General features: G+C 55.7%; 53 protein-coding genes and 1 pseudogene (2 of these 54 running past the window's edge). 19 read left to right on the top strand and 35 right to left on the bottom strand.

Going from position 1 to position 57,671, the window contains the following annotated elements; translation table 11 throughout:
- Both YBN1229_RS16800 and YBN1229_RS16795 read right to left on the bottom strand, forming a co-directional pair.
- On the bottom strand, window positions 1-884 hold the 5' portion of the coding sequence (locus YBN1229_RS16800) for a TRAP transporter substrate-binding protein (protein WP_046479354.1). It extends 100 nt beyond the left edge of the window; 884 of the gene's 984 nt are visible here — the first part of the coding sequence; its start codon is at window positions 882-884; its stop codon lies beyond the left edge, outside the window.
- A gap of 51 nt (window positions 885-935) precedes the next feature.
- Entirely contained in the window at window positions 936-2,132 is a 1,197-nt protein-coding gene (locus YBN1229_RS16795) for a pyridoxal-phosphate-dependent aminotransferase family protein (protein ID WP_046479353.1), read from the bottom strand.
- 165 nt (window positions 2,133-2,297) lie between these two features.
- Between YBN1229_RS16795 and YBN1229_RS16790 the strand changes: the two genes are divergently transcribed.
- Both YBN1229_RS16790 and YBN1229_RS16785 read left to right on the top strand, forming a co-directional pair.
- A complete protein-coding gene (locus YBN1229_RS16790) occupies window positions 2,298-5,243 on the top strand; it encodes an FAD-binding and (Fe-S)-binding domain-containing protein (RefSeq protein ID WP_046479352.1) in 2,946 nt (981 codons plus the stop codon).
- 13 nt (window positions 5,244-5,256) lie between these two features.
- The gene (locus YBN1229_RS16785; RefSeq protein ID WP_046479351.1) at window positions 5,257-5,931 is read left to right on the top strand and encodes a GntR family transcriptional regulator; all 675 of its coding nucleotides are present in this window, start codon (window positions 5,257-5,259) and stop codon (window positions 5,929-5,931) included.
- A 44-nt stretch (window positions 5,932-5,975) separates the two neighbouring features.
- Here YBN1229_RS16785 and YBN1229_RS16780 read toward each other — a convergent pair whose 3' ends face one another.
- From YBN1229_RS16780 to YBN1229_RS16760, 5 genes are all read right to left on the bottom strand, one after another.
- Window positions 5,976-6,308 (bottom strand): c-type cytochrome, encoded by a 333-nt coding sequence (locus YBN1229_RS16780; protein WP_052744041.1) that lies wholly within the window; start codon window positions 6,306-6,308, stop codon window positions 5,976-5,978.
- Window positions 6,309-6,338: 30 nt separating this feature from the next.
- Entirely contained in the window at window positions 6,339-8,120 is a 1,782-nt protein-coding gene (locus YBN1229_RS16775; protein WP_046479350.1) for a phosphate ABC transporter substrate-binding/OmpA family protein, read from the bottom strand.
- A 28-nt stretch (window positions 8,121-8,148) separates the two neighbouring features.
- A complete protein-coding gene (locus YBN1229_RS16770; protein ID WP_046479349.1) occupies window positions 8,149-9,447 on the bottom strand; it encodes an NAD(P)/FAD-dependent oxidoreductase in 1,299 nt (432 codons plus the stop codon).
- A 450-nt stretch (window positions 9,448-9,897) separates the two neighbouring features.
- The gene (locus YBN1229_RS16765; RefSeq protein ID WP_152025031.1) at window positions 9,898-10,485 is read right to left on the bottom strand and encodes a hypothetical protein; all 588 of its coding nucleotides are present in this window, start codon (window positions 10,483-10,485) and stop codon (window positions 9,898-9,900) included.
- A 154-nt stretch (window positions 10,486-10,639) separates the two neighbouring features.
- Window positions 10,640-11,137, bottom strand: a complete 498-nt coding sequence (locus YBN1229_RS16760) for a cupin domain-containing protein (protein ID WP_052744701.1) — start codon at window positions 11,135-11,137, stop codon at window positions 10,640-10,642.
- 268 nt (window positions 11,138-11,405) lie between these two features.
- Here YBN1229_RS16760 and YBN1229_RS16755 point away from each other — a divergent pair, with 268 nt between their 5' ends.
- The 3 genes from YBN1229_RS16755 to YBN1229_RS16745 all read left to right on the top strand — a co-directional run bounded on the left by YBN1229_RS16755 (window position 11,406) and on the right by YBN1229_RS16745 (window position 14,772).
- Window positions 11,406-11,969: a sigma-70 family RNA polymerase sigma factor gene (locus tag YBN1229_RS16755; RefSeq protein WP_046479347.1), complete on the top strand. Its 564-nt coding sequence runs from the start codon at window positions 11,406-11,408 to the stop codon at window positions 11,967-11,969.
- Window positions 11,966-12,670, top strand: a complete 705-nt coding sequence (locus tag YBN1229_RS16750; protein ID WP_046479346.1) for a hypothetical protein — start codon at window positions 11,966-11,968, stop codon at window positions 12,668-12,670. Before YBN1229_RS16755 ends, YBN1229_RS16750 begins: the two co-directional genes overlap by 4 nt.
- 527 nt (window positions 12,671-13,197) lie before the next feature.
- Window positions 13,198-14,772 (top strand): S8 family peptidase, encoded by a 1,575-nt coding sequence (locus YBN1229_RS16745; RefSeq protein ID WP_160298731.1) that lies wholly within the window; start codon window positions 13,198-13,200, stop codon window positions 14,770-14,772.
- A 328-nt stretch (window positions 14,773-15,100) separates the two neighbouring features.
- Here the strand turns inward: YBN1229_RS16745 and YBN1229_RS16740 are convergent, their stop codons facing one another.
- On the bottom strand, window positions 15,101-16,078 hold the full coding sequence (locus YBN1229_RS16740) for a hypothetical protein (protein ID WP_052744039.1): 978 nt from the start codon (window positions 16,076-16,078) through the stop codon (window positions 15,101-15,103).
- Between the two features lie 176 nt (window positions 16,079-16,254).
- On the opposite strand from YBN1229_RS16740, the gene YBN1229_RS16735 reads away from it, so the two are divergent.
- From YBN1229_RS16735 to gmd, 5 genes are all read left to right on the top strand, one after another.
- A complete protein-coding gene (locus YBN1229_RS16735; RefSeq protein WP_046479345.1) occupies window positions 16,255-16,644 on the top strand; it encodes a RidA family protein in 390 nt (129 codons plus the stop codon).
- Between the two features lie 63 nt (window positions 16,645-16,707).
- Window positions 16,708-17,103: a DUF6165 family protein gene (locus tag YBN1229_RS16730; RefSeq protein WP_046479344.1), complete on the top strand. Its 396-nt coding sequence runs from the start codon at window positions 16,708-16,710 to the stop codon at window positions 17,101-17,103.
- A gap of 156 nt (window positions 17,104-17,259) precedes the next feature.
- On the top strand, window positions 17,260-18,213 hold the full coding sequence (locus YBN1229_RS16725) for a GDP-L-fucose synthase family protein (RefSeq protein WP_280136715.1): 954 nt from the start codon (window positions 17,260-17,262) through the stop codon (window positions 18,211-18,213).
- Window positions 18,214-18,375: 162 nt separating this feature from the next.
- On the top strand, window positions 18,376-21,522 hold the full coding sequence (locus YBN1229_RS16720) for an FkbM family methyltransferase (RefSeq protein ID WP_052744038.1): 3,147 nt from the start codon (window positions 18,376-18,378) through the stop codon (window positions 21,520-21,522).
- A 140-nt stretch (window positions 21,523-21,662) separates the two neighbouring features.
- Window positions 21,663-22,736: a GDP-mannose 4,6-dehydratase gene (gene gmd, locus YBN1229_RS16715; protein ID WP_046479342.1), complete on the top strand. Its 1,074-nt coding sequence runs from the start codon at window positions 21,663-21,665 to the stop codon at window positions 22,734-22,736.
- 77 nt (window positions 22,737-22,813) lie between these two features.
- Here gmd and YBN1229_RS16710 read toward each other — a convergent pair whose 3' ends face one another.
- Entirely contained in the window at window positions 22,814-23,698 is an 885-nt protein-coding gene (locus YBN1229_RS16710) for a glycosyltransferase (protein WP_046479341.1), read from the bottom strand.
- Window positions 23,699-23,838: 140 nt separating this feature from the next.
- Between YBN1229_RS16710 and cysQ the strand changes: the two genes are divergently transcribed.
- The 6 genes and pseudogenes from cysQ (at window position 23,839) to YBN1229_RS16685 (ending at window position 29,812) form a co-directional block, all read left to right on the top strand.
- Window positions 23,839-24,684 carry a 3'(2'),5'-bisphosphate nucleotidase CysQ gene (gene cysQ / locus YBN1229_RS16705; RefSeq protein WP_046479340.1) on the top strand — a complete coding sequence of 282 codons (846 nt, stop codon included), beginning with the start codon at window positions 23,839-23,841 and terminating at the stop codon, window positions 24,682-24,684.
- A gap of 132 nt (window positions 24,685-24,816) precedes the next feature.
- A pseudogene (locus YBN1229_RS19370) lies at window positions 24,817-25,032 on the top strand (class I SAM-dependent methyltransferase); the annotation flags it as partial.
- Between the two features lie 48 nt (window positions 25,033-25,080).
- A complete protein-coding gene (locus YBN1229_RS16700; protein WP_244464953.1) occupies window positions 25,081-26,145 on the top strand; it encodes a class I SAM-dependent methyltransferase in 1,065 nt (354 codons plus the stop codon).
- The gene (locus YBN1229_RS16695) at window positions 26,135-27,151 is read left to right on the top strand and encodes a GDP-mannose 4,6-dehydratase (protein WP_160298730.1); all 1,017 of its coding nucleotides are present in this window, start codon (window positions 26,135-26,137) and stop codon (window positions 27,149-27,151) included. Before YBN1229_RS16700 ends, YBN1229_RS16695 begins: the two co-directional genes overlap by 11 nt.
- Window positions 27,148-28,302, top strand: a complete 1,155-nt coding sequence (locus YBN1229_RS16690; RefSeq protein WP_152025030.1) for a glycosyltransferase family 9 protein — start codon at window positions 27,148-27,150, stop codon at window positions 28,300-28,302. The genes YBN1229_RS16695 and YBN1229_RS16690 overlap by 4 nt, the downstream gene beginning before the upstream one ends.
- Before the next feature lie 79 nt (window positions 28,303-28,381).
- Window positions 28,382-29,812: a DUF2793 domain-containing protein gene (locus YBN1229_RS16685; protein ID WP_046480730.1), complete on the top strand. Its 1,431-nt coding sequence runs from the start codon at window positions 28,382-28,384 to the stop codon at window positions 29,810-29,812.
- 31 nt (window positions 29,813-29,843) lie between these two features.
- Here YBN1229_RS16685 and YBN1229_RS16680 read toward each other — a convergent pair whose 3' ends face one another.
- Entirely contained in the window at window positions 29,844-30,737 is an 894-nt protein-coding gene (locus YBN1229_RS16680) for a hypothetical protein (RefSeq protein WP_139165324.1), read from the bottom strand.
- Between the two features lie 356 nt (window positions 30,738-31,093).
- Between YBN1229_RS16680 and YBN1229_RS16675 the strand changes: the two genes are divergently transcribed.
- The 3 genes from YBN1229_RS16675 to YBN1229_RS16665 all read left to right on the top strand — a co-directional run bounded on the left by YBN1229_RS16675 (window position 31,094) and on the right by YBN1229_RS16665 (window position 34,211).
- Window positions 31,094-32,014, top strand: coding sequence for a glycosyltransferase family 2 protein (locus YBN1229_RS16675; RefSeq protein ID WP_082101188.1), 921 nt, complete (start codon window positions 31,094-31,096; stop codon window positions 32,012-32,014).
- Window positions 32,015-32,367: 353 nt separating this feature from the next.
- Window positions 32,368-32,913, top strand: coding sequence for a septal ring lytic transglycosylase RlpA family protein (locus tag YBN1229_RS19280; RefSeq protein WP_046479337.1), 546 nt, complete (start codon window positions 32,368-32,370; stop codon window positions 32,911-32,913).
- A gap of 269 nt (window positions 32,914-33,182) precedes the next feature.
- Complete coding sequence (locus YBN1229_RS16665; protein ID WP_046479336.1) at window positions 33,183-34,211, top strand: protein-glutamate methylesterase/protein-glutamine glutaminase; 1,029 nt, start codon at window positions 33,183-33,185, stop codon at window positions 34,209-34,211.
- A gap of 127 nt (window positions 34,212-34,338) precedes the next feature.
- Here the strand turns inward: YBN1229_RS16665 and YBN1229_RS16660 are convergent, their stop codons facing one another.
- The 25 genes from YBN1229_RS16660 to flgC all read right to left on the bottom strand — a co-directional run.
- Entirely contained in the window at window positions 34,339-35,253 is a 915-nt protein-coding gene (locus YBN1229_RS16660) for a CheR family methyltransferase (protein WP_046479335.1), read from the bottom strand.
- Window positions 35,254-35,349: 96 nt separating this feature from the next.
- Window positions 35,350-35,754, bottom strand: a complete 405-nt coding sequence (locus tag YBN1229_RS16655; protein ID WP_046479334.1) for a response regulator — start codon at window positions 35,752-35,754, stop codon at window positions 35,350-35,352.
- Window positions 35,755-35,815: 61 nt separating this feature from the next.
- Window positions 35,816-36,301, bottom strand: coding sequence for a chemotaxis protein CheW (locus YBN1229_RS16650; protein WP_082101186.1), 486 nt, complete (start codon window positions 36,299-36,301; stop codon window positions 35,816-35,818).
- Between the two features lie 21 nt (window positions 36,302-36,322).
- Window positions 36,323-38,923, bottom strand: a complete 2,601-nt coding sequence (locus YBN1229_RS16645) for a hybrid sensor histidine kinase/response regulator (RefSeq protein WP_046479333.1) — start codon at window positions 38,921-38,923, stop codon at window positions 36,323-36,325.
- Window positions 38,924-38,951: 28 nt separating this feature from the next.
- On the bottom strand, window positions 38,952-39,470 hold the full coding sequence (locus tag YBN1229_RS16640) for a hypothetical protein (protein WP_046479332.1): 519 nt from the start codon (window positions 39,468-39,470) through the stop codon (window positions 38,952-38,954).
- A gap of 205 nt (window positions 39,471-39,675) precedes the next feature.
- Window positions 39,676-40,626 (bottom strand): FliM/FliN family flagellar motor switch protein, encoded by a 951-nt coding sequence (locus YBN1229_RS16635; RefSeq protein ID WP_046479331.1) that lies wholly within the window; start codon window positions 40,624-40,626, stop codon window positions 39,676-39,678.
- A gap of 101 nt (window positions 40,627-40,727) precedes the next feature.
- The gene (locus tag YBN1229_RS16630; protein WP_052744034.1) at window positions 40,728-41,720 is read right to left on the bottom strand and encodes a flagellar motor switch protein FliG; all 993 of its coding nucleotides are present in this window, start codon (window positions 41,718-41,720) and stop codon (window positions 40,728-40,730) included.
- A gap of 146 nt (window positions 41,721-41,866) precedes the next feature.
- Window positions 41,867-42,253, bottom strand: a complete 387-nt coding sequence (locus tag YBN1229_RS16625; RefSeq protein ID WP_046479329.1) for a response regulator — start codon at window positions 42,251-42,253, stop codon at window positions 41,867-41,869.
- A gap of 281 nt (window positions 42,254-42,534) precedes the next feature.
- A complete protein-coding gene (locus YBN1229_RS16620) occupies window positions 42,535-43,104 on the bottom strand; it encodes a lytic transglycosylase domain-containing protein (protein ID WP_076605350.1) in 570 nt (189 codons plus the stop codon).
- Window positions 43,055-44,638 carry a flagellar hook-length control protein FliK gene (locus tag YBN1229_RS16615; RefSeq protein WP_046479327.1) on the bottom strand — a complete coding sequence of 528 codons (1,584 nt, stop codon included), beginning with the start codon at window positions 44,636-44,638 and terminating at the stop codon, window positions 43,055-43,057. The genes YBN1229_RS16620 and YBN1229_RS16615 overlap by 50 nt, the downstream gene beginning before the upstream one ends.
- A complete protein-coding gene (locus YBN1229_RS16610) occupies window positions 44,638-45,843 on the bottom strand; it encodes a hypothetical protein (RefSeq protein WP_046479326.1) in 1,206 nt (401 codons plus the stop codon). The genes YBN1229_RS16615 and YBN1229_RS16610 overlap by 1 nt, the downstream gene beginning before the upstream one ends.
- Window positions 45,843-47,063, bottom strand: a complete 1,221-nt coding sequence (locus tag YBN1229_RS16605; RefSeq protein ID WP_046479325.1) for a MotB family protein — start codon at window positions 47,061-47,063, stop codon at window positions 45,843-45,845. The genes YBN1229_RS16610 and YBN1229_RS16605 overlap by 1 nt, the downstream gene beginning before the upstream one ends.
- Window positions 47,060-47,704, bottom strand: a complete 645-nt coding sequence (locus tag YBN1229_RS16600; protein WP_046479324.1) for a hypothetical protein — start codon at window positions 47,702-47,704, stop codon at window positions 47,060-47,062. Before YBN1229_RS16600 ends, YBN1229_RS16605 begins: the two co-directional genes overlap by 4 nt.
- Before the next feature lie 2 nt (window positions 47,705-47,706).
- Window positions 47,707-49,335: a flagellar basal-body MS-ring/collar protein FliF gene (gene fliF / locus YBN1229_RS16595; protein ID WP_046479323.1), complete on the bottom strand. Its 1,629-nt coding sequence runs from the start codon at window positions 49,333-49,335 to the stop codon at window positions 47,707-47,709.
- 126 nt (window positions 49,336-49,461) lie between these two features.
- Window positions 49,462-50,463, bottom strand: coding sequence for a flagellin (locus tag YBN1229_RS16590; protein ID WP_170832446.1), 1,002 nt, complete (start codon window positions 50,461-50,463; stop codon window positions 49,462-49,464).
- Window positions 50,464-50,735: 272 nt separating this feature from the next.
- Complete coding sequence (locus YBN1229_RS16585; RefSeq protein ID WP_046479321.1) at window positions 50,736-51,698, bottom strand: flagellin; 963 nt, start codon at window positions 51,696-51,698, stop codon at window positions 50,736-50,738.
- 171 nt (window positions 51,699-51,869) lie between these two features.
- On the bottom strand, window positions 51,870-52,619 hold the full coding sequence (gene fliP / locus YBN1229_RS16580; protein ID WP_046479320.1) for a flagellar type III secretion system pore protein FliP: 750 nt from the start codon (window positions 52,617-52,619) through the stop codon (window positions 51,870-51,872).
- A complete protein-coding gene (locus tag YBN1229_RS16575) occupies window positions 52,616-53,170 on the bottom strand; it encodes a flagellar basal body-associated FliL family protein (RefSeq protein WP_052744033.1) in 555 nt (184 codons plus the stop codon). Before YBN1229_RS16575 ends, fliP begins: the two co-directional genes overlap by 4 nt.
- A 48-nt stretch (window positions 53,171-53,218) precedes the next feature.
- Window positions 53,219-53,947 (bottom strand): flagellar basal body L-ring protein FlgH, encoded by a 729-nt coding sequence (gene flgH / locus YBN1229_RS16570; RefSeq protein WP_052744032.1) that lies wholly within the window; start codon window positions 53,945-53,947, stop codon window positions 53,219-53,221.
- Complete coding sequence (locus YBN1229_RS16565; protein WP_052744031.1) at window positions 53,944-54,546, bottom strand: MotE family protein; 603 nt, start codon at window positions 54,544-54,546, stop codon at window positions 53,944-53,946. Before YBN1229_RS16565 ends, flgH begins: the two co-directional genes overlap by 4 nt.
- Window positions 54,524-55,624, bottom strand: a complete 1,101-nt coding sequence (locus YBN1229_RS16560; protein WP_244465081.1) for a flagellar basal body P-ring protein FlgI — start codon at window positions 55,622-55,624, stop codon at window positions 54,524-54,526. The genes YBN1229_RS16565 and YBN1229_RS16560 overlap by 23 nt, the downstream gene beginning before the upstream one ends.
- Before the next feature lie 35 nt (window positions 55,625-55,659).
- The gene (flgA, locus tag YBN1229_RS16555) at window positions 55,660-56,136 is read right to left on the bottom strand and encodes a flagellar basal body P-ring formation chaperone FlgA (protein ID WP_052744030.1); all 477 of its coding nucleotides are present in this window, start codon (window positions 56,134-56,136) and stop codon (window positions 55,660-55,662) included.
- Window positions 56,137-56,154: 18 nt separating this feature from the next.
- Window positions 56,155-56,943 carry a flagellar basal-body rod protein FlgG gene (gene flgG, locus YBN1229_RS16550; RefSeq protein WP_046479318.1) on the bottom strand — a complete coding sequence of 263 codons (789 nt, stop codon included), beginning with the start codon at window positions 56,941-56,943 and terminating at the stop codon, window positions 56,155-56,157.
- Window positions 56,944-56,955: 12 nt separating this feature from the next.
- A complete protein-coding gene (locus YBN1229_RS16545) occupies window positions 56,956-57,318 on the bottom strand; it encodes a flagellar hook-basal body complex protein FliE (RefSeq protein ID WP_046479317.1) in 363 nt (120 codons plus the stop codon).
- A protein-coding gene (flgC, locus tag YBN1229_RS16540) for a flagellar basal body rod protein FlgC (RefSeq protein ID WP_046479316.1) crosses the window boundary here: on the bottom strand, window positions 57,318-57,671 show its 3' portion. Its footprint extends 63 nt past the window's final position; the window shows 354 of its 417 coding nt (coding positions 64-417); the start codon falls outside the window, past its right edge; it ends in the stop codon at window positions 57,318-57,320. The genes YBN1229_RS16545 and flgC overlap by 1 nt, the downstream gene beginning before the upstream one ends.

Below are 57,671 nucleotides of genomic sequence, written 5' to 3'. Positions count from 1 at the left end.
AATGCGGCGTTGTCCGCTTCGTTCACTTCCACTCCAGCGTCCTTAATGACCTTCAGAAGCTCAACTTCAAGCTCTGCCGCCTTCTTGTAGACGAAGTCCTGGGTTTCAGCACCGCACTTTACGAGTGCGTCCTGAACATCTTGCGGCAACTTGCCGAAGTGATTGTCGGACACCAGAACATACCCTGGTGTGTAAACGTGGTTGGTGATCGTCAGGTACTTCTGAACTTCCTGGAATTTCGCGGACGCGATCTGCGCATAGGGATTTTCCTGTCCGTCAATGACGTTCGTCTGCAAGGCCGTAAAGACCTCTGAGAATGCCATCGGCGTCGGGTTTGCGCCGTAGAGCTTGAACATCTTCAACCGCCAAACACCCTTAGGCGTACGCAGCTTGATACCGGACAGATCTGCCGGCACCTTGATCGGACGGACGTTGTTCGTGATGTGGCGGAAGCCATTTTCGAACAAGCCGATGATACGATAGCCCTTCGCCTTAACCGCAGGTTGGAAGGTGCTCTCCATCAATGCCTTCTGCACCCGCCGCATGTGATCGCGGCTTTTAATGATGTAGGGCATCTCGAACACGCCAAACTCATTGGCAACGGACGACATGACCGACGAAGGTAGAGCGAAAGTTACTTGGCCAAGCTTCAACTTCTGAAGCAGCTCACTGTCCTTGCCGAGCTGAGAAGATCCGAAGGTCTGAACTTCAGCCTTATCACCAAGAGCTTTGTTCGAGCATGCAGCAAAGGCATTGGCACTCGCCTCAAACAACGAACCGGGTTCACCGACGTGACCGAATTTGAGCACAAGCTTGTCCGCCATTGCTGGAGTGGCGAACAGGACAGCGGCCGCGGACGCAGCCAACAGCGTCATTCGTTTCATTTGGGGTCCTCCTCCCGAAGGTTTTTATCAGTTGCTTTTAATTATTGATTCTTATTGGGCCGCGGCGATCGCCTCGGTCGGTCGTTCTGAGTTGGTAAGATAGTCCATTGCCGCTTGCGCGCCACCCCGATTGTGAGGAACGCTCGCAAGTTTCAGTCCCATCTCGACACCAGACAGCGTTGCCATCAGCATCAAGTCGTTAAAATGGCCAAGATGGCCTATACGAAAGACACGGTCGGCAACCTTTGATAATCCACTCCCGAGTGACATGTCGAAATTGTCGAGCGTTGTCTTACGGAACGCGTCAGCGCTGCTCCCTGTGGGCATCACGACTGTCGTCAGCACGTTGGAGTAATGTCTTGGGTCGCTGCAGAGGATGTCGAGCCCCCAGGTCCGCACCGCCTGCCGCGTAGCCTCGCCGTGCCGGGCATGTCGCGCAAATACGGCGTCCAAACCTTCCTCATGCAGCATATCGATCGCAACATTGAGGCCATAGAGAAGGTTCGTTGCCGGCGTATATGGAAAATACCCCTTCTCGTTCGGGCCTTTCATTTCATCCCAAGCCCAATAAGACTTCGGCAGCGTTGCCTTGGCACTTGCCGCGCGCGCCTTCGCGCTGATCGCATTGAACGAAAGGCCCGGCGGAAGCATCAAGCCCTTCTGGGATCCGGAAACCGCAACGTCGACGCCCCACGCATCAAACTGAAAATCAATCGACGCGAGTCCCGAGATGCTGTCGACCATCAGCAAAGCCGGATGCCCCGCAGAATCTATGGCATCTCTGACCTCTTTGACCTGCGTAACCGAACCGGTCGATGTCTCGTTGTGGACGACACAGACAGCCTTGATTTCGTGGTTCTTGTCTGCCCGCAGATACGCTTCGATTTTCTCCGGATCAGCACCGCTGCGCCAATCGCTGGGAATGAATTCCGGCTGGAGTCCAAGCCGCTTTGCGAGCGCCTGCCACAGGGTCGCGAAGTGTCCGGTCTCATACATCAGCACGCGATCACCAGCTGACAAAGTATTAACCAGAGCGGCTTCCCACGCCCCCGTCCCGGAGGACGGGAAAATCACGACATCCTGCTCGGTCTTGAAGATGGACTTCATTCCCTCAAGAGCCTTTTTGCCGATGTCGGCAAAATCCGGCCCGCGGTGGTCCATTGTCGGGAAATCCATCGCGCGAAGGACACGATCAGGTACATTCGAAGGTCCAGGAATTTGGAGGAAATGCCGGCCCGATTTGTACATTTGTATATCCTCCGCTCCCGTCACCTCTGCACCTGAAGGAAATTCTTACCCCCAGATCACTTGGCGAATTTTTTATTTCGCATTTTGAATACAAAAATTGAACGGTGAGCCATTGTCAACTATGCAATGTCTTCGCCCCCACAAACAGCAGCAAAGCCGGTGGCCATGTCGAGAACGCATCAACCCGATACTGAAGGCCTTGAACGGCAGCTGAGCCGGGCGATAGAGGGCGAGATCCTATTCGACAAGTTTAGCCGCGGCCGATACGCGACCGACGCATCGATCTACCAGATGATGCCGCTTGGGGTCGTCATCCCCCGTACGATTGCCGACGTTGAAGCGACATTGGCGATTGCACGAGAAGCCGGTGTACCGGTCCTTCCCCGTGGCGGCGGCACCTCCCAAAGCGGTCAGACGGTCAATGAAGCAATCGTCATCGATCTTTCGAAACACCTGAACAAGTTGATCGAAGTCGATCCCGAAGCACGCACAGCCGTCGTCGAACCCGGGCTCGTTCTCGATACACTCAACGATCACCTGAAGCCGCATGGCCTCTGGTATCCCGTCGATGTCTCGACATCCTCACGCTGCACACTCGGCGGCATGACCGCAAATAATTCATGTGGCGCGCGATCCATCCGTTACGGAACGTCACGCGACAACGTTTTGGCAATTGATGCCATCCTGGCCAACGGCCGTCGCGCCCGCTTCGCTCAGGTCGAAACAAACCTGCAAGGTCTCAACGAAGCCGACCCCAACCGCGAGCTTTTCCGCGATTTGTTGGCCCTTGGCTCGCGCGAAGCCGAAGAAATTCGTCTCCGCTTTCCTGACATTATTCGCCGCGTCGGTGGCTATAACGTCGATTCTCTCCTTCCCAACGCGAAGGGCAATAACCTCGCGCACCTGCTCGTCGGGTCGGAAGGCACGCTCGCCCTTAGCGAACGTATTACGTTGAAATTGTCGCCCATCCTGAGCTCGAAGGTTCTGGGTGTCTGCCATTTCCCGACGTTTTACGAGGCAATGGACGCGACCCAGCACCTGGTCAAACTCGATCCGACTGCCGTCGAGTTGGTGGACAGCAATATGATCGAGCTTGGCCGCAAGATCGCGATGTTCAAGCCAATCGTTGATGCCTTCGTGCGCGGAGAGCCCGCCGCGCTGCTCATCGTGGAGTTTGCGGAGCCGGATCAGAACGAGAACCTCAAACGCCTGGACGCCTTGGAAGATCTGATGGCGGATCTTGGCTTCCGTTGGGGTGATCCCGGCAAGAAGGACGGCGGTGTTGTCCGGGCTATCGACCCCGAGTTCCAAAAGCAAATTATTGAGGTCCGCAAGCAGGGCCTCAACATCATGATGTCGATGAAGAGCGAAGGAAAACCCGTCTCCTTCGTCGAAGACTGCGCTGTCGAACTCAAAGACCTAGCCGAGTATACCGACCGCCTCACCGGCATCTTCCGCGAACACGGTACGGACGGAACCTGGTACGCCCACGCGTCCGTGGGCACCCTTCACGTCCGCCCGGTCCTGAACCTCAAGTTGGACACCGGCGTCAAACAAATGCGCGCCATCGCCGAGGAAGCATTCGAGCTTGTCCGCAGCTATCGCGGCTCCCACTCCGGCGAGCACGGTGACGGGATCGTTCGCTCTGAGTTTCACCGCACCATGTTCGGCGAACGCATGGTTGAGAACTTCAATTGGGTAAAGGATCGGATGGACCCTGACGGGCTTCTCAACCCCGGAAAAATCGTCCGTCCACCGCGCATGGATGATCGCAATCTTCTACGCTACGCTCCCGAATACAACGTCCCGGAGATACAATCCGCATTCACTTGGTCCGGCCACTACGGATCGGGTCGCGGTTTTCAGGGCGCGGTGGAGATGTGCAATAACAATGGCGCCTGTCGCAAACTCAAAGACGGTGTCATGTGTCCGTCCTATCGCGTAACGCGCAACGAACGCGATCTCGTGCGCGGACGCGCCAATTCCCTCCGCTTGGCCATATCCGGCCAACTTGGTCCGAACGCACTCACCAGCGACGCCATGGCAGAAACCATGAAGCTGTGCGTCTCCTGCAAGGCCTGCCGCCGTGAATGCCCAACGGGCGTTGACATGGCCAAGATGAAAATCGACGTGTCCGCTGCAAGAGCAAAGCGGCATGGCCTTTCCCTCCGCGACCGCATGGTCGCGTATCTGCCGCACTATGCGCAGAAAGCATCTCGCGCAGCAGGCCTGTTGAACTTGCGCGATCGTATCCCTGGTGCCGCCTGGATCTCTGAGCGAGTTGTGGGCATGAGCGCCGCCCGACCCTTACCGCAATGGCGCACGGACGTATTTGAGCCGGACGAATATGAAACCTCGCCGGCCGACGCGGATGTTCTGCTCTTCGCGGACACCTTCAACCGATACTTCGAGCCCGACAATCTTCGCGCCGCCGAAGCCGTCCTGAAACGTGCCGGGTTTCAAGTTGCGCACGCGACCCCGCTCACAGGCTCACGCCCGCTGTGCTGCGGGCGGACGTTCCTATCGGCAGGCCTCACGGACCAAGCAGCAGAGGAAATGCGACGTACGATCGAAGTCATCAAACCCATCCTTGAACGGGGAGGCTACGTCGTAGGCCTCGAACCGTCTTGCCTACTCACATTCCGCGACGAAGCCCCAGCACTTTTGGGCGCAGAGTGGAATGAGGAACTAGGAGCACGGGTCTTGCTGTTTGAGGAATTCATCGCGCGCAAGCACGCCGAGGGGTCTTTCGAACTGAAACTCTCCTCCTTGCCGGTGTCGCGTGCCCTTCTCCATGGCCACTGCCACCAAAAAGCATTCAACGTGGTATCACCGGTTCAGCAAACGCTTAAGCTTATCCCCGATCTCGAAGTTGAACTAATTCAAACGTCCTGCTGCGGCATGGCTGGGGCCTTCGGATATCAAGCCGAAACCTACGAGATTTCGCGCGCAATGGGCGAATTGAGTTTGATGCCGCGCATTCGCGAAGCACCAACAGACGCCATAGTCGTGGCAGATGGCACCTCATGTCGTCATCAGATTGTCGATATGACGGGCCGTGAAGCTGTCCACGTCGCGCAAGTCCTATATTCTGCCTCCAATAACGTTTGAAGGAAGAAGGTTCATGAGTACGGTTCTCGGTGCTCCCATTGAACGGCGCCCGCTTCACGAGGAGCTGGCTGACCAGCTGCGCCGTCTGATCATCGAAGGGGATCTGCGACCGGGAGAGAAGATCTCCGAAAAGCTTCTCTGCGACCAGTTCGCCGTATCGCGCACGCCGCTGCGCGAAGCGTTGAAAATTCTTATGACCGAAGGCCTGGTTCTCCTGACTCCCAATCGGGGAGCCTCAGTCACCGAACTCACCATCGACGACCTCGAAGAACTATTTCCCATTATTGGCGCATTGGAAGCTCTTTCCGGCGAGCTGGCCTGCCAGAGCATCACAGACGAGGAAATTGAATCTGCTCGCGACCTGCAAGCAGAAATGGTTGAATGCTACAAGAGGGGCGATCTACATCGCTATTTCGAAGTCAATGAAGCGGTTCACAGTCTCATTGTGCGTGCGTCTCGAAATACAACGTTGGCTCAGATGATGCGGAATGCATCTGGACGCATACGTCGCGCACGCTACATGGCAAATCTGTCGAAGGACCGTTGGACCGCAGCCGTCGCAGAGCATGAAGCAATTCTCTCCGCTCTAAGCAAACGTGACGCCTCACGCCTCGGCCCCCTGCTCAAGACTCACATCGCAAATAAGTTTGCCGCATTACGCGAAGCGCTGCTCCGGGATCAACAGTAGCCCACTTAGACGCCGGCATCCTTACGAAAAGACTGAACGAGGACTTACTTGTTATCTTTCAGGGAACTGAAATAAACAGCCAACGCCTCGATCTGTTGATTATCTAGCGTTGACGCAACCGAAACCATGATTGGGTTGGCGCGGAGCCCGGTCCGGTACAGTTGCAGGGCTTTGACAAATTCCTCCCTGGACAAATCAACGATCGCAGGAACACCCACGTCTTTTCCGTCCAGCCGATGGCAGGTCAAACACTCCTGAGAAAGCTGATGCCCGTACCGTTTGAGATCCGCCTCACTCAAGCCATCGACGGCGAGGACGCCGAACGGCAGAAAAGCCGCGAACGCGACCAAACCAACTATGAAGCAAGAGCGGATCATTGATCACCCATTTCCGCAGTCTAACACCGATTAATACAGCCAGATCTCAACACGCCGATTAAGCTCCGCCCCGCCCGGGTTTACTTCGCATGCGATCGGAAACATAGGCCCTAAAGCCAATATCTTCTCTGCCTTAATACCATGTTGCGACAAGAGAGACTGGATGCTCCGGGCTCGCGCGCTTGAAACCGCGATATTCTGATCGAGAGTTCCAATCGCATCCGAAAATCCAACCACAGCAATCCGGCGTTTTTCCCCATCCCGGTCATCGAGAAAAGTCTTCAACCCATCGACCTTCTTCTCGGAACCGTCCATCGGCGTGACGCTACCGCTTGCAAAACCGAAGACCGTTGAGACACGCTCAATAGCATCTTGCTTGTTCGCCGCGTTTGTTGCGCTGGTCCCGGCACCAACCTCAGTATTAATGCTCAAACCGGGACTGCGTACCGCAACGACGCGGTCGTTAGGCAGCCCACGGCTCTTGAGAAAGCTTTGCGTCAGGTCGGCTTTTAAAAAATTCCGAAACTCTTTCGTCTGCGAGTTTGCATCGGGCAGGCTATAAACAGCATACGTGTCCGACAACGGATAAGAGTGAAGCTTCAAGGTGAACTCATCGGGCGCGCGCGCCGTCCCGCACTGATCGACGATCTTTAGCGCCTTGGTATTACCCACGCTCGCAGCTTCCGTAAGACCTATCGCCGTTGGATCGGTGCTGACGATTTCCGCCAATTCCGACAGCGTATCCACCTGATACGCAGACAGCATCAAGTCGCCGCCCTTCAAAACGGTGCGTTTGGCTATGCTCTTGAGCCCGGAATGCTGAGCCAATGAGTGCACGCGAATACGCCGATGTGGACCTCCCAGTTGTGACCAGTCGGTAATCTTCCCGCTGAAAATTCCAGAGACCTGATCGTACGAGAGCTTTTCAATGGGATTATCGGCATTGACGATTACGACTGCGCCTGACGGTCCCAAACGCGTCAACTCTATCGCAATTTTTGCGGGGGCCGCTTCCTGCGAACCAACAGCAGCAGACCGTGAACGGATCACGCCCCCAGGAACCGTTGCAGCGACCGCGGCCAGCTCTTCTGTCGTTAGCTCCGCTGAAAGAATCGCAATATCGGAATTGCCAGCCAACACAGCTGCCACGGCTGAAATCGGATCATCGGCCTGTAGCTCGATACGCAGACCTTCTCGTTCCCCCGAGAATTCGACGTTATAAATACGCGAGCCATCCGCTTGACGTGGAGACCACTTCCCAGTCTGACCGCTCGCCTTAGCGTAAAACTGCAAGATCTCCGGCACGACGCGCTCCACTCCCTCCGCAGTCGCCCGAATTCGCAGTGTCCCGCTGAGTTTCGCAACGCTTGGCTCGGCAATCTTGGGTTCGGAAGCTTCCTGCCAGGCTAACGCGATCTTCGTAACTTCGCTGACGGGAACCTGAACGGTCCCTGTCGCCGTGGCCACGGTGTAATATCCGTCTTGGAATTGAACGATCTGTCCCGCTACCGGCTGACCGGAACTCTTCTCCAAAGTAAATGCCGGAACGACATTATCCCCACTCGGACGATCGCCAGTTCTTGCTGCGGTGAGTTCGACGAGACTAAGCCCAGAGACGTCCTCAACTTTGATCCGCTTTAAGGTCTCGCCGACCTGAAAGTCGTAATATCCATCGTGGAAATCGACGATATCGCCGACCACTTCCACGCCTGATGTCAGCGTGGCACGGAACGATCCTGCATGGGCGGACAGCGCGGACAAGCCGAGCAAAAGGCACGCAGCGATACTTGCAGGTATCCGGAAAGGCATCATGACAAACCCTTGCAAAAGCCTCGTGCGATCAGCTCGCCGCGAACATGTCGATCGTGATGGCCGAATACCAGCCCTCGGACTCCTTGAAGTTCCGCGCCCGCACGCTGGCCGGCTCCGCCGGTTCTGATACGAACGGCCCCGCAGCCACCAAGCCGGGAGCGCCGGCGAGCTCACCAACAGAGTAACTCGCTCCAACCTTGACGCTGTCGTTTTGTGCCAACAGAGACCAGCAGGTATTGCGCAGGCGCGAAGGCAGAGGTTTCAACCCGTTGAGTTCCGCCACCAGTGTGTTGGCGACGTACTTTGCTTGGCTATTGGCGGAAAATGCTGACTTCGGCATCTGTGCGGCGTTTGAAGAATCGCCGATCACATAGACGTCCTTGACCTTGGTGGATGCAAAGCTTTCTGGAGACACGGGGCACCACCGCCCCTCGACACAACCGGCACGCCAGGCAATTCCGCCCGCGCGTTGCGGCGGGATAACATTGCCGACGTCGGCCTTGAACTGCTGTCCGGACTTCACTGTCATGGTCTTGGTCCGAGGATCGACCTTCACGACCTCAAAACTGTCGATCTGATCGGTCAGATTGACCTCGATCATGCCCTTGTAGTGGGTCTCAAAAGCCTCTTGGAAAACGGGTTGCTTTGCAAAACTCGTCTTCGCGTCCAACAGCACGATTTTAGAGCGAGGTTTGTTGGTCTTGAGGTAATGCGCAATCATGCAGATGCGCTCATAGGGCCCCGGCGGACACCGATAAGGATTGGCTGGCGCTGCTATCACAACAACCCCGCCATCCTCCATCGCTTCGAGCTGTGATTTCAGCAGCCGTGTTTGATCCCCACCACGCCACGCATGCGGCATCACCTGCGTCGCCTCAGCGTCGTACCCTTCGATTGCTTCCAGATCGATATCTATGCCTGGAGAAAGAACCAACTTGTCATAAGAGACGCGTGTGCCGCCCATCATCGTCACGACGCGTGCGCTGGTATCCACGTCCACGGCAACATCCTGGATAAGATTGATACCGATGCTGCGGAGTTGGTCGTAGGAATGCGTAAGGGACTCGAGCGTGCGGAAACCGCCATAATAAAGATTAGAATAAAAGCAGCTCGTATAGGTCGGACTGCGCTCAACGAGAGTCACGTTAGCATTGGGAGCACCAACCTTAACGTACTTCGCGAGAGTTGCCCCACCCGCGCCGCCGCCAACGACAACGATCCGTGCAGCACCCTGAGCGTAAGCCGGACTGGGAAACGAGCTGAAAGCAGGTGACACCGCGAGAGCACCAAGCCCCTGCACCAGCCTTCTTCGGCTCAATTGCGTCATATCCGGCATCCTCTCAAAGCTTGCATTCTGTCACCGTCGGCTGATGTCGCAGATATCGCTGCATCCGTACAGCCATCCTCACGGTTCTGAGATCTCACCCAAAACCGTCTGCCAAAAGTTGTCTCATTGTGAAGCTTCACAGAAAGAAGCCCCGCGCAGATACGCGATCTGGAGGGCTGACTGTGGGTTGGCTGCACACCAGAAAGCCAGAGCTTTTGTCCAAGCGGCAAGGCCCCCCGCTTCCTAAAGGCATTGCGGGCAAGATCGCGCACTGCCGGGCAAAGCCGCCGGAGAATCCACCCACGACATGCCGGAAAAGAAGCCTCGGAAGCCCCCAACACAGTCACCGACCCCCAAACACCTGGGACGCAAAAGCACAAGGCAGCTCTCACGGGACCTGCTTGGCCTCGCGAATAAGCTGCTCAGATTGAGCTAAGCACTGAAACCTTTTTAAGGCGGAATTGCAGATTGTCGAGGGGAGCGCGTTATAGCTTTTGCCTGTCCCTCTACCTTCCTCGGAGGCGCATCCATCCAAAAAATCTGACCCGGACCGTTTCGTAGCACGGCATAGACGAGTTCACCTGGGTCTACGAGCGCCTCATCAGGAAGCTTGAAGCCGCCGCGCAAGAGGATCTCCCCAGCGAACTCCGAGCAATAGTAGACGCCATCACGACGCGGAGGCAGGAAGAAGATACGCCGCCAAACGGACATCCAGTCGTACCCGGTGGTCCCGAGTTGGGGCCAGACGAACCGATTGACGTCGGCGTTCCAATTAATGCGTGTCGGGATGTACCAGCATGCACCGGCACTCGACATAAGCCGCATCCCGACCCCGTGCCCACTGCGGGCCTCTAATAGAAAGAGCCGCGGCCGGGCCCCTCCTGCACTGAGCCACATTGCGATACCCACGTGGGCATAGCGGCTGCTGCTCCAGACACGAACCATCCGTCCAGAGAAAGTGTGACTCTCAAAGGCAATCAGGTCACCTGACCGGACGTTAGGACGAAGATCTTTGTAGCACAGAGAAGGAGTCGACATTCCGATCGTCCAAGGAATCACTGGGCCAAATCGGAACGAGCCTACGCAAAAGCCACACGTCCACCAAGCAACATGCGCATCTGTCCCCCACAATTCGACGCGCCCTGAAAATTCCTTTGCAGGGTGTCACCGAGAGGACAGCCGAAATGCAAAACTATTGGGACGGCGGCCCAGCCTTCCGCGAAAGAGCCTTCCCTTCTGCTCCCATATAGACCGCCAGGATGCGGACATCGCTATCGCCGCCATTGCGCCCATCATGCGCGATATCGATGGCCTCCATGAACCCGATGCCCGAACGATAGGTCCGCACGCCGTTCTCACCGTAGTCCACGGTCAACTCCCCCTCCAGTATATACGCGAACAAAGGCACCCCATGGCTGTGCCAGCCTGTCGATGCGCCAACGGGCACCGTAATGACGGCAGCCGTAACCTTCGCTGTTCCGGTGGGATACGAGATCGGCTCGCCCAGGATCGTTTCGGAAATTGAAATCAATGTATCGACGCTCGGCTGCAGAGACTTTCGGGCATCGGCAATTCCAGCGCCCATAAACGCTCCGACTAACAACGTCAGCCCGATCCCGGCAGCGACACCCGCTACGAAATGTGCGCTGCGGCGAAGGCGGCAACCTCTATTTCTTGAAGTCACAGACATTTCCACCCTCCATATTTGCAGCGTCACAGAAAGGCTTGGCCCATCGAATCCATGGGTCTGCCCGGCACCGGACATAACGGAACACGCATCGAATTTTAGGTTTGCTTTGATAGGATGTCGTTAAGCGCGTTTTTTCTTTACGGGCCGTCACCTGACATTATGACGGCAAAACTCCCATTCATGGGTTGTACGCAATTTGCTTTGAACCTTTTCCGCCGCCGATGCGACTACTAATCCGACACGCATCGGGAGATTTTTAGGATGCCAGATGGAGCAGGCAGCTGCAGACCGCGAGTTGGTCGAGCGAATTACGTCCGGCGATCAGACCGCATTGGCGGCCCTGTTCGCGCGCCATCAGGTGCGTGTTTTCCGTTTCATCTCACGAATTACGGGAAGCGACGCCGTGGCTGAAGAACTGGTCAACGAAGTCTTTATGGACGTCTGGAAGCAAGCGAGCCGCTTCGAAGCGCGCTCTGCTGTGTCGACATGGCTCCTATCGATCGCACGGAATAAAGCCTTCAGCGTCATGCGCCGACGCCGCGAGGTCGCGATGGACGACGATGCGGCAACCACTTTGGCAGATGACGCAGATACGCCCGACATAACCGCTCAAAAGAGCAATAAAGCAGATGTCATCCGCGCCTGCATGAACCATCTCAGTGCGGAACACCGCGAAATCATTGACCTCGTATACTACCACGAGATGCCGATAGCCGAGGTCAGCACAATCGTAGGCATTCCCGAGAATACCGTCAAAACGCGCATGTTTCACGCTCGCAAGCGGCTCTCGGTTCTATTGGCGGAGGCCGGTGTCGACCGGGGTTGGCCATGACCGAACATGACGAAAAGATGAGCGAACGCGAAGAAGTCGAGATGCTGTTACCCTGGTACGTCAGCGGCAAACTCGCGCCGAAGGATCAGCGCCGCGTCGAGGACTATCTCAACGCGCATCCCGATATGGCTCATCAGCTCAAACTGATCGAAGATGAAGCGGAAGCCAGCATCACCAGCAACGAAGAAATTTCCGGTGCACCTGCCGGCTCTCTCGATCGTTTACTGGCAGAGGTTGCCGCTTACGAAAAGAAACGCGTCGTAGCAAACATCCCGCGGCGCCTGTTGGCATGGACGGAAAGCCTTGCCAATGACCTGACGGCTCCCAAACTAAGATGGGCGGCTGCAGCAGTCGCCACCGTCGTAGCGATCCAGGCTGTCACGATTGGAGTCTTACTTGTTGGCGACGGCACCCAGCCACAGTTCAAGACAGCTTCTGGCGACAAGGCGCAACCAGCTGCCACAGGCGTTATCGCGCTGGTGCGTTTCACACCCGAAGCGTCAATAAACGAGATCGGATCTTTGCTGGAAACTTTCGGCGCCAGTATCGTTGCAGGCCCCATGCCCGGCGGCATTTACCGTATTAGGCTATCGACTGAAAACCTGAGCGATAAAGATGCCATAGCCCTTATAGAGCGCTTTAAGTCGAGCAACAAAATGATTAGCTTTGCGGCAAAGGCGCCAGGAGCGAAAAAGCCATGACGCGCACGCCCACGATACAATCCACACGTTCAAAGGCATGGGAGTACATTCCGATGATCGTCGGCGCTTTTTTCACAGCGCTTGGCTCGATCAGCTTGTCCGATCCGGCATTCTCGCAATCCTTTAATAGCAACAAACGCTTTCCGAACATCTCAAACCATATTCAAAAACACATTCCGGGCCCCAACATAAATAGGCAACGTCTGACCACACCTCAGCGCTTGAATCGCCCAAACCGGGCACGTCGCTTGGACCTTGAACGTAGGCGTCGCGGAGCAACCCCAAAGCTTATCGTTCCTGGCGCAAACACAAATCGCCTCGATCCTGCCGAAACCTTGCGCCGACGTCTGAACGACCGGGATGGTCGCGATACCCGTCCTGGCAATCGCGACAGAGGTAGAGGCAGTGGCAGCGGATCTGATGCTGGAAGATCCGTCATCTGCCGCAGGGGCGTGATACGCTACGGCCACTGTTACTGCCTCGCGGGCGCCGTCCGCCGTCGAGTCTCAGGAAACGTGTATACGTGCGTGACCCGGCCGCTTATCCAGCCGCAGGTGCTCGTAATCCCCGATCTCGATCGTGACCGCCCAAGTGGAAGCGATCGCATCGATGTCCATCGCCCGAAGGTGAGCGGCGGCTCTGGATCAGGCAATGGCGGCAATATCCAAAAGGTCGCGCTACCTCCTCTGCCCGCACCAAATCCGGGTCCCGGTCCCGAATTTCCAGCGGAGCTATTCGATGCGCCGCACGTGCCGGATGAAGTCATCGTATTTTTGTCTCGCGACCTCACCGACAACGACGTCAACTCTCTCGCATCCGACTACGGCCTTAATCCCGTAGAAAGCACGATGATTGAGCTGACCGGCCAACGTCTCCAACGGATGACGATCACTAACGGCCGCGACGTTGCGGAAGTAACGGGCGACATCGCCTCTGACCCGCGCGTCATCTCTGCGCAACCCAACCTGCTCTACAGGATGCGCAATCCAAAGCCGATTGACGGATCACCTGGTCAGAACGATCAAAACGAAAATGCCCCTGATCCCGGTGACGGCTCAAAGGAAGATCCGACGTTGCCCGATAAGACGCCAGGCAACAAAGCGGAAGCTCCCCCGCTCCCCCAACGGCCAAACGCGATTGAACCGGAACCGGCTATAGCCGAAAGCCACTCAAACCCCGCCGCTTCAGACAAAACAGACACCAAGTACAACGTCGCCAGCGGTGCGCCACCATCCAATGGGGCAGCCACGACCGACGAATTACAGTACGCGTTGTCGAAAATTAGTGCCCCAGCCGCCAACCATCTCGCCAGCGGTCGCGATACTCTGGTCGCGGTCATCGACACCGGCATCGAAGAGACTCATCCCGAGCTAGAGGGTGCTGTCGCTGACCGCTTCGACGCCATTGGGGATCGCAAAGGTGCAAAACCCGACCACGGAACCGCTATTGCCGGCATTGTGTCGGCTCATAAGACTGTGCGAGGCGTTGCCCCAGATGCACGCCTGCTAGATGTGCGCGCCTTTTACGTCGACGAAAAGAGCAAGGAGGTCGAGGCCAGCAGCTTCATCCTCGCCAAGAGCGTTGATTGGGCTTTTACGCAAGGTGCCCGTATCTTCAACATGAGCTTCACAGGCCCACATGACCCAACGCTGGAAGAACTCACGACGGAAGGATACAAAAAGGGTGCGATTTTCATCGCCGCTGCTGGTAACGATGGTCCCAAGGCGGCGCCGGCCTACCCTGCCGCCTATCGCAGTGTAATAGCCATCACCGCCACCGACCAGGCAGACCGCATCTATGCGGATGCCAACCGCGGGTCCTACATCACCGCCGCCGCGCCAGGAGTCGACATCCTGGTACTGGCGCCGGAACAGTCGATGAATTTCCTGTCGGGCACATCGATGGCTGCCGCCCACACCAGTGGCTTGGCCGCGCTCCTCTATCAGCGCAATCCGGCAATATCTCCCGATCGCATCCGCTCTATTCTGAGCAGGACTGCACACGATCTCGGACCTGAAGGTTACGACGAGGAATATGGCGCCGGCCGTATCGACGCTGCCGCCGCGCTTCAGGAAGCCACGCGCAGCAGCAGAAGCGACTAATTATAAAAAAGGGTGTGAACCTTTTCACCCGTTCCATCGACCAAACACTATCGGCAAAAAATCGCCTGCCGATAGTGCTAACGAGAACGGAGTGTTGAGTTATGCATCCATCAGTGCGGCACAGCCGTAGCTCTCAATCGAAACGGCCACCACGAATTTACATGAGGGCCGGCCGCCGCTCGGAAGAAACCCCACTTTGTCGAGAAAAGGATCGCACCCTATCCCACATCCTCGCCAGTCTGCTGTTGCTCGTGCTCCTGTTTATCGGCCTTCGCGCAACAGCAACGGCAGAACCATCACCATCTGCGAGCAATATAGCCCCAGCGCTTCACATCTCGCGTGCCCACGCATCGCTATAAAGCGGCAACAGACTTTCAATCGGCACGATTATGTCCCGCTCCAAATCGTAGACTGGGAGATCTTTGATCAGATCGATCTTCGCCGGACCACGCGCAAACGTAAGCGCTCCACTCACGTCGCGTGAATCGCGATGCCGGGCAGGCCATGCCTTGATAGTCTCGATCGAAGAAAGCACGGGTCCAGCAAGATCGCTGCGCACAAAGAACGCATTCACACCCGTCGAGTTGGTGCCGACGAACGCATAGCCACGCTCCTCTGCAAGCGAGATCATAGCTTTGATGGAAGCTCCAAAATATTGGCCCGAATGATGCGCGGAGAGACGTCGGAACGAGGGATCGTACGGAATAGTGATTGAATGATGATCACCCAACACACCGTTGATCTCCGCGATCAGAATCGCCGGATTGACGGAGGCGATCGCCTTCAAAACCCAATAGTCATTTCCATCAATATCGACACTCAAAATACCAAGCTCGCCTGCGAACCCGTTACGAGTGATCAGGTCGTTGATATTTTCAGCCGTGATAAAAGCGCTCTCAGCAACAAGATCATGCTTCCAATGGATCGCTTCTGAACGCACATAATCCATGTGGGCCGAATTGCCATCGAGGACGAGCCCGCGCCAGCCACGGTTCTGCAACAGGAACCTCGTATTGGCCTCTCCAAAATTCTCGACACCAAATTCAACGAACGAACGGTCGATATTGGGCAGTTTGTGGCACAGCCATTCAATAATGCCGTCCTCACCCCACTGAGACGTCACGCGGAATTCAACATCAGCAAGCGTCTTGATCTGCTCGCGCTGGCGAACCTGCATCGCAGCGATCTGCCCATTCAAGAAAAGAGACCTCTCAAGCAGCTCTTTGCTCATAGCAAACGTATGACCATGAGAGGCAAGGATATGGTCAAGCCGCCCCGTCAGGCCGTGAAAAATCTTTCTGAACATGTCCCCCGTATGCTCCCCCACACTCTCTAAATTCACATACACACTAGTTGGCAAAATGGACGAATACCCCTCTTATCGTGTGTCCTCATAAGGTCGGAAGACCACGGCAAAGGTTCTCAACACAACGACGCATCACCTCTCGGGTAACATCAACAAGGATCACCAGGTAACTCATCATGGTTCAACGCATTTCCAGTGGCTCTCCTTTTGAACAGACGTTTGGCTATTCTCGCGCCGTCAAGGACAGAGACATGATCTATGTCTCCGGCACAACCGGATACGATTACGCGTCGATGACGATGCCTGATTGCCCTGGGGAGCAGGCCAGAAATGCACTGGAGACAATAGCGAAAGCGCTTGCCGACGCAGGAGCGTCTCTCGCGGATGTCGTGCGCGTGGTCTACTACGTAACCGACGTCGCGCATGTCGATGCCGTTGTTGCAGCGGTTGGGCCCAAGTTTTCCGAAATTAGACCCGCAGCATCAATGGTAATCTGCGGTCTCATCAAGCCTGAGATGAAAGTCGAGATCGAAGTCACGGCCCGGATCGGCGCCGCGCAATCCTAAGTGACTGAAAGGGCTCCGCAACTGTTAGCAGCCAATTCCTGGCCTAACGCACAGAGGGATTTCATGACGGCCAACGTGATTCTGATCCCCGTCGCTCCGGGTGAGTTGATCGACAAGATCACGATCCTGAAGATCAAATCGGAGCGCATAAGCGATTCCGACAAGCTCACGAACGTACGCCGCGAGCTGGAGATATTAAGAGCCGAGCAACACCGTCATATCCCAAACTTACCACAAGTTATGGAGATGCAGACGCGGCTCGAAAACGTAAACGGTCGCATTTGGAATCTGGAAGACACCATCCGGGATTGCGAACGTAACAAGGATTTCGGCGAGCTGTTCCTGGAAACGGCTCGCGCGATCTACCGCACCAACGACGAGCGCGCCGCCATAAAAAAGGAAATAAATCTCCACCTTGGCTCACAGATCGTGGAAGAAAAATCGTACGCGAACTACTGACGCCCCCGACAGCGAGCACATCGGCGCCATCACCATCCCGTGAAACGTGGCGGGATCTTTCACGCGTTATCATTAACGCGACAGCGACATATATGGTGCATCGCAGTTATGATATTGAACCAGCGCCGAGGGATCGGTCGGACTGGGGTAAGGTCGTTGACAAAACTATACAAATTAGCCGGAAAGCGAATTTACGTTGCTGGCCATCGCGGAATGGTCGGCGCGGCCCTGGTGCGCCAATTGCGTAAACTCGGAATGGAGCCTCTGACCACAAGCCGAGACGAGGTCGATCTCCGTAACCAGGCCGACGTCCGCCATTGGTTTGAAGTTCATAAGCCTGACGTCGTGTTTTTAGCGGCTGCAACTGTGGGCGGAATTCTCGCCAATGCCACGCGGCCAGCAGAATTCATTTACGACAATCTTGTCATTGAAACGAACGTGATCGATGCGGCCCACCGCAACGATACCGAACGAGTGATCTTCCTCGGATCGAGTTGCATCTATCCTAAACACGCTCCCCAACCGATCAGCGAAGACAGTCTTCTCACCGGTCCTCTAGAACCAACAAACCAATGGTATGCGATCGCGAAGATTGCCGGCGTAAAGCTGGCCCAGGCGTACCGCGAACAATACGGACGGCACTACATTTCAGTGATGCCGACCAACCTTTACGGCCGCGGTGACAATTTCAATCTGGAAGGCGCGCACGTTATTCCGGCACTCATGCGTAAAGCGCATGAAGCGAAACTCGCTGGTTCAGACAAACTTTCCGTATGGGGCACAGGACAAGTCCGCCGCGAATTCCTGCTTGTTGACGATCTGGCCGACGCGCTCGTGTTTCTTGCCGAGCATTATGACGCCCCCGACCCAATCAACGTCGGCGTAGGCAGCGACATAGCGATCAAGGAGCTGGCGACACTCATCTGCGACGTCGTCGGCTTCGAAGGCGAACTCGCAACAGACCCCACGAAACCCGACGGCACACCGCGCAAGCTGATGGACGTTAGCCGCATCAACAGCCTCGGCTGGCATGCCCAAACATCATTGGATGTTGGCCTGCGCGATACCTACGACTGGTATTTGCAGAATCTGGGCAAAGTGCGGTCATAAAATATGTGGAACACGCCCTATCTATCTTGAGCCCAGCACAACAACTTGGCAGGGTCATTCTCCTCAGATCATTCAGACGGCTGATTTATACGACGTCAGCATCTGACGCGGTCTCTTGCTCTTCGCGTCCCTTTCAAGCGGACGGGGGAGCATCGACCCACCATGATGGGGGGCACGGCCGAGATGCGTCCTCACAACGGATTGCAGTACTTTGAAGTCAAAGGTTGGCACAAAGACGCGGGCACCCAGATCGCAGTGACGTCCGCCGCAGATATCGTGACGGCGCGGCGTATCATTTCCTCCCAGGTCTCCGCCCTGACCGAACGGTGTCAACAGCTTGATCGCAACTTAAAAAAATCCGGAACATTCGACGCCGAAATTGAAAAGTCGAAGACGCACCCATCGTTCGATCTGACCATCACGAAAGGAAAAGCGCCCTCCCCCGCCACCTGGCAACCACTCCAAGAAAATAGTCCCCCGCGTCAGGAAAAGGCGCCCCGCGATCAAAGCGTGGTTGATTGGCTCACAACAAACTCGATCACAGGATCGACTTATCTAACCTGTGGCACGGCAAGCCAGACTCCTTTGTGCGCACAGCTGAAACAACGCGACTTTAAAATAGTTGGCGTTCTATCCGGAGAAGGAAAACGTCAACCAGTTGAATCGGGCCACCCCGACCGCAGCCGCCCGCAAGCCGGTTCTTTAGCTCAATGGTTTGCTGATACGCCAACAACCGCACGAGCTGATATCGCAGGCTATATTCTCGACGCCACCGCCACCACAACAGATCTCAACCTTATTCGACACCGCGTGCTTCCTGGGCAATATGTCTGCACCGAACGCTATTCCAAAGTGGCCGAGGGCTTCGCATCGGACTGGGACGGCCGCATTATCGAATGGCCTCAACACGTCATGTTCCTGGATCCCGGGCCCCGTTATCTCGATCCACTCTTCATACCCAACGATCGTCTGCACGAAACCAATTGGCCCAAAATTTCGGTCGTAACAGTCAGTTACAATCAGGCTCCCTACCTTGAAGATTGCCTTCGGTCTGTTCTCGACCAGGGCTATCCCAACCTTGAATACATCGTCATCGACGCCGCTTCGTCCGATGGCAGCCAGGAAATCCTGCAGCGCTACGCGCCCCAACTTTCACGCCTCATCATTGAGCCGGACGAAGGCCAATCGCATGGCCTCAACAAGGGGCTTGATGTGGCAACGGGCGATATCCTGACGTGGATCAACAGCGACGACATGCTGGCCCCCGGCGCCCTGCGCCGCGCAGCGCTCGCTTTCCTAGACAATCAGTGCGACCTGATGGTCGGTGGATGCGAGCGGATTACCGAAAACAGCGCCGAAGTTACCTCGCTCCATCACCCAGCCTTACCTTATGGACGCGCAGTCCCCCTCGGCTTCTTCGAGCACTTCATGTGGACCAACTCATGGGAGCGCGGCGACTATTTCTACCAGCCGGAAGTTCTGTTCACCGCCGACATCTGGCACAGGTCTGGCGGCTACCTGAAACAGCACCTGTACTGGGCGATGGACTGGGAGCTCTGGATAAGAATGGGGCTCGCTGGCGCGATCATCACTCACATCCCGGACACCATTGGGCGGAGCCGCGAACATGAGGCCCAAAAGACAACCTCGGAACAACGGTATCTCCATCAGCTCAAGAACATCTTGCTTGAACACGACGACGCACTCTCCCAGCTTCAACAAAGTTCAGGGGACTTACCGAAGGGCGAAATTCCAGACTGGATCAATTTCGACCCCATTCACGGCCCAGCACACGTTCCACTTAGCTTGTATCAACGCATTTGGATGTTGCGCGATCCACAAAGACTGCACATCGCAATTCAACATCGCTTACCCGAGCCGGTAAAAACTCAGATCAAGCGATTGTGGCGCCTCCGCCATCCGGAAAATCTGCGCGCCGCAATCAACCATCGCATCCCGCCACGGCTCAGGGATTATCTGCGTGAAAAACGGAAGTCCCTCCGATACGACCTCAGCGGCGTGAGCTTCATCAATCGCGTCCGTCTGAAAGAGTGGACCCGAAGCCGAGAGCTACTGGTCAAAGCGGAACACGATGCGCAAGAGGCTCGGGCGATACGCGCCAAATTGGAAACCGAGATCGCACAACTGCGCTTGCGCTGTACCGAATTGTCGGAACAGTGCCTGGAATTGAATGACCGGATCGCAAAGTCACCCGACGAAGAGCAGTCCACCGCTGAGGTAATCTCAGAAAGCATAGCCAATTTTGCCACGAAGCTACTGTTCGACCGGACAGCCGATTTGCAATCGCGCCAAACCATTGCGGCATATCTCGCGCACGGCAACACCGTTGAAGATGCTCTGCGAACCGTAGCCATCCAGTGCTATTCTGAACAATCAAAGGTCACCTTCGCCGCGAACCGCCGACTACTTGCACGGCCGGTAGCGATGCCAGAATTGTCCGCCACCGAGCATCAACGAGGCGAGTTCACAATTATTGATGTCGGGGCCGAGCCGCTCGACTTCGAGGCTCATGTGTATGCGGCGCTCCCCAAGTACCGACCATCCCTGATTATCGGTTTCGATCCAACCGACCAAGATGCTCCCAAGGTAGAGACAAGCGAAAACGATGAAGCTCTACGATGCGAAATTCGCACGTTGCCATACTTCATCGGGGACGGTCATCCGGCAACATGCAATCTTGCACGCATGCAACCAACATCCTCGCTCCTTGAACCAAACCTTACGCTTGCCCGTCGGTTTTCCTTACTCGCCGAGGCATTAGAAATCGTGGAAAGCCGAGCCGTTGAAACACGCCGGCTTGATGATGTCATTGCAGAACAAAATATCTCTGATCGCTGGATTGATTTCGTGAAGATCGACGTCCAAGGCGCAACGCTACCCGTCTTAAAAGGCGCGCGAGAAACTCTGTCGCGAACGTTGATCTGCCACTTGGAGGCTGAGTTCACAGAGATCTATTTGGGAGAAGCGCTTTTCAGCGACATCGACAGATATATGCGCGAGCTGGATTTCGTTCTGATGGACATCGCGACCCTTGGCCGACAGCGCTACAACGCCTTTGATGTCACGGAGGACCGCTTTTTCCACGCCGGCCGTTTGTTGTGGGCAGATTGTGTATATGTCCGCCACCTGGATGATCCGGAAAAACTAACCGACGCCGAGCTTCTCAAACTCGCCGAAATCGCCCACGTTGTATACGGAAAATACGACGTGGCCGCATTTGCACTCCAAACCGTTTCAAATCGTGCCGAGTCCACCGTCTACGACGACTACACCGCGATATGGAACTGATCCTGAGCGGCGTTTTAAAGACAAATCGAGCAAGGCATCAGTTGGTATGAACCTTGCTCGATACTCGATTGATGACCTGAGCGAGGGATCGAAAAGTCGTGTCGCAACCTCGGCGACAACCAAAAGAGGGGCTAGGCTTAATGTCTGAACGTCGTGTTGCGTTAATCACCGGTGTCACCGGCCAGGATGGCGCATATCTCGCCGAGTTTCTGCTCGACAAAGGCTACGAAGTACACGGCGTGAAACGTCGCTCTTCGCTGATTAACACCTCACGCGTTGACCATCTTTACCAGGATCCACACGTATCTGACGGGCGGTTCCGGCTGCACTACGGCGACCTCACCGACAGTTCCAATTTGATACGATTGATCCAGGAAACCCAACCAACCGAGATTTACAACCTCGCTGCGCAAAGCCATGTCGCAGTGAGTTTCGAAACTCCGGAATACACGGCCAACTCTGACGCGATTGGCACACTGAGGCTGCTCGAGGCTATTCGGATTCTCAAACTGGAAAACGAATGCCGCTTCTATCAGGCCTCCACCTCCGAGCTCTACGGCAAGGTGCTTGAAACCCCCCAACGCGAAACCACCCCCTTCTATCCCCGCTCGCCTTATGCCGCAGCGAAGCTCTACGCTTATTGGGTGACCGTGAACTATCGGGAAGCCTACGGAATGTTCGCAAGCAACGGCATTCTGTTCAATCACGAAGGGCCGACACGCGGTGAAACGTTCGTAACCCGCAAAATCACGCGCGCCGTCGCAGCGATCACCAATGGCAGGCAGGATCGCCTTTACCTTGGCAATCTCGACGCCAAACGCGACTGGGGCTTTGCCCGCGATTACGTAGAAGGCATGTGGATGATCCTGCAGCACGAAAAGCCGGACGATTTCGTCCTGGCTACAGGCGAAACACGTTCCGTGCGCGAATTCGTGGAAGCGGCGTTCGCCGTTGTCGGAACCCAAATTGAGTGGCGCGGCAAAGGCGTCGACGAGACGGGCGTGAATAGCAAGACGGGCGAAACACTCATCTCTATCGACCCACGCTACTACCGCCCAACGGAGGTCGACTTGCTTTTGGGCGACGCGACCAAGGCCCGGGAAGTCCTGGGATGGGAACCGCAGACCTCATTTGAGGAACTGGTGGAGATGATGGTCAAGTCGGATCTGGTCGCCGATAACTACACACCATCAATGGTTCAGGGACAGCATTGAGACACGAATTAGGTGGAGCCCGCTCAAGACGGGCGCCCACTTCCCCGGCATCTCGATGCCTCCAGCGCTTCGAAGGATCAATAACCCGCGAGCTTACCGCGCCACTGCAACCAGCGCGCGAACGCCATAGGCAAGCGGGCGCAATCCTCCAGGGACAATGTATGCTTGTCTCGCTGACCGGCATTACCGCTTCGCGTCTCAGAACGAAGTTGCTTTGCGCGTAATAGAGACAACGCCTGCGCCACAGTCCGGCGTTGTTGCGCGCTGAGAACCGGCGTCTTCAAGATAGTCCCCAACACCTCGATATCCGACCGCCATATCCGATCACGCGCATCGCGATCCCCCGCGAGCGTGAGTGACCCGGCATGTGTGCGATAGTGATAGGTGGGCACTCTCACACCCATCCCCCTCACCCCCTTTAGAAGAACGCGAACAAGAAATTCGCGATCCGCACCAACGCCAAGATCCGTGCGGAACGGACCAACCATGTGGAAGACGGAGGCCCGAAACAAACGCGCGTTGATCGCCGGAATTCCAAACGCTAGTCCCGGAAGCGACAACTTCGTTTGTGAGTAGATGACGCCGGAATCGTCGAACACAGGGCCACACGATACGCCCCCCATGATCATGTCAGCACTTTTGTGAAGGTCGAGTGCATTAAACAACTTCGACAAACCGAAGCCATGCAGAACATCATCCGAATTTAAAAGCGCAACATATTCAGCCTTGGCTTCGCCAATCGCACGGTTGAGACCGTCGTAAAGTCCTCGATCGGTCCCATCTAAGATACGTACAAATGGATAATCCGCCGCAATTGAACGCGTCGCGTCGTCAGAACCGCCGTCCGCGATCACCACTTCAAAGTTCACATTGACCAGTGCTCTCGGCACGCTATCCAGCGCCTTTGCAATAAAGCGCTCCGCATTTAGCGTCGGCATAACGAGACTGATCTGAGGTCGCATGCGTGTCTCTCGTCCGCGGGAACAGCTTGCGTAAGGTTGGGCTAAGCCATTATGTCTACAGACACTATCTTTTCGTCTCTCAATCCAAACGCCCAAGGATAGGTCCACCTCGGGCCACCAACTTCAAAGAACAGCTGATCATGTCTGAAAGCTTTGTCGGGCTTGCCGAAGCTCTCTTGCCATCTGTACTCGCAGCCGGCGCAAAAACAATGCACTACTTCCGCACCGGCGTCGAAACCGAGACCAAGGCTGATGGCTCGCCCGTCACACTGGCCGATCAGGCGGCAGAAGAAATACTGCTTGAAGGACTAAGTCGAGCTGCACCCGGCGTTCCTGTCGTGGCAGAGGAATCGATGTCTGCGGGGAAGGTGCCAAACCTCGAAGATACATTCTTTCTGGTTGACCCTCTTGATGGCACACGCGAGTTCATCAACCGGCGTAACGAATTCACGATCAACATAGGACTGATCAGAGACAAACGTCCCATATTCGGCATCATCTTTGCCCCAGCCCTATCGCAACTCTATCTGACCCTGGCTGATGATCATGCCATATCCGCCCCGCTCGATCCTGATGCCGAAACATGCTCACTGCAGGGTCTTAACGCCGATCGCATGCGGACCAGCGCGCTCAACGCTGAGAGCGGAATGACAATCGTCGCCAGTCGCTCGCATGGGTCTGAAGCTCTGGAAAATTGGCTGGCCGATGTTGACGTCGCGGGCCGCGCCAATATCGGGTCCTCACTCAAATTCTGCTTGGTCGCAGCAGGCAAGGCCGACGTCTACCCGCGCTTCGGACCAACGATGGAATGGGACACCGCAGCAGGCCACGCTATCGCGACAGCCGCCGGCGGCGTGGTAACGCAAACAGACGGATCACCATTTCTGTACGGCAAGCTCGAAAAAGGCTTTTTGAATCCCAGCTTCATCGTCTGGAACAGCGAAGGCAATCCTCTCCTCTCGCGCGTTCGAGACGGTAAGAGATAGCACCAGCGCATCGCAATCGCGGCAAGACCCAACCCAAACTCCTTTACTTGAAAGGCGACTCAATACGAAATATACTGCATACTGAGAAAGGCGGTCGCGACGACTGCCGGACGTGCATAGGTCGGGGGAACAATGCACATCAGACACAAGAAGACCTGTCGCGTCTGTAAATCCCCCTCGCTCAAACCTGTAATCGATCTACAGCCGCAATATTTACAAGGCTCATTCGTCAAGGCTGGGACACTATCGCCGCCCTTGCGAAAAATCCCTACGTCTCTTGTTCGCTGCGACGTATCTGCGGAAGAAGGCGCTTGCGGACTTTTGCAGCTCCAGCATTCAATCCCCCCAGAAATACTGTATGCGAACTACTGGTACCGGTCCGGCACGAACCGGACGATGCGCGATCATCTCCAGGGTATCGTTCACGCGGCGATGGCAATCGTCGCGCCGAACGACAAACGCGTTCTAGATATCGGCTGTAACGACGGTACGCTGCTTGCCACCTATCCAAAGGACTTCGAACTGTGGGGGTTCGATCCATCCGATATTGCTCAGGAAATTACGGATTGGGTCCAAGTCGTTGGCACCACCTTTCCAAGCTCCCAGGGACGCGCCCGAATCGCAGGTCGTAAGTTCGATGTCATTACGTCAATCGCCATGTTCTACGACCTTGAAGACCCGATCGATTTTGCTTCCAACATAAAGCAATCACTAGCGGACGACGGCATCTGGATTCTGGAAATGTCGTACATGCCGCTCATGCTCAAGATGAACTCATTCGACACGATTTGTCATGAGCACTTGGAGTATTACAGCCTCGAGGTTCTGCACTACATTGCGCGCGCCGCGGGTCTGCGTATCTTCCGCGCCGAGCTCAACGCGATTAACGGCGGCAGTATCCGCTGCTACGTCTGCCATGAAAGCTGCATCAAATACGACACGCGAGAAGCCGATAGCTACATTCGCCGCCTACAGCTCATGGAATTTGAAATGCAGCTCGACACCGACGAGCCCTATCGCGCGTTTCAGGGGCGCATCGAACGGTTGCGCGAAGACATGAATAAGCTCATGGGATGCATCCGGGCGAACGGCGAAACAGTCCACGTCTACGGCGCGTCAACCAAAGGCAACGTGCTGTTGCAATGGTATAATATCGATACCTTCAAGATCGAATATGCCGCTGACCGCAACCCGCAAAAAAATGGCGCGCAAACCCTCGGAACGAATATCAAAATCATATCAGAGGAAAAATCACGCGCGATGAAGCCGGACTATTATCTCGTACTCCCTTGGCATTTCCGCCGTGAATTCATCGAACGAGAAGCCGAAACGATCCGCAACGGCACCAAGATGCTATTCCCGTTGCCAACGATTGAAGTTGTCGACGCGACCAACTTGGAGGCGAGCCTGGAGGGCGCCGAGCTGACGCCAAATCGGCTTGAAGAAATTCTTGGCATCTGAGACACCTCCCCCTCCAACCGGATTGCGTTCACTCGTTATCGGAGCCAACGGGCAGGACGGCTCGTATCTTGCCGAACATCTTTTACGCTGTGGCTGCCGGGTCGTGGGCCTTGGCCGTCAGGCGCAATCGCGTTTCATTCCGGGCACCACACCGGGCTATACGTACGTCCCTGTTGATCTCAGCCGTGACCGCGAAACACTCCCCGATCTTCTTGTTAGAAGCCGTCCCGATCGCATCTATCATTTTGCAGCAGTACATGGCGCATCCGGCTTCGCTTATGAAGAACACGGACAGGACGCGTTGCAGGTCAATATCGGCAGCGTTCATCAGGTGTTGGAATACATCCGAACCACAAACCCCGAAGCGTGCCTTCTCTATGCCAGTTCAGTGAAAGCCTTTAACGCAAAGCCTGCCGGCCGAGTTCACGAAGAGCTCCCACGTCACTCGACATGTCTTTATTCCATCACCAAAAATGCCGCCACGGATCTGATCGGCTACTACCGGCATCACCACAATGTTCGAGCCACCACGCTCTTTCTGGCCAACCACGAAAGCCCCAGACGTCCCAGCCATTATGTACTGCCGCGCATAACGCAAATGTTGGCGGCTGCACTAAGCGGCGAGCAACCGAGCGATCCGCTTCGTTCGCTAAACTTCTCTTGCGACTGGGGGAGCAGCGCGGAGTTCGTCGAACTTGGCACACGTTTGCTGGAAGTGTCTCCGAACCAGGACTACGTGATGGCAACAGGAAGGACATGGACCGGTTTTGAACTCGTTCGAGAGCTTTTCTCTCTCGCGGAACGCGACTGGCAAAATCATCTCCCCGTTTTAGAACCCATCGATACGTCGTATGCCGCCACGTTCGGCGCCGATATCTCTCGCATGGTTAGTGTCCTCGGATATGGCCCACAAAAGAATGCGTTGGATGTCGCGCTCTGGATCCTCGCAGAAAATCACGGCCTACACCTCCGCCGTCATCCAGCCCGACGGGTCTCCACAAAGTGACCGACATCCTCCTAGGACAGCTTGGCTCGAATGGTGATTGCCTCTACGCAACGACAATCGCCCGTCAGATCAAACACGATTTCCCGGAGTGCCGACTGACGTGGGCAATCTCTTCGCTATGTAGACGCGTGATTGAGAACAACCCGCACGTTGACGAGATATGGGAAATTCCCGTTGCGTCCTGGGGCGACCTGAACGCAGCGTGGAATGCACTGGAGACAGAGGCAGCCCGCGAGCTTGCCCGTGGGCGATACCAACACACCTTCCTCACGCAGATCTGCCCCAACCACTTCGGCAACTACGACGGTACGATCCGTCCATCGATTTTCCGGAACTACCCGCGGCCGATCACTGTCCCTGTCGAAACGGTCATTGAACTAACCGATACCGAAAAAGAGACAGTCGCCCAGTGGGTCCGGAATAAGGCGCTGTCAGACTTTGAAAAGGTCGTCCTTTTCGAATGCTCTTCGAAATCGGGGCAATCATTTGTAACGCCCGCATTGGCCGTCGAAATCGCGCGCGCCGCACTCACCAAAAACCCGCGCATCGCCTTTATCCTGTCAACGCACGAAACGATCGCATCGGATCGACCGCAGATCATCCACGGTGGCGATCTCTCAATGCGCGAAACAGCGGCCCTGACGCATCACGCCGATCTCTTTGTCGGCTGTGGCAGCGGGTTGACTGTCGTCGCCACCAGCGCTGCAGCGAAACCAAATCTCCCGAACATCCAAATCCTCAAGCGCGCGACCTCGGTCTATGCCTCGTTCAAACACGATTTTGAGTACTTTGAGAAACCGAGCAGTCACTTCTTGGAAGCAACACACGCGAATACTGATCGATTGGCCCGCACAATCCTCGCAGCTCTCCAACACGGGATCGCAGAAGCCAACAAAGAGTTCGGCGAAGAGATATCGCTCGATTTCCGCTGGTACTGCGAACTCATAGATCAAATGCTGCTGCAAAACCGCCAGTTCATCGAAGCAGCGAACTCTTTAACCGTCACGATAGAGCGCTATGGACCTCGCTCAGACCTAGTCCGCTTCGGCAAGGCGCTCGTGCTACCGTTTCTCGAGTTGGATCCCTCCGCACAGTTTCCACGCGGCCGCGAGATTATCGATCGCATCCACGCCGCCATTGCGACCGCGTAACAAGCACGCCGACAGCTTTATCCCCTATCCTCGCGCGCCGTCTATTCTGGTTCCGAACGACATCACGACGGAGCGTGGGATGGAGCACACCCCTAACCTCGGCCTGCCCTACATCATGGCGGCTCAAGCTCAAAAGCATGTAACGCACAACGAAGCGATACGTGCGCTCGACGCGATTCTGTATCTCGCCATTCAGGACCGAACCCTCACGACATCACCAGAAGATCCTGAAGAGGGTGCACGCTACATCGTTGCCGCCCCGGCCACGGCCAATTGGGCCGGCCATGAAAATGAAATCGCCGCCTTTCAGGATGGAGCCTGGATGTTCTATCCGCCACGCGAAGGCTGGATCGCGTGGCTCACCAACGAAGAGCAAACACTCCTATGGAATGGAGTAGCTTGGACAGCTTTTGGTGGCGGAGGTACCCCCACAGAGTTCGGGATTAATGCAACAGCCGACGCAACAAACCGCTTGAGCGTATCATCGCAGGCCAGCCTTTTCTCTCACGAAGGCAGCAGCCACCAGATTAAGATCAACAAGGCCGCACCGACTGATACGGCCAGCACGCTTTATCAAACAACCTTTTCAGCCCGCGCCGAGATGGGGTTGATGGGTGATGACGATTTTCACTTCAAGGTATCCCCCGATGGGGCCGCATGGCATGAAGCTATTGTCATCGATAAGGACACTGGCTCCGTCACGCTGCCGAATACAGCCCTCCCCTCGGGCGGAGGAAGGGAATTGCTCGCGGCACCGCGAACATATTATGTCGACGGAGGCGCGGGTTCGGACACGAATACAGGCCTCTCTGCGCCCGATGCGTTTGCCACCATTCAGAAAGCCATCGACATCGTCGCAAGCCTGGACTTGGGCATCTACGACGTCACAATCCAGATTACATCTGGTACGTACACAGCCACGAACATATTGAAGCCGCTCGTCGGATCCGGACGTTGCTATATCGTCGGCGATGAGGGAACACCGGCCAATGTCACCATCGACGTAGCCTCAAACGCTTGCTTCACCGCTGACAACACCTACGCAATCTACCATCTGCGGGGGATGAAATTGGCAACCACAGGCACGCCTGGGTACGCGATCAAGGCTATGGGCCCCAGCAAAATTTATTATGGAAATTTAGATTTCGGCACTTGCACAAACAGCCATATGTATGCCGAGAACGGCGCGAATATCGAAGCGGACGGGAACTATACGATTTCCGGAAACAGCGCCTATCATTGGCTCGTTTCGGCGGCCAACGTCCAGGTCGTCGGTCGAACAATCTCGCTGACAGGCGTACCCGCCTTCGGAACCATCGGAACACAAGCCTTTGCCGCCGGACTACGAACGGGCGCACTTGTTGTCATCGGTAACACCTACGTGGGAACAGCGACCGGCAGGCGATATTTCGCGTCGAGCAATGGTCTTGTCGACACCAACGGCGCAGGCACATCGCATCTTCCTGGAGCTTCAGCTGGAGCAGTCACAACCGGTGGCGAGTACATTTAGGCAACCATCACGCGACCATGTTGTTGGCGTCCTACCGACCTCCGCCTTGAGCGAGCACGTCGGCTTTATAGCCAAAGAACGCCATTTCCTCTTTGAAATAGTCATCCAACCATCGGATCGTCTCTGGGCGGAGTTTTTTTATATAATTGCCAGGATGAACTTGGCGGATATGGCGTGTATCCACTTCGTCGGATGGAATCACATCGTGTTGCGCAGCAATAGCGTCCACTACGTCGCGTGAGATGTCCCAACCAAAATGCGCAGCAAGACCGGCAACCCAATCGGGCTTTTGGTAGATAACGTCTTCATACCGATACATCCGTGTCTCACAAACACCGCACAGCAAAATCCTGTAATTCATAAGGAACGCACGGAATGTTTCCGCTGCGCGCTTGACGTAGTCGTCAATCTCAAGGGCGCGGGCGAGGTCGCGCATCGACATGTTGGCGTTGACGCTTTTCAAGACCTTTCCGGGTTCAGGATGGCTGTCACGCATCGAGAAGTAGTGCGAAACGAGCATATCTCGCGGGTCGCGCACAAGAAGAACAGGACGTGACTGTTTGAGGATCGGAATATCGAAACGACGGGGAAAATAGCGGAAGCCGCCATAACAATAGCCCCGAGGCAGAAAAATCGCCGATGTATCCGCCGGCATATTCTTATCCGGCAAACCGATCGCGAAATACTCCTGCATGATCGAGACATAGGTCACACCAGCGCTGGCGGAAAGCTTGCGCATAATGCCATCGAGCAGAACCGATCCTGACTTGGGCATCGCAAAAACCAAAGCGCTCGGCAGATCAGAACGGTCCGTTGGTGGCAGCGTGAAGAGCACGCGCCTTTCACCACCATCATCAAATTCCACGGAAGGGAGCGCAGCCCCCCCATCATGGGCCCTGCCTCCGAAAAAGAACCGCTTGCGCATCGTGGCTCCCCTTAGGTCGAAAATCAGGGCGGGGATGAAATAATCTCCGTCCCGATGCAAGTCCACAGCCGCAATGATTGAAGCGCTCAAAATACGGCCAAACGTCCGGACCAACGATTGCATGCAGCTCTGAGCAACGGAACTATCCACAGACAACGGATCATTTCGGAGGCGACCCGGCTTCCTAAACGCACACAAAGCGTATCATGATGCAACGTAGTCTGACCGTTTTAAATTGTACCATTCATTCCGTACGCTTTTGCAGCAACACCGTCCTTTTTTGCTCAGCTGTCCGCATACAGCTCAATTGAATGACATACACCCACACGCGACACGCTCGTCACCAGAAATGGTGAATGTCTAGCCACAACAGCCGCGAAGGGACCATGAAGATAAGCGTCGTCATCCCCGTCTCTCAACGCCAGAAATCTGCCGAACGTGCGCTGCGCTCGGCCTTGTTGCAGGACGGCCCTGTTCACGAAGTTCTTGTCGTTGACGACGCCTCCTCTCCTCCATTTAGGTTGCCCGACGAGCTCAAGAACGACAATCGCATTCGCATCATACGCAACGAAGTCAACGTAGGCGCAGGGGCAAGTCGCGAGGCTGGATGCCATCACGCAAAGGGAGATTGGATTGCCTTTCTTGACTCCGACGACTACTGGCTGCCTGGAAAACTCGCTGCGCAAGCATTCCTCGCGCAACGAGACTTCACCCAAAACCCAGGTGCGCTCGTTTGTTACTCTTCGGGCTACCAAACCATTAGGCGTAGAACCGGAAAGCAACGCGGCTTAGTGCCAGCCGAAAGTTCTCACGCAGAGGACTTCGCCAGCGCCTGCTGGTTTATGCCGGGCTCAACCGTGCTCATAAGCAAACGCGCGCTCAAGAAAACAGGACCATTTGATTTGAGCCTGCGGCGGCTCGAGGATCTCGATTGGTATATGCGATTCGGGCTTGCCGGCGGTCGCCTGCGCGTTGCTGCAATCAAAGGAGCCGTAATCGAAATCGGCGAGCGGCCAACTCCCCTTCAGATACACGAAGCTTGCGGTCTAATTGAGCAAAAGTGGCTAAATCCAAACGCCGACATCCCGCTTCCCGCAAAGATGCGTACGGCCCTACGCGCGTACTTGGATATTGAGCGGGCAGCAGCCCATCATCACGCAGGCCGCGTCATGGGTACGATTTGGTTTCTCGGACGTTCTTTTCTGCGTCGTCCGCGGAGATGCGTTCACCTTAAAAAATGGTGGCACCCACTTGACGAGAGACGTGAGCCGCCATAGTCGGCCCAAAAAATCTAACCTCCTACCGTCCTCGTTATGTTGATGGTTAGCCAGTGGTTTATCCTTGCTCAAGCACAGGTAATCATTGATGTTTTGGGATGCCATCGCGAACCTTACCGGTAATCATGAATGGCATAACAACAAAATCAATAAAACTACGTGGGTCAGAAAATTTAAAAGCAATTACAATTACATGCGCCACCGGCCAATCTCCGCAAAACACCCAAAAGAAGATCAGCTACAAAACAGAATGAATTTGCACACAATTCTCAGCAAATTATCGCTGCCGAATTGGCATGGTCACAGGAAGTCTTTGCCATTCTCCACCCGACGACCAAGAAACGGGTGTAAAAATGAACGGGGCAGGTTGGATAGCAAAAGCCGCTTCTCTTGCGGTTTGCGCAACTTTGGTGAGTGGATGTGCTTCAGGCGGAAGCACAATCAGTCAGGGATTTACGCCATCAAAATTCGGTACTCCGGCAAGCGCGCGGGTACACTACGGCGAAGGCACCACACCAGTACGCCGCGGTGTCTACAAGATCGGCAACCCCTACTATGTCGGGGGACAGCGCTACGTGCCACGCCACGAGCCAAACTACGACAAAGTTGGCATAGCGTCTTGGTATGGCAGTGATTTCCACGGACGCCTAACAGCCAACGGCGAAATTTACGATCAGAATCGCCTCACCGCAGCACATCCTACGTTGCCGCTACCATCGAACGTTCGCGTAACGAACATGACGAATGGGCGCTCCATTGTCGTGCGCGTGAATGACCGCGGCCCCTTCCTTCATGATCGAGTAATAGACTTATCTCGATCTGCAGCACATCATCTGGGTTTTGCAAATAAAGGACTTGCAAAAGTACGAGTCACGTATCTTGGCCCCGCCCCTCTATAAGACATCCTACAAACGTTGGACAAAACAACTTCAGCCATTCGGTAAAAATACCGCCGCGCGACAAGGTTCGCGCCGGGATTTGGCTTCATCAATGATACAGTGAATGAGTCGCATAGTGCCTACTATGCATAAACTCGTTGTACAAAGGAGCTGGCCTTTTAGTGATAGATGTAAAAACCATCAGCGCTAATCTCTGGCTGAAAACAAAACAAAAAGCGCCTACGACCGCGTCTTGTCGCAAAAATGGCGCATCCAAGGATCCCTGACAAATGCCCGGGCAAATAAGCGTTCTGGTCGTTGACGACTCAGGCGTCATGCGGCGGGCTCTGACGAGACGCATCCAGACGGATAGCCGCTTTCGCGTGATTGATACCGCTTCCGATGGCCGTGAAGGCGTCGAGAAAACGCTGAAGCTGCGCCCGGATGTCGTCACCCTCGACGTCGAAATGCCCGTAATGAACGGGCTAGAGGCCTTGCGGGTAATCGTCTCGCAAACGCGCACTCCCGTCGTGATGGTAAGCTCGGTCACAAAAGCCGGGGCTAACATCACCATGGAAGCGCTTGAGATCGGCGCAGTGGATTTTATCGCCAAATCGAACAGTGGCGACATGATCCACGAGAAGCTGCTTGCAGCCGCCCGGGCCAAACTTCAGCGTCCCGCACCAATCGCGCCCCGTACACGCGTCGCAACACCGAAACTGGCGGCAACAAATCGAACGCATAGCCTGCGCACGTCTCCACCAAAATTATGCCTCATTGGAAGTTCAACCGGCGGCCCACAGGCACTACAGCAGGTCTTCGGACAACTCCCAGCCAGCCTGAAGGTACCAATCGTTGTCGCGCAGCATATGCCCGCGCAGTTCACCGACGCTCTGGCCAAACGCCTGAACCAGATTTGCAGACCCAATGTCGTTGAGGCGAAGGACGGAGATTTCCTGAGCCCTGGAGCGATCTATATCGCGCCAGGAGGCATGCAAACACGCATCGTGGAAAATCAGATCCGCGTGTCAGCGGATAAGGGTGAAAGCCTCTATAAGCCAAGCATCGACGTGCTCGGCGATAGTATTTTCCAAGCCTATGGCGGCCGCGTTCTGGGCGTGATGCTTACGGGAATGGGAGCAGACGGCACTAAGGCTTTCTTGAAAATGCACAACGCCGGCGCATTTAACATCGCTCAGAGCGAAGATACCTGCGCTGTCTACGGAATGCCCCGCGCCCTCGTTGAAGCCAACGCTGCGGACGAACAACTTGATCCCGAGCAGATCGGCGCGCGCATTGCCAACCTAATAGGGAAATAAAGCGCGAAGCGAGCTCGACGCTTAGCGATGCATCATACATCTGCGTGCGGCACACTATAATAACGTGGGTCACGCCAAAACAACGCCCTTACGACGCTGCCTGGCAGCGTCGTACAGCGCAATCCAGTTACCCAGCGAGAATAGCAGCCCTTAGCGCCGCCGGTGTTGCCGGCGCTGCAACAGCTGGTCTACGAGCCGCACCTAAATTCGCGTCCGCAGGCGAGAGGACCATACGGTGCATAGGATCGGCAACGAACTCAGTCGAAGTGCCTAATACGCTCTCGGAAGCGCCGAGCATGAGAAAACCGTCATTCGCCAGATTACGGCGCATCTTCGCCAAGACCTCGCGCTTACCAGCGTTATCGAAATAGATCAGAACGTTGCGGCAGAAAATAACGTCGACGTTGCCGATCGCATTGTAGTCACCCAACAAGTTGAGTCGACGGAACTGCACCTGTGAGCGAAGGCTCTCCTTGATCTGCCACTTGTCGCCCTTCTGGTCGAAATACCGCAACAGGAACGGCGTTGGCAGGCCTCTCTGGACTTCGAACTGCGAATAGAGACCTTCGCGTGCCTTGGCCAGAATGGCTTCCGACAGATCCGTTGCAATAATCTCGACCCTGCGCCCTCCAAGCTGAGCTTTCATCTGGTCAAGGATCATGGCCAGAGAATAAGGCTCCTGACCACTCGAACACGCAGCACTCCAGATTCGGATGGTCTTGTAGGCCGGCCGCGTTTCGATCAGCTTCGGTAGAACCACCTGCGAGAACTTGTCGAATGGCACCTTGTCGCGGAAGAAGTATGTCTCGTTGATGGTCATCGTTTCGACGACCTCTTTCGCAAGCGGAGCCGACTTGTTGTTGATCAGAATATCAACCAGACCATGGAACCCGTTTAGGCCCTCGCGCCGAATAATCGGCTGCATTTTGCTCTCAACGAGATACCGCTTTTGGGCATCGATTATGAGACCCGATTCCTTCTTGAGGAACGCGCAAAGCACCTCATAAGGGTCGCCGGATACCTTGGCGGTATTTGGGGTCATAGTCAGCTTCTCCGAACAGATGCCGCTGGCGGGCAGAATGCTTTTGTTGAGGAATTAATCTGGAGAGGAGCGCCGTAACGTAGGCGCGGAAGGAAATTACCCAATCGCAGCCAACGCCGAGGTCTCCACAGAATGCGGAAGAATACCTACCTGATCGAGTTTCGTTTCCAGGATGGCGCGATCAAAGGGCTTCATGATGTATTCATCAGCGCCGCTCTCGATCGCCTTCATAATGTGCTTGATGTCGTTTTCGGTCGTACAGAAAACGACTTTCGGTTCATGGCCATTCGGCATAGCCCGAAGCGCCTCGACAAATTCGAGGCCATTCATTTCTGGCATGTTCCAGTCAACAATGATGACTTCCGGCATGGACTTTTCACATGCCGCCTTGGCCAGCACGCCGTTTTCAGCCTGCTGAACCACGAACCCTATTGATTCTAGGATTTTGCTGATGAAGCCTCGGACGACTCGCGAGTCATCGACGACGAGAGCAGTGGTCATGTTGAAGGCCCCTGATACGCTGGAGGAACATTTGTCCGTGAACTGTGCACACTATTGATTACTACTTTGTGAAATCAAAAACGGCACCCACATCCAAAACGGGAATTAGGAAATCGTTAACCCGATACAGCCCGCTCATAAGGCTCGCCCGTATCGGATCGAAGTGCGGCGGTGTCGGAATACGCATGGATCCATCCAGAGATAGAACATCTCCGACCTGATCGACCATAAGTGCAAAATTCTCGCCCTTATGTTCCATTCCGATCGCCAAAGCGTTGTCAAAACTCTCGACGTCATCGAGTCGCAAACGCCGGCGAAGACTAACGGCAGTAACGATTTTACCGCGAATATTGACAAGCCCGACGATATCCTTCGGTGCGTGCGGAATAGGTGTAACCTTCTGCACGCGAAAGATCGTTTGGGTATCTTGTACGGAAATACCGAATATCTCTTCGCCAATAAAAATCGTGAAATAGCTCTGCGCACTTGTGCGAATGCGCTCATCCCCATCGCCGAGTACGGCTAAAGCCTGATCTTGAGCCTGCATGAATTGCCCCCCGCTTTGAGCTCAGCTCGCAAGCGCCATAGATGCCTGCTGACGTTCCGCTACAATCCCACTAAGCATGGAAAGAAGCGCGTTACGGTCAAACTTGGCAATCCGCCCTGCCAATACCTGTGCCGGGAAACTCATCCGGTGCCCGCTCGCCTCTCCATCCAAACCGATTATCGGTATGTTGCCCCGCCCAATCGCCTGACAAGCCTCCTGGATGGCTTTGAGATTGAGGCCCGGCTCCTCAAGGTCGATTAATACCGTATCGAACTCGCCGCCGCTTTCCTGCAGCAGGGCCTTAGCACCGTGCGAATCTGCACGCACGTTGACGCTAAACCCAGCCGCAGCCAAGGTCGGACACAAAACATCTGTCGCGTACGTATCCCGCGAGACAACAAGAAGTCGTGTACCATTTGTCTGCGATTTAAGGTCCGGCTCGGGGAAAGCGCCCCGCAGGTGATAGGCGATATCGACCAATTCCACGGCGTGATTCTTGACCACCGTCGTACCGATGATATCGGAACCTGGATTATCCATCTGAATGTCGAGCTTGCCTTCGAAGATATCGATAATCTCATCGACAAGCAGTCCCATCGTCCGGGAGCCGATGGAAATTATGAGCGCGGGACTTACGGGTCGTGCATAGACATCAACCGCTGGAGACGCCGGAACGATCGGCATCAAGCGACCCTGATGTTGCACAACATACTGACCGTTGGCTTCTTCGATCCGATCAGCTTCCACGGACTCGATACGCCCGACCAGAGATAGTGGAAGGATCTTAGGTGCACCGCCGCCAGCACGGAACAGAACGTAGCGCGAGCTTTCCGATCTCGCCGCAACTTCACGTACGGATTCGGACTTACGTTCCGCAGATTTTTCGATACCCAGAGCGACCGCTACGCCTGCCGGATCGATAATGAGAACGACGGAGCCATCACCGAGGATCGTATGGCCAGTGAAGATGCTGAGGTGCGCGATAGTCGCACTAAGCGGCTTCACAACGATTTCCTGGACATCCGCGACGTCATCGACAATCACACCGATCGTCTGCGAACCGACGCGCATAATGACAACCAACGTATCACGATCATTGTCATTGTCGGTCATGCCAAGCACCGACCGCAACGCGACGACGGGAATGACCTGCTCACGCAGTTTGAGCACCAGCGAGTTTTGAAGTCGCTCGATCTTATGCGGCGATTGCCCCCCGATGCCGACCGCCTCGACAACGGCGTGCTGAGGAAGTGCGAAGCGTTGATCGCCCACTTCGACAATGAGGGCCGGGGCGATAGCAAGAGTCAGCGGAATACGCAGCGAGAAGCGGGAACCCGCTCCGGGCGCGCTCGACAAGGAGACCGACCCGCCAATGGATTCAATGTTCGACTTCACAACGTCCATGCCGACACCGCGGCCGGAAACGTTCGTGATGTTGCTTGCGGTCGAAAAACCAGGCTCGAAGATCTGCTGATAGATCTCCTGCTGCGTCATCGCAGCCAAGCCAGCTTCCGTGGCAATACCGCTCGATAGGATCTTAGACTTGATCTTATCGATATTCAGCCCACGCCCATCATCCACGATATCGATCGTGATCTGGCCGGCCTCGTGCGAAGCAGATACCCGAATGGTACCCATTTCCGGCTTACCAGCCGCCGCCCGCTCGTCCGGACGTTCGATGCCGTGATCCGCACAGTTGCGGATCAAGTGTGTCATCGGATCGCGAATGACATCTATGAGCTGACGGTCAAGCTCAGTATCGGCGCCTTCCGTAACCAGATTGATCTTCTTGCCAAGTTCGGATGAGAGCTCACGGATAAGACGAGGCAAGCTTGAATAAAGACGACCAACCGGCTGCATACGCGCCCGCATCACAGCGTCCTGCAGATCGCTCGTCACTGTCGACAAACGCTGTAACGGCGCTTTGACGGTATCTTCCTCGCGATTGCGTGTCAGTTCGAGCAGCTGGTTTCGCGTCAGCACCAGCTCGGAAACAAGTTGCATAATCCGCTCGATGGTATCGACCGTGACGCGGATCGTTTCTTGGCTATGGGCACCCTCTGATTTCTTAGAGTTGCCATTCGACGCCGGATTAGCCTTGTTGGTGCTCTCATCGGTTTTTGCTTCTGCAAGCGGTGTGGACGCGACTTCTGTCGCGGACATCACAGCCTCGTCTTCTTCCGCCCCGGTTTGCGCAGAAGATACCTCGGTGGTCTCAACCTGTGCAGACGCTTCCGTTTCTTTGAGAGCATTGGCAGCGTGATCCGCCAGCATACTCACAAGATCGGAATCATCACCTTCCGGTTCGCCGCCGTGCTCCTCGATTTCCTCGATTAGCCCTTTAATGCGATCGATTGCCGCCAGGATCAACGTAACCGTGTGTTCTGTAGGTGGCGCACCGTCGCGCAGCTCGCTGATGAGCGTCTCCGCACCGTGCGCAACATCCTGAAGTCGGTTCAGGCCAAGGAAGCTGGAGGTGCCTTTAATCGTATGAACGAGACGAAAAATACTGGCGATGAGCGATGCATCTGACGGATCCCGTTCGAACTGAACAAGTTGGTTTTCCGCGCCCTCGATATGCTCCGTCGTCTCTACCAGAAAATCTCTAAGTAGCTCATCCATAGATCCCGTGCCCCCCGGCCCCCAAAGCTCAATTCGCAGGTATCATTCGGTCCGCCATCGATTGCGGAGCTTCGACAGGCGCTGCGTATCCGTTGTTGACGAGATCCGCCAAATCAGAAAGCGCCGAACGTAGTTTCAACGAAATCTGCTCGCAATACTCTTCGACATCCTCGGCTTCGATTTCACCCTTTCCGTCACGGCGGCTTTTGATGACATCAATGCTTTCGAGACACATCAAATTGACTGCATCGACACGCGCTTCAAATTCGGTCCGCAATTCATCGCAGATCGAATCATAGATTTCTAAAGTCAGTTTGCTGCCCGGCAATTCCGAATGCGTAAAGTACTCACGGTACGTCCGAGGCGCCCAACCCAGTAGCTCATCGACCATTTCCGGCAAAAGCACGGGTAGATTTTCAATCAGAAGAAGCACCTCGTTGAAATGATTCAGAAAATCATTTGCAATTCCCGAGGCAGGATTGACGAGCGCGGCCGCCCGTTCTTCAAGATCCGATGGTACCGCTTCAACATTTGAATCTTCGCGCATCACTGGCTCCCCGTTGCAGTGGCCCGTGTTTTCACGGATTTAGGCCGAGCATTATATCCTCGTATAGTTTCCAGTACTTAACAAACGACTACGAAAATATTTGTTAGGCTCGAAACAGCCAAAAACACTTGAAATTGCGGGATTTTCACCAGATCACGCGTCTACTGAAGCTCTAAGCCACCTTTGTCGGCACCAAACTCCATTTTTACGCTCGTTTGGATTTTAGAATCATTTCGCCAAGAAACTGCTCGCTCGGGTCGAGCGCTTGTTCCAATCGCAGAGAAATCTGCCCCCGGGATTGCCCCAGTTTGCATTCGAACAGGGGGGTGCCGTCGCACTCCAAAATGACTCCGCCAAAGTCACCGGAATTGGCTTCGAGCACCTGCCCGACTTTCAGATTTGCAATCTGATCAATCGTCATTGTCGGCCCCTCTAGGTGGGCTTCAAGACGCGCCACTGTGCGCGCAACTCCATCACCCATGCGCTGCGTCCATACGGGGTCGGCCACCGTAGTCGCCTCGCCGGTCCCGCGCTGCAGTTTGGCGCGCATCTGGTGCAGAGCCGTCTGCGGTATCATGATGAACATACGCCCACCATGATCGAGCACTTGAGACAGCACCTGGCACACTGAAACCGGGAAGTCGCTCTGCCCCATCATCGTGAATTCGATAGTCGGCTCAAAACGCTCAAGTTCGAATTCCGTTGGCGAGATACGTCCAAACTCTCGGCGCATTGCGTCAACCGAGATCCTCGAGATCTCTTTAGCTATACGCACTTCAAGATTGGAAAGGGGTCGTTGATCGTCGAAAGGGGCAGTTGATCCGTCGCCGCCAAAAATCGCCTCGAGCAAAAAATAAACAAGGCGCTTATCGACCCCCACGACAATCCGCGCGTCCCACGCGGTTGCATAATAGATGAAGGCAACGCAATCCTCGTAGCTTTCGAGGACATCCCAGGCATTTGAAAGCTCGATGCCATTCACAAGCAACGACAAAGGCGTCGTCACCCATTCGCGCAACTGCTCTGTGCATGTCCCGGCGACTGACTCAAAAACAGCCGCAAGCCCAGGTAATTGTTCAAGCGAAAGCTTCGGCGGTTGAAACAGCCGCTCTACGGTATCCTTGCCACCCAGTGAAGCGGCCTTGCCATTGCTCATGTCGCTTCCCTACAGCGCACTTGGCTTCAAGCGAAGATTAATAAAGTATTAGCCCTTCGCGAAACTGAAGCCGTCTTCACCCAACTGAAACGCTTGTGAGCTTAGTACTCGTCTTCGCCACCGATCTCGATCAGGCCGCGATTGGCCATGTCGAGGGCAAGATCAGCGATAGACCTGCGAGCCTGCATAATGTCCTTCCGGACACCAGCCGCGCCGCTGGCAAGCTCTTGCTCGATGATACGCCGCGCACGGGTCGATACAGATTCGAGAACTGCTTCGGTAACCGGCCGGTCTGCACCCTTCAAAGCCAACATAACCGTTTCAGGCGGCACTTCATCGAACAGGCGCGTACGAACTTCGATGCTGAGCTTGACGATATCGTCGAAGGTAAACAACAGGCCACGCACGATCTTAGCCTCTTTCGGCCGATATTCCTCAAGCCCGTTAAGGACTTCGTCCATCTGCTCGCGGTCAAGCTTGTTGATGATATCAGCCAGGCGCGCATGAATATCCGGACCGTTGGACCGGGCAACCCTGGTAATGAGGTGCTGCGCCAGAACGTCTTCCAGTATACGCACAGGGGCATCCAACACTGGCTTGATCGTCAGCATGCGCCGCGTCAGTTCTTTGCGCAATTCCAGTGGCAATTGACTGATAACGCTCGCAGCCAAGCCCGGCGCAAGCTTTGACAGAACATAGGCCGCAACCTGCGGATGCTCTTTCGTCAGATACTGCACTGTGGCCGACTCCGGCATCTTCGCTAGCCGGGGCCAAACGACCTTGCCCGCATCGCCACGCAAATCCGACATCAACTCTGCAGCCTGATCTTCAGGTAGGAAACCCGAAATCAGCTGCTCGGCAACGTTGTCGTTGCCCATCAGATCGGCCCCGATCGACATAGCTTCAGAGAGCTCTTCGACCAGGTTTTCTATGGCTTTGCGCGGCACACGACCTAGAGTCGAGGCGGTACGTGCAAGATGTTTGAGATCTTCTTCGTCGAAATGCTTGACGATGCGATCGGCATTTTCCTTGCCCATGGCCAGCAGGAGCGCCGCTGTCCGTTCAGCACCACGGAGCCGCGTTTTGCCAGTCACTTTTTCCAAGAACGCCTCGCCGGTCGCTTGTCAGAATCCTCTTGGAAAACGAGTTCCCGGGCTCCATGGAACCCTTGGCCAAACGACCACTCTCGCCTCCGCATGCCCAACGCAAACTCAGAAACGTCTCAATACGCCGCCTTGACTCAGGCAGCGTATTTCGCAAACACGCCGTCAATCTTTTCCTTCAGAACTGGAGCTGTGAAGGGTTTAATCAGATAGCTGTCAACGCCGGCAGCCTTTGCCGCCTCGATATTTTCGGTTTTGGATTCCGCCGTCACCAGGATGAAGGGCGTGTCCTTAAGGTTGGCGTCGCTACGCACAGCTTTCAGCAGATCATAACCGGTCATAGGCTCCATATTCCAATCGGAGATGACGAGGCCGTAGCTTTTCTGCTTGAGCTTTTCGAAGGCTTCCGCACCGCTGGCGGCTTCGTCCACGTTCTCGAAACCAACCTGCTTCAGCAGCTTCCGGATAATGCGCACCATCGTGCTGTAATCATCCACCACAAGTACTGCGATATCCGTATTCATGATCTATCCCTCCAAAGCCCGAGACAACTCTGTGCCCAGCCTAATTTTTTTCAGCTCCAGCTGGCGCCCATGTCGTTGCATCCGCCAAGACTGCCGCGTCCCAATTTGGAGCCTATAAACCCTTGAAAATCTCTTACTGCCGAATGCTTTCGCCAACCTAGCGCATCTCGTTGTCTCGGCCTGGCGACGCCAGCTTGCAAAAGCATCTTGTAATCAACGCCAATAGCAGATTCGCTCACAATGGAGCACATGAAACCCCGGGCGCATAAGCATTTACAAAACTACCTGCCGCAGAAATGCCGCGCCGCTTTCGTCCACTCCGCAAACCCTGTCGCAACCATGTTATCGATCACGCGACACACATAACGCTTCTGAGCTGCATCATTATTAGGCCCCGCATGATAGCGGGCGACAGCCATGACCCAACTGCCTTCACGGGCGTGCAATTCCTTGAGGAACAAGGCCGCGTAAGCGACATTCCGTGCCGGATCGAGCATGTCATCCAGTGAGCGGAACTTATCTGCGTGCCAGTAGTGATTAATCTGCATGCATCCGATATCGATCAGCTTGATACCGCGCGCGCGTGATTCCTGAACACGGGCCGCAGCCTGTCGCCGTGTTAAATCGTAGACGGCATCGCCGTCGATATTGAGCGCATATGGACGCAACCCATCACCGCGGCCGGTCTCAGTTAGTCCGACGGCATAAAGGATCCCGAGGGGGATATTGTGCAACTTTGCCGCACGCGCCATTTCCCGCTCACAGACATTCGCGGTCTCCGCACTTAGCGTCCCGGCCAAACTAAACGAAAACGCCACCGCGAGAGCGAGACTGAGAATTGTCCTGGTCATGTGTCCCCTCGCCACCGTGTTGCGAACTCGGGTTTTGCCCTCCAGCCGCCGGCCGCCGCTCGCCCTGCTCGCCGAAGGATTGCCCCGTCAAACCGGACGAGGTCGCTGAATTGCCCGCCTCACCTTGAGCATGAGTTGGATCAGCGCCCGTGGTCGCTGTCGTCGTCATCTGAGAATGTACGCGGTGGTCACCCTCAACGACGCGCACCACAACTTCGTCGACGACATAGCCGGACGACCGCAGATAATGGGTAAGTTGGTCCGTATTTTTCGCAATTGTTGCAGCCGCCTCTGATCTGCCAAACCCAAGTTCGACGTTTAGGACGTCATTGCGGAGCGACATACGGACCACGACACTGCCCAAATCACGTGGCTCGAGCTTAATTTCCAGAACCTTCAGCACGGGATCGGATTGCTTTACGTGCACCTGAACGGTACTCCGGGTCTCACTCAAGGGGCGAGCGTGCTCGAGTTCCTGTAAAATTCTTGTCCCGATCTGCCCACTAACGTCACCGGAGGCCGGCCTTGCCACGCTTTGAGCAATCTGTTCGGCCCGCACATCGGTTTGCGTTAACGTAGAACTTCGGCCAGCTTTATCGGATCGCACTTCAGCTTGCATCCGCGACACGTCGCGAGCTGATTTACCAAGATCTTTTTGGGCACCACGCCCGTCAGCGCGTCGTGCAAGATCGTAAGCTTCTAGTTCGCTGTCCGGCTTAACGGGTGAGAAATGCGTTTCCGCCAGAGATACATTTATCTTTGCGGGAACATCCATCGGTCCGCGCTGCGCGGCAACATCACGCTTCCCGGTCTCTCGGCCCTGCGACAGAACTGCGGTGAGCTGAGCCACCGCAGGCTGAACCGCTCCCGGCAGAATCGGCCCGGCGGGATTTCGGGAAGCTGCCTGATTCGCTTGAACCGCTACATCATTTGCCACACGGTTTGCTTGTCTCGAAGTCTCGATCGCACTGGCGTCGCGAGCTTGCCTTGCGCCCTGCAAATCATCGGCAGGCAACCCTGACATTAGGTTCTTACCAATGCCGTCGCCTCTACCCTCCGCCGTCTTCGCAGAGCCAACTCCTAAGCTGGCATCGCCTGCGCCCCCCCCTGTTGGAGCCGCCCCAACCAAGTGAGACGACACATCGGGCACCGGCTCCTGGGCCGCCTTGGTCGTCCGATCAGCCTGAGATGCGTCTTCAGATTCTAAATCAGCTTCCCGCAAAGAGCCCGTGGAGGTTCCATCCTCAGTCGCGTCGGCGCGCGCGCCATCCTCGTCAGTGGGCTCCGAACCCTGCGGCCACCGCACTGAAAGTCCACGCACGCGGGATCCCGACGTGGCCGTCTCGGCATTAGTCTCCGCATCGCCATCGCGAGATTTATTTCCCTTGGCAAGGATTTGTTCGAACCCCTCGCCCTGGTCGTTCGCAATATCCGCATGCCCTTTGCCGCCGCCGGCCTCCGACCGCCCCTTGGCGCCACCGACAGCACTTGCACCATGTCCAGCATCACCGAGAAACAAAGTCGCGTCCGCCATCAATCGATCTCCTGCAAAACAGTATCGACAGCGGCCAGCGTATCGCGTGCACGAAGGACAGACTGACTGGTTTGATTGGCCGCAAACGACTCTAGCGCTTTATCATCCACACGCTGTTGAAGAGCGAGAGGAGGAGCCTTTGGAGTTTCCGGCCACTGCCGGACAGCCGTCGCCACGTTGAATGCCGCGTCCACGATTTCAACATCCGCGCGCTCAAGCCGTGACTTTTCCACGCTCATCAAGCGAGACAGCCCTTCGTCCATATCGTCTGAAACAATCATGACGGCTGCGCCATAGAGCTTGGCTCGATTTCCATCGACGGTATCGAGTTGGCTAAGCTGAGACGCTCGCTCCGACGCAAATCGGACCATGTCGGCATAACCCTCAGCAACGCCCGACTGCGCCAGCATGAGATAAAGGTCGCGCGCGACTTCTGGACTGCTAACGGCAATGGAACGCTCTAGCTGAGCAAACTGCTCCGGAGTTTTAACGAAGCGTTTTACCGCGACGACAGCTGCGACCTCGGGAGCAAGCCCTTGCGCATAAACTGACGCTCCGAAGCGCCGGTAGTATCTGGCCAGCAGATAGGAAAATTTGTCGAAATCGCCGGCCCGCGCAACGATTGGAATTTCGCGACGCAGCGCCGCTTCTTCCACGATGGTACCCGGAGACAGCAAACGAGCATCGTCTAGATTCTTGATCGCATTCTCACGGTCGCTGCCGTCCAGCAACACCCCCTTAACCAGCGCGACATGGCCGGCAAGGCTCGTCTCAAGGCTCCTTGGCTTGATCTCTTTGAATGCCTCGCGCGCCTCTCGCCGTTTCCCTTCGGCATAAAGCACAGAGGCCTCCGCCACGCGTCCTATCTCGCCCCGCGCAGCAAACTTATCCAGAATAGGCCGTACTGCTCTTGGATCACCGCCCCCCAGAATAAAGCTGATGACAGCGCGCACATTCCGAATGTCCTCCCATTCCTCGGAGGGCATTCCTTTTATAACCTCGGCAATATGATCAAGCAGTTTGCGTTGTGATGCATGAGCCCGCAAATCGCCATGCACGACCTGGTTCTGCAAAACAACCAGCGAACGCACCAGTTCGTACACTTGCAACCGGCCGGCAGCCTCTTGCGCGGCCGCACCAAAAATGAGACACGCCCAGCTCATCGCCAGGGCGCCTCCGAGCAGCATGGATCTGACCCGCGTCATCAATTCGGAGCCTCCTGCCGCAAGTAAATCTCGATTCGACGATTCTCCGATGCCAGCGGATCATCCGCGACTTTCAACTGGCGATCCGCATACCCCTCGATCCGTTCGACCCGTGCCTCATCAAGACCCGTCCGCGTAAGAAGATGGAAAGCGATGTGCGCCCTCGCCATCGAAAGGCGCCAGTTGTCGTTGGTCCCCGATCGGAAAGGCCGCCCATCTGTATGGCCTCGAACGACCAAGCTGCCTTTACGCTCATTCAGAATACCCGCAACCTTTTCCATCAGCGAAACCATCTCAACGGCTGGTTCCGCTGACGCAATCGGGAACATTCCGAAGTTGGAGTTGTCTGTAAGGCTGATCAAAACACCATGATCATCGCTCGTAACTTCGATCGTGGGTCCCTTCACGCCGGATGCAGGATCCGTATCGATCTCGCCAGTCTTCTCATCGGAAACATGGCGACCGAGTGCTGCCGCAAGCTCGTCACGCACGCGGCTCGCTTCTTGAGTCGTCGTTGCCAACTCTGCGTTGTCCGATGCCGCCTTTTCTGCCTGAGCGCCGGCCCCCTCATTCAAAATTGCTATGCGATCGGAGGCCTTCATCGTGTTGCCCCCATCCGCAACGGAATCACCGCCAACCCCAACGGCATCCGAGGGGCGTGCCGGTGGTCGCTGGCTGCGGAACGCCGGGTCAAACGGATCGCGAAACGCCTGCCCGTCGGCCATGGCAGTTCCGTGATCATCCGTAGTTTGTGGTCCGCGATCTGCCCGTGGCTCTGTTTTCGTCTCATCCCCAGAGGAAGCCCGCTGCGCCAATCGCTCGAGAATGTCGTAGGGGTCCTGGAACAGATCCTGCCCCGTCGGCGCCTGCTGGACCTTGAGTTCTCCAGCCCCGCCCGAAGCACTGATCTTCTGCGAGCCATTCATGTTCTTGGAATTCGGATCCCGGTCTACGGGTTTATCGGCATTCGAAAGCCCCTTGGCCTGAGGCTCATCCTCGGCAAGTTGCATTGGATTAAAGTAATTCGAGATACCTTCGCGCGTGAGCTGATCCGAGGAAGCTATGAGCCACATAACCAAGAAGAAGGCCATCATCGCGGTCATGAAGTCGGCGTATGCGATCTTCCAGACACCACCATGGTGTCCTTCACCATGGTCATCAGCACGCCGTCTTATAACGACAATCTGGGCCGCAGCCGTATCTTCCTTACCTAAGCTCATCCTATCGCCTCGCGAAGCCGTTCAACCCATTTGCTGACGCGCGACTCGATGACGACCTGATCAATCTCGACCCTCAGCTCCAAGACGTCACTTTCCTGGACACTGGCATGTAGACCGTTCTCACCAAGCGCCATACGCATGGCTTCGACCATGGCGCCGGGACCGGAAATTTTCATATGAGCCTCCGGCGCTTCAGCAAGGAGTCGCCGCACGAGATCTCGAATTTCACGAACGGACTGTTCCGCCAGCTGCGTTTCAATCAACGGAAGCAGCAGCCGAGCAACTTGCTCGCCAATAGCCGTTTCGCACCGTTGAATCTCTTCCTTGATAAGATGCACGCTTTGATCTGCGCTGCGCTCCGCCCATTGCGCCCGCTCAGCGGCAAGTTGCGCTTCGAATGCCTCTGTCTTCTCCTTCAGAAGCGCTTCGTATTTATTCGCTACGCTGGCTTGTGCCTCCGAAAAACCGCGGCTGTATCCGGCGGCCTCTACAAACTCCAGTGTCTCTGTCTTGCTTTCAACGGCCTCGGAAGCACGAACAGCGAAGAGGTTATCGAACTCGATAACCTCCCCGTCGTCGGTTCCCGGCTCAAAGCCACCGTCCAACTCTTCTAAGAAGTTTACCGCGTGTCGTGCTGCCATTGTTACGAGCCGTCATGCATCCACTGTTTAAGAACGGCTGCCGCCTGCGTCTCATCCATATCGATGATCCGCTGCAACCGCGCTTGCGGAGAGTTCTCATTACGCCGCTGGTAATCTTCAACTATGGCTGAATCCGCTGAGGTCAGAGCCTCAAGCTCATCAGCGGCTTCCAGGCTGCCAATTCCTGCCGCGGCACCAACGAGATTGCCGCCTTCCAGCGCATTAGCCTCAGCGACTTCGCGCATCGCCGTCGCCATCGGCCGTACGCCGTACCAGATAAGTAGCCAAGCAATCACAACGGCTGCCGCACCATTGATCAGCGTGCCCAGATTGCGCATGATGTGTTCGACAACGCCGACATCAGGCATAGGCGACAATGCAGCCGTTTGCCCTTGGAAGTCGACCGCGCTGACGGTCACGACATCACCACGGCTCGCATCAATACCCGTCGCAGCGCTAACAAGTCGCTCGATTTCATCGAGTTTCGGTTGAAGCGTTGCCGGAGTTGCCACCTGTCCGTCATCGAGCAATTGCTCTCGATTGACGACGACAGCAACCGTCAACTTGTCGATGCGATAACCTTCGCTGACTGTCGAAATCGTCTTGGAGCTGATCTCAAAGTTCGTAACTTCTTCGCGGCGCTCATCCTTGCTCGCTGAGCGATCGGCGCCTGAAGCCGTCGGCTCCTCTTCGGGAATATTCTGTTCGACGCCAACCGCGCCATTCGCTGTTTTATTCTCGGTACTTTCAGCTCGCCTGATAACGTGTGTCGACCTCTCGACGCGCCGGTCAGGATCGTAAGTGGTCTCGCGTGTCTGCCGCTTATCGGTATTTAGGTTGGCGGCGACGCTCACATGAAAATTGCCGACTCCCAGATACGGAGCCAGCGTCATACTCACGTTTTGCTGCAATCGTTCCGAAACAGTCTGCTCAAGACCGAGCATCTTTCCAGGCGCTTGTGAGTTGGGATCGCCCGCGGCTGCCAGAACCGCACCATTGGTATTCAAAATGCTGACATTATCGATGTTCAGCTCTGGCACAGCTGCTGCCACGAGATGTCGTATCGCCGCGGCACCTGGAAATTCGCCCGGCATGTCGGTGCGAATAACAACCGACGCGGAGGCCGGACGGGACTGACGGCGGAACGAACCCGCATCCGCCATCACAATGTGGACACGGGCTGCCTTAACACCCTTCATCGTCTGAATAGTGCGCGCCATCTCCCCTTCGAGAGCGCGAACGCGTGTCACCTCCTGCATAAAGGAGGTGAGCCCCATTGACCCCAACTGATCGAACAGTTCATACCCGCCGCTGGATGCGGTTGGGAGACCCTGCTCGGCAAGCAGCATCCTCGCACGGCTGGCTTCTCCATAGCCAACCATCACGGTTCCGCCCTGCTCATTGACGTCGAACGGAATATTGAGATCGCTAAGCGCCCCGCCGATGCGGGCAACATCCTGCTGCGTTAATCCCGTATAGAGAGTTTCTTTTGGCGGACGGCTCAGATAGTAGGCCGACCCTATCACCAAGGCGACGACGAGAATGCCGACAACAGACATCATCGCCAGGCGCTTAGTCCCAAGACCCGCCAGGTTTTGACCCAATTGCATCAGTTGATCGCGCGCAAACATTCAAGTCCCTAGAAATTCTCTGATTTCCCACCGGGAGGATCGGACGTTAAGCTTGCGCGAGAATGATGCCAAAACGGCCACGCAGTCTTCTGCGTGACCGTTTCAATTAGTGTGACTTTAGAGACTCTATTGGCGGAACAGAGCCAGAATATTTTCGCTGTTCGAGTTGGCAATGGAGAGTGCCTGGATGCCAAGCTGTTGCTGAACCTGCAACGCCTGGATACGCGTCGATTCTTCATTCATGTCAGCGTCAACGAGCGTCGAGACACCGCGGTCAATCGCATCGCCGAGACTGGCGATGAAATCCTGCTGCAAATTGATCCGGCTCTTGGCCGCGCCGAGATTCGTTGCAGCATCCGTCATGTCCTGGATGGCCTTGTCGACAGCGGTCAGGAATTCGTCGATCTGCGCTTCTGTGGCCGCTGAAATATCCATTTCACTCGTTCCGTCGACGCTTACGAGCGTAAGCGTACCGGCGGCATCAATCTCACCTGTCGCAGCCAAACGCGCCGACCCCAAAATTCCAAGCTCGTCGGCCGTCGCAGTCCCCGAACCAATCGCACCGCCAGCGCCGTCCGTATTGAAATTAAACAGATAAGTCGTCGAAATATCGATCGAGATCGTCCCCACGGCAACCGTATCGCCAGTGCGCGAGAAGGAAGCAACGATTTCCTCCGTAGCCGTATAGGAATAGGTGCCGCCCCCGGATTGACCGTTATCAACGGCAAGCCAGTTTTCACCTGTGAAAGACGTCGAAATCGCGATCGAGCGAAGCTGATCCTGGAGCTGGTCGATTTCGGTCTGGATCTTGTCGCGGTCAGCCCCCGGCTGACGGGCCAGCACAAGCTTCTGTTGAATATCGGTCATAACGTCGATGGCTTTGTCCATCGCCGTATAGGCCGTATCGACTGTAGCTGCGCCAAGGCCAAGCGCGTCAGTAACCGCCGACAACGATTTGTTGTCGGAGCGCATGGTGGTAGCCATGGACCAGTAGGCGGCATTGTCGGACGCTTGGCCCACGCGATAGCCCGTCGAAATACGCGACTGCGTCTTAATCATATCCTTGTTGGTCTGATTAAGAGACTGCAGCGCGGTCATCGCCGCAAAGTTGGTATTGATGCTGTTCATGATCATGCCCCTCGGTCGCAAGAATGGGATTGGCGTTTGGGACATTCCGGGGTCAGACCGGAGCAGTGGAGCGGCATCATGCCTTCGGCTCGATCAAGCCGATCCACTTACCTACAATGACGGGCCTACACCGCGTACAACACACCAGCTCAAACGGCCGGCAGAAACCCTTACGCCAGGAACATTGCGAACGAAGCTTATGTGAACATTACGCAAAACGGGCGCGCCCGTTACCGAGCGCGCCCGTCGAAATCAGAGTGACTAATTTACAATTAGCGGAACAGCGACAGGATGTTCTGGCTGTTCTGGTTGGCCAGCGACAAAGCCTGGATGCCAAGCTGCTGCTGAACCTGCAGAGCCTGCATACGCGTGGACTCTTCGTTCATGTCAGCATCGACAAGCGTCGAGATACCACGATCGATGGCGTCGCTCAGGTTCGAGACGAACTCAGACTGCAGATCGATACGGCTCTTGGCTGCACCGAGGTTCGTTGCAGCATCCGTCATCTCCTGGATAGCCTGATTGACGGCCTCGATGAACTCGTCAATGTTTGTCTCCGTGATCGCAGCACCTGAGATATCCATCTCACCCGCACCGGTTGTGCTGGCGATAACGATCGTGCCCGCAACGCCAATCGCACCCGTCGCAGCAACGCGATTCGAAGCGAGGATGCCACGTGCGTCGGCGGTTGCAGCTCCGTTCTGGTTGAACAGGAAGGTCGATGAAACGTCGATAGAGATCGTGCCGACCGAGACGGTGTTGCCACTCCGCGAGAAGGAAGCAACGACTTCCTCGCTTGCCGTGTAGCCGGAGCCTGCGGTGGTGTCGACGTTCAGCCAGTTCTCACCCGTGAACGAAGCCGAGGTCGAGATCGACCGGAGCTGGTTCTGCAGCTCATCGATTTCCGTCTGGATCTTCGCGCGATCAGCACCTGGCTGACGGGCAAGAACCAGCTTCTTCTGCAGGTCCGTCATGACGTCGATGGATTTTTCCATGGCGACATAAGCGACGTCGACCGTCGCTGCACCAAGACCCAGCGCGTCAGACACGGCCGACAGCGACTTGTTGTCGGAGCGCATGGTGGTGGCCATGGACCAGTACGCAGCGTTATCCGACGCTTCGCCAACGCGATAGCCAGTCGAGATGCGCGACTGCGTCTCGATCATGTTCTTGTTGGTCTGATTGAGGGATTGCAGAGCGGTCATCGCCGCGAAGTTCGTATTGATGCTATTCATAAAGAGGGTGCCCCTTGTCGCTTGGACAATTTCGATCAATGGGACATTCCAGCCTGAAGCTGGCGGTGGCGAGAAACGGCGTCATACCTTCGGGGAAATCTGTTCCCCGATCTGCCATCCCTCCACACCTAAGCCAATTTAGTTACTGAGAGATTAAACGCCGCTCCAGAATCACCCGAACGAACGTATGAGCCCGCCAACCAGAAGGTTCCAACCGTCAATTAGAACAAAAAATAAGATCTTGAAGGGGAGGGAAATAATTGTCGGCGGCAACATCATCATGCCCATAGACATCGTCAGCGTCGCAACAATCATGTCGATTACGAGAAATGGCAGGATAATCAGAAAGCCAATCTCAAACCCTCTTCTGAGTTCAGAGATCATGAAAGCTGGGATCAGAACCCGCATTTCCACTTCTTGCCCGGGTTGCATATTGCCCCCCTCTGCGTCAGCAAGATTTGCGAAGAGTTGTACGTCTTTCTCACGGACGTGGGCCAGCATGAATTCTTTGAAAGGTGCCGTAATCTCCGTGTAGGCTTGCTCTTCCGTGATCTTATTCTCGATCAGCGGTCGCAACCCATTCTGCCAAGCTTTGTCGAAAGTCGGCGCCATGACGTAAAAGGTCATAAAGAGCGCCAAGCTGATAAGAATGAGATTCGCAGGCGTCGTCTGCAAACCGAGCCCAGCTCGCAAAAATGACAACGCGATGATGAAGCGCGTGAAACACGTCACCATGATAAGGAGGCCCGGCGCCACCGAGAGAACGGTGAGCAAGGCCAGCATTTGTACAATGCGTCCAGAGACACTGGCGTCGCCTTGAGGGATGAGCTCGCGCAGATCTGGAATCTGCGCATTGGCACTTCCCGACCCAAAATAGATCAAAGCCGCGGCAATGATCAGAAGAGTCGCAAAGCGCCTCATTCTACGATTAGCCCCTTGACCAAAATCTCACTGACTTGGCCATCGCTGCGCGTCCGAACAATGTCATTCAGGTCATCGCGCAGGAACTGCAATCCGCTCGCGTCTTCAAGTTGCGCCAATTTCACCGTTCGCAAAAATTGCATGACATCCTGCGAAACCTGCAAAATCAGAACATCGCGCTTTTGCGGGCCTGGCTTGATCAACAAAGCCGCTTCAAGACGCATCCAAACATTTTTGGGTTCGGCCAGATTGGCAAAAATCGGCTCCAGCGCGACAAGCTTGGGGCCCTTTTGATCTTGGCTGCCGTCATCCGAGTCAGAAGAGCCAACTTTGCCCCCATGACCATCCTTTGCTTCCGTCGACGAGGAATCCACTGCTTCTACGGAGCCACCGTCACCAAACGACGTAAACGCGGTCGCACCGCCGAGCTGCATGCCAAAAAACGTACCGGCACCACCACCAAGAAGCGTCAGCATGACAAGCGCGAGGATAAATCCCAGCGCTGAGGCCTCTCCGCCGGAAGCCTTATCAGAATTTTTCGCCTTAGCCATGCTAGCGCCTGCCCGCGCAAGTGAGAAATTCTCGGTATACGATGGGGCTCAGAACGGACTGACGTTGTCGATCAGTTGCTGTCCCCAAGCCGGTTGCTGCACCTCGGTTAGACGACCGCGCCCTCCATAAGAAATCCGCGCCTCAGCGATCCTCTCGTATGATACGATGTTGTCAGCTCCGATATCACGCGGATGGACGATCCCCGTGACGCTCAGAACCCTAACTTCGAAGTTGACACGCACTTCCTGCGATCCGGCAATAATCAAATTACCGTTCGGCAGCAGATCCGTAACGATGGCCGCAACTAATAGATCGATTCGCTCCGAGCGATCGATCTCTCCCTTGCCTTTATGTGTTGATTTCGCGCCAATGGCCGTTCCGACCTCGCCTGACGCGGTTCCTGTGTAACCCGGGGTAGCAGCGCTATAGTCAAAGCCCGCGTTGAGGTCGTTCGTTGCATCGCGAGAACGCTCTGAATCGTTTTCTATCGTCGCTCGGTCTTTGATGGAGATCTTCACCGTGACGACGTCGCCGATGTTCATGGCGCGCTGATCGCGAAACATATCTGCGCTCTCGTCCTGCCAGAACGAATTGCCATGGTAGGATGTGCGGATGGGCTTTGCGCTGACGGGAATGTCGATGGCCGGCTGAATAACCCCTGCTCCAACTGGAGTAAGATGCGGCTCACGCCACATATCGCGCGGATTAACCGCGCATCCAGCACATTGCAGAGCGCAGAATAAGATTAGAATGCGCGCGCGTAGGGTGGTTATCACGACTCTCCGCCCTTGTTCCGCTTCGCAGCACGTCCGGCACCGGCAATGGTCGCAGTCATCCGCGCTGCCTTCTCCGCTTCCATTTCCGACAACACGGCACCGGCAATTTTCGGAGGCAACTTCATCACAATGGCAGCTGCAGTCACTTCATTCATTTCAGCGAGCTGTAGCGCAGCCGCATCCGCGCGCATTTTGGTATAGATCTCGACAAGCCCATCATTGGCCATATCGAGAAACTTTTCACGCTTCTCGACCCAGTCCTTGAGTTCAGCACTTTTTTCCTCAATGGCCGCGATACGCTTATCAAGCTCCTTCTCCATGTCGGAAATCGTCTTGGCCTGCCAGGCAAAGCGCGCATCCTGAGCCGCGTCCCCGATATTGGCGCAATACCGCTCGGCCATCGTCCGCCCGGTCACGGTATCAGCAGGTCGCGCGACCTGCTCCGCATCAGCCTGAGCCGGGAAAGCAGCCAATCCGGCAACAAGCAGCCCCAAAGCGACAAACTGAGACACTCGGGTGCCACCCGTCATTGCAGTTGCATGGGGTCCATCCACTGCAATGGCCGCCAGCGAAAATTTATTGAACGATAAGTTCAGCATGCAGCGCCCCCGCGGATTTCATAGCTTGAATAATGGCAATAATCCCTGGGGGCTTAAGCCCCATCCGGTTCAATCCGTTGACCAAAGTGTGCAGATCGCTGCCGTTTACGATCGAGAAATTGCCGGGCTCCTCAATGACATCCACTTCCGTGTCCGATTCAACAACGGTCCGGCCATCGGAGAACGGTAGCGGTTGGGAGATAACCGGCGTCTCCGTAACCCGGACGGTGATACTTCCGTGCGTCACAGCCACGGTAGAAATGCGCACCTCACTACCGATCACAATCGTACCGGTTCGCTCATCGATAACGACACGCGCAGGCGAGTCCGGCTGAACCCACAATTCACCAATCATGGCGGTGAACATCGCTAATGGGACATTCGGTGGGCGAAATACACGCACCATGCGCAGATCTTCCGCGAGAGCCATACGTACTCCCATTTTTCCGAAGCGCTCGCTCCCAAATTCATTGATGGCCTCCGCTACGCGCACGGCCGTGGTGAAGTCGGGGTTTCTAAGCTCCAGGCGAAGCTCCTCCTGATCTACAAATCGTCCGGGCCCTTCGCGCTCTACGATCGCGCCGTTGGCGATGCGGCCAGTTGTCGGCACGCCCCTTGTAACCGACTCATTCTGCCCCCGAGAATCAAAGCCGGCGACAGCGAGCGAACCCTGCGCAACGGCATAGATCTGGTTGTCAGCACCATAAAGTGGCGTACGGATCAACGAACCACCGGCAAGCGACGTCGCATCGCCTAACGACGAAACCGTGACGTCGATGCGCGAACCATGTCCGGAGAAGGCGGGAAGATCCGCCGTAACAATGACAGCCGCAACGTTCTTCGTTCGGGCGTCACCGTTACGGATATTTACGCCCATACGCTCCATCATCGCAGCGATCGATTGCTGCGTGAACGGCGAGTTGCGCAAGCTGTCACCCGATCCCATAAGACCGATGACCAATCCGTAGCCTACAAGTTGGTTCGACCGTACGCCCTGTATGGAAACGATATCCTTGACGCGAACCCCATGGCTCCCGCTATGCACAACAGCGCCATCAGCAATGGCGCTTGCAGTCATCAGGACGAACAATACGGCAGCCAACAGGCAACGCATTAGTTTGCTCCTAGCACAACGCTGCCGTCAGCGCGGATCTGCCCGCGAACGATCGACCCACTGTCGACATTTCTGAGCGCTATGATGTCGCCGACGGCACCCGGCTCCAGGGCCTTGGCAAATCCAGAGATCGTCAGAGATCCGGATTGGAAGACGATGCTTGCAGTCTGTCCACGCTGAATGAGCTCAGGCTCACGCAATGAACTCTTAACGATAGGACGCCCCGGCAATAGGGTGCGACGCGCCACCATCCCGACCAACTGGTCGACCGACTGCACGTAAGGAATAACGACGCCCTTCCGAAAACGGAATTTGCGCCGCTCAAGCGACGCATTTGTAATGACATCACCCGGGTAGAGGGTTTTGCGAGGTACGGGATAAACTCCGTCATCGCCGCCGGCGGCCGAAGACGGCCCCACCGGAAGCGCGAGCATGAATGAAGCCAATAAAATGGCCGCAAGCAAAAACCTGCCCATTGGCCAACCCTTTCAAGTTCAGCGTATACCCTTGGCCACCGTCGCCAACATTTCGTCAGCAGCCTGAATCACCTTGGAATTCATTTCATAAGAACGCTGCGCGGAAATAAGCTCCGTAATCTCTTTCACCGGATCGACGTTGGAGCTTTCCAAGTAACCCTGCCGCACAGTGGCGAACCCGTCATCCCCTGGCATCCCGACCACCGGCGCGCCAGACGCCGGAGTCTCGCGATACAGGTTGCCGCCCAGCGGTTCCAACCCGACTTCGTTGACGAAGTTCGCAAGCGTCAGCTGTCCCAGCTCTTGCAGATCATCCTGGCCATCGATCTTCGCATACACTGTGCCGTCGGCGTTCACGATGATATCGCTGGTATTCTCCGGAACGGTCATCTCCGGCTGCACCAGGTAGCCGTCGATCGTCACGATCTGCCCATCACCGTTTTTATTGAAGGCGCCGGCGCGCGTATAGAGGATCTCGTTGTCCGGCCCATTGATCTGGAACCAGCCATGTCCGTTCAGTGCAAGGTCGAGACGATTGTTCGTATGGGCCAGAGCGCCCTGCATATGCAGATTTCGGATCGCTGCGGTACGTACGCCAAGGCCAACCTGCGCGCCCTCCGGCACAATATTTTCACCGCCACGCGCTGGAGCACCGGCAGCCCGCTCAGCCTGATAGAGAAGGTCGGTAAACTCGGCGCGGGCCCGCTTGAAGCCCGTAGTGTTGATATTGGCGATATTGTTGGCGATAACTTCGACATTGAGCTGCTGGGCCCCCATGCCGGTCGCTGCAATCGCAAGAGCTCTCATAGGTGCGGTTCCTTAGATGGACATGCGGCTGATTTCGAGATAGGCGGACACGACCTTGTCACGGATCGCGATCCCGCCCTGCAATGTCTGCTCCGCAGCCATCACCGCCTCGACGACTTCTTGCACTGACGCTTCGCCCTTCACGCCCTTCAACGACGTCGCTTCGGCCGTCTTCAGAGTGTCAACCGCATCGGTCATGAGCTTATCGAGCACTGCCGTAAAATCCTGTTCGGCGCCCGTTGCGACAACAGCGCTCCCAGCCTTAGCCAGCGCGCTCGCATTGACACCGGAAGTTCCTGAAGGACTCGCGATCGTCGCAGCTTCGCTGCCCGATACGGCAGATACAGGAGCTGTCGGCGTAATAGCTTCAAACATTAGTTGCTCCTCAACAGATCAAGCGTTGTGGCAATCATCGAATTGGCCTGCTTCATGACCTGGAGGTTGGCTTCATACGTGCGGTTGGCCTCCCGCAGATCCGCCATCTCAACCAGGACATTGACGTTGGGATACTTCACGTAGCCGTTCTCGTCGGCAGCCGGATGGCCAGGCTCATGGACTAGGCGGTACGGCGCGTCATCGCGCGTTACCTTATCGACCTGAACGACGTCGACGCCCGCTGATCGGTCGAGATGGCTCGTAAAGTTGATCAACTTGCGCTGATAAGGGTCGGCCCCTGCCGTGTTCCCCGTTGACTGCGTGTTCGCCAAGTTCTGCGAGACAACGCGCAA

Source organism: Candidatus Filomicrobium marinum (assembly GCF_000981545.1).
GTDB lineage: Bacteria > Pseudomonadota > Alphaproteobacteria > Rhizobiales > Hyphomicrobiaceae > Filomicrobium > Filomicrobium insigne.
This window is presented reverse-complemented; position numbering and strand designations above follow the sequence as displayed.

Coding starts and splice junctions, on each gene's coding strand:
- YBN1229_RS16795 (WP_046479353.1), bottom strand. CDS start 2,132: ATGTACAAATCGGGCCGGCATTTCCTCCAAATTCCTGGACCTTCGAAT.
- YBN1229_RS16790 (WP_046479352.1), top strand. CDS start 2,298: ATGTCGAGAACGCATCAACCCGATACTGAAGGCCTTGAACGGCAGCTG.
- YBN1229_RS16785 (WP_046479351.1), top strand. CDS start 5,257: ATGAGTACGGTTCTCGGTGCTCCCATTGAACGGCGCCCGCTTCACGAG.
- YBN1229_RS16780 (WP_052744041.1), bottom strand. CDS start 6,308: ATGATCCGCTCTTGCTTCATAGTTGGTTTGGTCGCGTTCGCGGCTTTT.
- YBN1229_RS16775 (WP_046479350.1), bottom strand. CDS start 8,120: ATGATGCCTTTCCGGATACCTGCAAGTATCGCTGCGTGCCTTTTGCTC.
- YBN1229_RS16770 (WP_046479349.1), bottom strand. CDS start 9,447: ATGACGCAATTGAGCCGAAGAAGGCTGGTGCAGGGGCTTGGTGCTCTC.
- YBN1229_RS16765 (WP_152025031.1), bottom strand. CDS start 10,485: ATGTCGACTCCTTCTCTGTGCTACAAAGATCTTCGTCCTAACGTCCGG.
- YBN1229_RS16760 (WP_052744701.1), bottom strand. CDS start 11,137: ATGTCTGTGACTTCAAGAAATAGAGGTTGCCGCCTTCGCCGCAGCGCA.
- YBN1229_RS16755 (WP_046479347.1), top strand. CDS start 11,406: ATGGAGCAGGCAGCTGCAGACCGCGAGTTGGTCGAGCGAATTACGTCC.
- YBN1229_RS16750 (WP_046479346.1), top strand. CDS start 11,966: ATGACCGAACATGACGAAAAGATGAGCGAACGCGAAGAAGTCGAGATG.
- YBN1229_RS16740 (WP_052744039.1), bottom strand. CDS start 16,078: ATGTTCAGAAAGATTTTTCACGGCCTGACGGGGCGGCTTGACCATATC.
- YBN1229_RS16735 (WP_046479345.1), top strand. CDS start 16,255: ATGGTTCAACGCATTTCCAGTGGCTCTCCTTTTGAACAGACGTTTGGC.
- YBN1229_RS16730 (WP_046479344.1), top strand. CDS start 16,708: ATGACGGCCAACGTGATTCTGATCCCCGTCGCTCCGGGTGAGTTGATC.
- YBN1229_RS16720 (WP_052744038.1), top strand. CDS start 18,376: ATGATGGGGGGCACGGCCGAGATGCGTCCTCACAACGGATTGCAGTAC.
- gmd (WP_046479342.1), top strand. CDS start 21,663: ATGTCTGAACGTCGTGTTGCGTTAATCACCGGTGTCACCGGCCAGGAT.
- YBN1229_RS16710 (WP_046479341.1), bottom strand. CDS start 23,698: ATGCGACCTCAGATCAGTCTCGTTATGCCGACGCTAAATGCGGAGCGC.
- cysQ (WP_046479340.1), top strand. CDS start 23,839: ATGTCTGAAAGCTTTGTCGGGCTTGCCGAAGCTCTCTTGCCATCTGTA.
- YBN1229_RS16700 (WP_244464953.1), top strand. CDS start 25,081: ATGCGCGATCATCTCCAGGGTATCGTTCACGCGGCGATGGCAATCGTC.
- YBN1229_RS16685 (WP_046480730.1), top strand. CDS start 28,382: ATGGAGCACACCCCTAACCTCGGCCTGCCCTACATCATGGCGGCTCAA.
- YBN1229_RS16680 (WP_139165324.1), bottom strand. CDS start 30,737: ATGCGCAAGCGGTTCTTTTTCGGAGGCAGGGCCCATGATGGGGGGGCT.
- YBN1229_RS16675 (WP_082101188.1), top strand. CDS start 31,094: ATGTCTAGCCACAACAGCCGCGAAGGGACCATGAAGATAAGCGTCGTC.
- YBN1229_RS19280 (WP_046479337.1), top strand. CDS start 32,368: ATGAACGGGGCAGGTTGGATAGCAAAAGCCGCTTCTCTTGCGGTTTGC.
- YBN1229_RS16665 (WP_046479336.1), top strand. CDS start 33,183: ATGCCCGGGCAAATAAGCGTTCTGGTCGTTGACGACTCAGGCGTCATG.
- YBN1229_RS16660 (WP_046479335.1), bottom strand. CDS start 35,253: ATGACCCCAAATACCGCCAAGGTATCCGGCGACCCTTATGAGGTGCTT.
- YBN1229_RS16655 (WP_046479334.1), bottom strand. CDS start 35,754: ATGACCACTGCTCTCGTCGTCGATGACTCGCGAGTCGTCCGAGGCTTC.
- YBN1229_RS16650 (WP_082101186.1), bottom strand. CDS start 36,301: ATGCAGGCTCAAGATCAGGCTTTAGCCGTACTCGGCGATGGGGATGAG.
- YBN1229_RS16645 (WP_046479333.1), bottom strand. CDS start 38,923: ATGGATGAGCTACTTAGAGATTTTCTGGTAGAGACGACGGAGCATATC.
- YBN1229_RS16640 (WP_046479332.1), bottom strand. CDS start 39,470: ATGCGCGAAGATTCAAATGTTGAAGCGGTACCATCGGATCTTGAAGAA.
- YBN1229_RS16635 (WP_046479331.1), bottom strand. CDS start 40,626: ATGAGCAATGGCAAGGCCGCTTCACTGGGTGGCAAGGATACCGTAGAG.
- YBN1229_RS16625 (WP_046479329.1), bottom strand. CDS start 42,253: ATGAATACGGATATCGCAGTACTTGTGGTGGATGATTACAGCACGATG.
- YBN1229_RS16620 (WP_076605350.1), bottom strand. CDS start 43,104: ATGACCAGGACAATTCTCAGTCTCGCTCTCGCGGTGGCGTTTTCGTTT.
- YBN1229_RS16615 (WP_046479327.1), bottom strand. CDS start 44,638: ATGGCGGACGCGACTTTGTTTCTCGGTGATGCTGGACATGGTGCAAGT.
- YBN1229_RS16610 (WP_046479326.1), bottom strand. CDS start 45,843: ATGACGCGGGTCAGATCCATGCTGCTCGGAGGCGCCCTGGCGATGAGC.
- YBN1229_RS16605 (WP_046479325.1), bottom strand. CDS start 47,063: ATGAGCTTAGGTAAGGAAGATACGGCTGCGGCCCAGATTGTCGTTATA.
- YBN1229_RS16600 (WP_046479324.1), bottom strand. CDS start 47,704: ATGGCAGCACGACACGCGGTAAACTTCTTAGAAGAGTTGGACGGTGGC.
- fliF (WP_046479323.1), bottom strand. CDS start 49,335: ATGTTTGCGCGCGATCAACTGATGCAATTGGGTCAAAACCTGGCGGGT.
- YBN1229_RS16590 (WP_170832446.1), bottom strand. CDS start 50,463: ATGAACAGCATCAATACCAACTTTGCGGCGATGACCGCGCTGCAGTCT.
- YBN1229_RS16585 (WP_046479321.1), bottom strand. CDS start 51,698: ATGAATAGCATCAATACGAACTTCGCGGCGATGACCGCTCTGCAATCC.
- fliP (WP_046479320.1), bottom strand. CDS start 52,619: ATGAGGCGCTTTGCGACTCTTCTGATCATTGCCGCGGCTTTGATCTAT.
- YBN1229_RS16575 (WP_052744033.1), bottom strand. CDS start 53,170: ATGGCTAAGGCGAAAAATTCTGATAAGGCTTCCGGCGGAGAGGCCTCA.
- YBN1229_RS16565 (WP_052744031.1), bottom strand. CDS start 54,546: ATGCTGAACTTATCGTTCAATAAATTTTCGCTGGCGGCCATTGCAGTG.
- YBN1229_RS16560 (WP_244465081.1), bottom strand. CDS start 55,624: ATGACTGCAAGCGCCATTGCTGATGGCGCTGTTGTGCATAGCGGGAGC.
- flgA (WP_052744030.1), bottom strand. CDS start 56,136: ATGGGCAGGTTTTTGCTTGCGGCCATTTTATTGGCTTCATTCATGCTC.
- flgG (WP_046479318.1), bottom strand. CDS start 56,943: ATGAGAGCTCTTGCGATTGCAGCGACCGGCATGGGGGCCCAGCAGCTC.
- YBN1229_RS16545 (WP_046479317.1), bottom strand. CDS start 57,318: ATGTTTGAAGCTATTACGCCGACAGCTCCTGTATCTGCCGTATCGGGC.